Genomic DNA, 42,081 nt, shown 5'->3' with positions numbered 1-42,081 from the left:
CCCTTGAATTGCAAGTACTGGTCGTAGGTATAATATCTTCGATTCGTGGGCGTCCTATTTGCAACCAATATCTTCTCACGATCCCAGCGTTGAAGCGTTTTGACCGTGACATTCAATAATGCGGCAAATTCTTTCGGTTTGTAATTCGTGATATTGGGTATGCGCATAGCCATATCCCTCCTCTGTTTATATAATATCACGAATATACATATTTGTCTACATAATTAATAACCTAAGAAAACTCCTAGTTGTTGGGGGATACTTTGTTGCATGTAGTTAGATTGATTATTACCCATAGTAATGCCTTCTTTCTATTGCAAGGATAGGTAAAAATAATTATTTACTCTCTATTTTCTGAAAATAGCTTGCCTTTTCTATGTATTGCACACGCGAACCTCCTTTGATGGATTTTATGTACTTCAGTAGAGAGAAACACACTATTAGTGATTATAACTCACTATTTCTACATTTTGTTCTAAATTCATGCTAATTATGTAAAAAAAACTCACATCTTTTGTGCCTTTGATTTTCTACCTATACTATATGGTAGGAAAGGAGGGGGCAGGATGAACCTGACGGCTCAACGGCTGCGTGCGCTGCGCAAGCGGGAAGGGCTATCGCAGACGGAGGTCGCGAGGATCCTCGGCATCACGAGGACGGCTTACAACAAGTATGAGAGTGGCGCGAGCGCGCCGTCGCGAAAGTTGCGCGAACTTGCTCAGCTCTATCATGTCTCGACGGATTACATCCTCGGGGAGGAGGATGCACTGGCGGAGAAGCTGCGCGAAGCGGATGCGCGGACGAGCAGCCATCTTCGCAAGTACCTGGATCTGAGCGACGAAGGAAAGGATATCGTAGACATCACGCTTGACGCAGTATATGCGCGTGAGAGCAATGATGTATCGTCAACTGAAAGCAGCCGCCCGCGTGTGAAGAATACGGCGGCTGCTCCAAAGAGTCCGACTGCTGCAGGCGCAGCACCGACAGACAGACATTGACTCCTTTTTTCATTATACAAATGTCCCCGCAGGATTTGTTGTCCTGCGGGGACATTTTGCCTTACTGGAACGGTATCATTTTGCGCGGAAGTCAAGTGCAAAGGTCGGGGTGGAGATGACCTGGGGGCCCATGCCGGTGGTGGTGACGGTGAGATGGGTGCCGCCGTCGCGTGTGGGGAAACTGCCGAGCGGGATGGTGAGCTCGGCTGTGGCGCCGGGGACGATGGCACCGGCGGTGGTAGTCTCCTGATTGCTGCCGTCGGAGACGGTAAGGATGGGGGAGGCAAAGATCTCGTCGCTTTCATTCGTTATCCTGGCTGTGATACTGTAGGCAGACAGTGAGCCGCTCTGCCAGACGGCGGCGGGGACAATCTGAGTGGCACCACCATTTCGGATAGGGGTGTCCCATTGGTCCATCCAGGCGTTGAGGCGGTCGCCGTTGCAGTAGAGGCGGACGCGCACGCGGTTGGGAGCTGTCTCAGGGGCTTCTTCGTCTGTGGTGGCAGATCTTGTGGCAGTTGGCGCAGCTTGGGATGTGGGGGCTGCTTGTGGGGCTGTAGCCGTGCTGTCTTTTGCTGGTGCGGATGAAGCCGGCAGTTGTGCAGGCGGATCGAGCTGTTTTTTTGCCTGTTCGACGCTATTTTTGAGAGACTGCTCTTCGTTCTTGACGGCTTTTTTTACCTCATGGCTGAAATTTTGCAGTTCGTCATGACCGGGCAGAGGCTGTTCGGGATAGCGGAAGCGATGCCAGAGCAGGATGGCGGCAAGAGAGCAGAATGCGATGCCTGTCAGGATGAGTGCGCGCCTGCCATAGTAAAAGAGCTTTGCATGGCGCACGGCGCGGGCGAGCTTGGCAGCGCTCTGGTAGCGGCGAGCGGGGTCCTGTTCCGTGCATTTTGCAAGGATGGGGCGCAGCGGACCGTGGTAGTCGGGGCCCAGAAGTTCGCGGACGGTGACGCCGAGTGCGTATAAATCACTGCGCGCATCGGTCTGGGCGCTGCCATACTGCTCCGGCGGCGCATAGCCTTTTGTGCCGAGCAGCCGCGTGTCTTCTTCGTGCCCTTCTTTGACGGTCCGCGCGGCATCGAAGTCGATGAGCCGGTAGAGGCCGCTCGAGCTCGCGCCGGGCGGCTCCATGATGTTCGATGGCTTGATGTCGCGATGGAGGATGCCGTGCTGGTGCAGGAGTGTCAGGCCGCTGCATAAGGTCAAGATCAGGCGAGTGGCCTCTTGAGGCGTCAGGTAATGCTTTTGCTCGAGCCGGTTGGACAGCGGTTCTCCGGCAATGAATTCTTCGATGACAATGGTCGTGCCGGCAGGCGGCAGTTCTGCCGTGTAGAATACCTTGGGGAAGACCTCGCAACCGATGTCCTGCAGTTCTTTGTAGGGAAGCCCCATGGCTTGGAGGCTCTTCTTGACAAAGATGGGCCTGCCGTGCGATTGGTCTGCCATCGTATCTTCGACGAGAGAAATCGTGCCATGCGGGGATTCCTTGATGATGCGCAGCGTATGGTAACGGCTCGCTAAGTAGTCTGCAACGAGCTGACTGGCCCGCTTTCCTGCTTCCTCTGTCTTTTCCATTGCCATCGATGTCACCCCCTTGCCGATTCTCTGTAAATCCTCTATAGTTTTGAGTATAGAGAGAAATATTCACTTCTGCAAGGGGAGATTGCGATGATGAAAAAAGATACCGAGGAACTGGAACATGAGATTGAGAAGGTGAAGGAGGTCGAGCATTATCTGGAGGAGAACCGGCATGAGCTTCGGGATATGTCGCTGGCAGTGTTCTTGCAGGGATTGCTCGAGGAGAAGCAGCTCAAGAAAGCCGATGTAATCCGCCGGACGGGGATGGAGCCGACGTACGGCTACCACATCTTTGACGGGCACAAGAAGCATCCGGCGCGCAGCAAGGTCCTGCTGTTGGCCCTAGCAATGGGATTGACAGCCAAGGAAGCACAGCATCTGCTGTACTATGCAGGCTGTGAGGCACTTTACGCCCGCAACTCCTTTGATAGTATCATCTGGTATGCCTTAGAGCATCATCTTAATGTCATTGATGCGAATCTGCTGCTCGAACGGCTGGGGGAGAAACCACTTGCATGACTTCTGGCGGGCAGTTCAGTCTTCGTGGAAGAACTCGATGATCTTGTGGATGGCGAGTGCCATGTGGTTGGGGTTCTGGAACGGGTGGTTGGCGCCCTCGACGGGGATGAATTCGATGACGTTGTTCTCGGCGAAGTCTTTTGCGTCCTCGAACGGGATCATCTCGTCTTTCGTGCCGTGCAGGATCAGCATATTGTCGGCGAAGTCGAAGTACTCGTGGTCGAGCGGGCAGAAGGACTTGAGGTCATCGAAGAAGGCTTGGTCGACTTTCATCTTGCGCTCGAAGCCGATCTGGATTTCCTTGCCCTTTGCGAGCTTTGTCTTGTCGGCGTCTGGGATGCGGCTGTACATCGTCTCGTACATGTGAATGGCCGGGCAGCGCAGGGCAATCTTGCGGAAAGGATTGCCGACCTCGATGAGGTAGCGCAGCGTCAGGTAGCCGCCGAGGCTCGTCGAGTAGATGCAGACGTCTTTGGCCTGGAGCTCGCGCTTGGCGTACTCCGTGACGATGGTCAGGTAGGTCAGGCACTCGCTGATGGTCAGCTTCTTGCGCGCGTCCATGCCGTGGCAGGGCCAGTCGAAGGCGATGACGCCCCAGCCCTTGTACTTGGAGGTCAGGTGTTCGCCGAAATTCGCCGTGCCGGCCGTCTCCTTGTTGCTGCCGAAGCCGTGCGTGACGATGGCGATGTGCTCGAAGGTGCGCGCTGTCTTGTCGCTATTGCTGCAGATGAGCTTGCAGCGGATGCTCAGGCCCTGCTCGTTGATGTCAAAATGCTTTTCCATATTTTGGGATCCCTCGTTTCCTAGTGTCATTGCCCCTTATTATACGCGCAAAGCACGCATCTGAAAAGGCGATGCGGGCGGGGCACTTGGTAAAAAGTGCGTGCTTGCCTGACGGCACAAATCTGCTATACTGATAGATATAGATGATAAGAGCATGTATTCGGACAGGGGGCTTGTCTATGGACACGAAAGCATTGGAAGCGAATCTCAAATGGCGCGGCATCGCGCTCAAGGTATTTGATACGAAGGAAGAGGCGGCTGCCTATCTGACAGCGTCCATCAAGGGCAAGACGGTCGGCTTCGGCGGCTCGATGACGCTCGAGGAGATGGGCCTCTATGAGAAGCTCAAAAAGGAGAACACGGTCTACTGGCACTGGCGCGAGGAGATGACGGGCGACGAGGCGAAGGCGAAGGCTTACCTCGCGGATGTCTACATCACGTCGCTCAACGGCGTCGCGGAGACGGGCGAGCTCGTCAATATCGACGGCAGCGGCAACCGCGTGGCAGCGACGCTGACGAAGCACGAGCGCCTCTACTTCGTCGTCGGCGAGAACAAGATTGCGCCGGACCTCCATCGTGCCATCGACCGCGCGCGCAACATCGCGAGCCCGCTCAACGCCCAGCGCCTGCACCGCAAGACGCCGTGCGCCGTCAAGGCGGACCATTGCTACGACTGCAAGAGCCCGGAGCGCATCTGCCGCAGCCTCAACATCCTCTGGGAGAAGCCCATGCAGATCGGCGCGTGCGAGCTCATCCTGATTCGCGAGAAATTGGGATACTGATAGACCGACAGAAGGAGACATGATTATGAAATTCCAGTTTGCCCACAATAATTTCAATGTGCTTGACCTCGAGAAGAGTCTCAAGTTCTACGATGAGGCGCTCGGCTTCAAGCCGGCGCGCAAACTCGAGGGACCGGGCTTCACGCTCGCCTATCTCTCGGACGGCGGCCAGACGCCGCACGAGCTCGAGCTCACCTGGATCCACGGCCGCAAGGAGCCCTACAACCTCGGCGAGAATGAGTTCCACCTCGCCGTGCGCACGGACGACTTCGAAGCTGCGCATGCGAAGCACAAGGCCATGGGCTGCATCTGCTTTGAGAACGAGGAGATGGGCATCTACTTCATCAGCGACCCGGACGGCTACTGGATTGAGATCCTGCCGCCGACGATGTGACAGCGCCGTGAGCCGGCGCTGCTGTCGCTGCTAGTAGACCGTTGATTGTATGTGTTGATGGAGAATCGAAAATCCTGTCAGCCCTCTGGGCGGCAGGATTTTTTTAGGAGAAGTTATGCTGCATTATATCAAGCCATACCGGCACTATGCCGTGCTGACGATCGTCTTCATGGTCAGCGAGGTCCTCATCGACCTCTATCAGCCGCGCCTGATGGAGGCCATCGTCAATGAGGGCGTGCTGGGCCTGCATCACGGCGGCGTGCCGGACCTTTCGCTCGTGATGCAGACGGGCCTCTGGATGGCCCTGATTGTCGCAATCGGCGGTGTCTGCGGTGTCATGGGCGGCGTCTGCGTCAATTTCTGCGCGCAGAATTTCGGCAATGACATCCGCAAGGACTGCTTCCGGCGCATCCTGCATCTCTCGATGGAGCAGATTGACGCGTTCCGCACGGGCTCGCTGATCACGCGCATCACGAGCGACACGACGCAGGTCCAGACGATGGTCAGTGCGGCGCTGCGCGGCGTCGTGCGCAGCCTGACCTTCCTAATTGCCGGCACGGCGGCGCTGCTGACGCTCGACATCCACTTCAGCTTGATCGCCGCACTGGCCGTGCCGGTCATCCTCATCGAGGTCGTGATCGTCGTCCACAAGAGCAACCCGCTCTTCCTGCTCGTGCAGCAGAAGATCGATGCGCTCAACGGCGTCATGCAGGAGGATATCCAGGGCGCGCGCGTCATCAAGGGGTACGGGCAGGAAGCGCGAGAGAACGAGCGCTTCGGCGTGGCCAACGACAATCTCGCGGCGGCGCAGCTGCGCGTCCTCCTGCTCATTGCCTGCCTGCTGCCGCTCGTCAACATCGTGATGAACACGGCACTTGTCGCCGTCATCTATATCGGCTCCTTCGACGTGCAGTCGGCCATGATCGGCCCAGGCACCGTCATGGCCGCGCTGACCTACGTCGTGCTGATCCTCAACGGCATCCTGATGTTCGCGATGATTTTGCAGATCTTCGCGCGCGGCCTGACCTCGAAGCGGCGGCTCGAGGAGGTGCTGGAGACGAAGCCTGCAATCCGCGATGGCGAGGATGGCGAGACGGACGGGGCAGTCTCAAGGGGAAGGCCAGCGGCCATTGCCCTGCACCATGCCTCCTTCCGCTATCCGGGCCAGCAGGAAGATGTGCTGACGGATATATCTCTCACGGTGGCGCGTGGGGAGACGCTGGCCATTGTCGGCGCGACGGGCTCGGGCAAGAGCACATTGCTCGCGCTGCTGCCGCGCTTCTACGATGCGACGGCGGGCGAGGTCTTCGTTGATGGCCGCGATGTCCGCACGTATGTGCTGCACGCCTTGCGCGGGAAGATGGCCATCGTCCTGCAGAAGACGGAGCTCTTCTCGATGACGATTGGCGAGAACATCGCCTGGGGCATGGATGCGGCCTCCGATGAGGAGATACGCCGGGCGGCAAAGATCGCGCAGGCGGCGGACTTCATCGAGCGGCAGCCGGAGGGCTATGGTACAGAAGTGACGGAGGGCGGCACGAGCCTGTCGGGCGGCCAGCGCCAGCGCCTTGCGCTCGCGCGCGCACTCATCCGCAAGCCCGAGATCCTGCTGCTCGATGACAGCACGAGCGCGCTCGACCTGCGGACGGAGTCGGCGTTCTACGCGGCGCTCGACGGTTATACGCGGGAGCTGCGCCGCGAGGGGCATGACCTCACCAAGGTCATCGTCGCGCAGCGCATCGCGACGGCGCGCCATGCCGACCGCATCGCCGTGCTCGACGGTGGCAGGCTCCTCGCCTGCGGCACGCATGAGGAACTGCTCGAGCGCTCTAGTATCTATCGGGAGATCTGTGCCTCGCAGTTCCGTGCGGGTGCGTCGGGGAAGGAGAAGGCAAATGGCTAAGAAACAAGCTGCGCCGCTCATCGGGCCGCATCGCCACATGCGCGCGCCGGTCGAGCATGCTATGGACCGCAAGGCGGCCTGCCTGCGCCTGATGCAGTACTTCCGGGCGGAGCGCTGGCGCGTTGCGCTCCTCACGCTCATCGTCGCTGTCAGCGTCGCGGCCGGCGTCAGCGCGCCGGTCTTCATGAGCTGGGCCATCGACGCCATCACGGCCGCTGACTACGACAAGGTGCCGGGCATCCTTTCCTGGATGTTCGGGGCCTGCGCGCTCTACGCCGTGCTGCTTTTTTTCCAAGGGCGCCTGAGTGCGCGCCTGAGCCAGAGCATCATCCGGCATCTGCGCAAGGACCTCTTCGAGAAGATCAACGGCCTGCCGCTCGCTTATCTCGACCGCCATCCGCACGGCGACCTCATGAGCCGCATGACGAACGATGCCGACAACATCGCGACGGTCATCTCGACGTCGCTCGGCACGATGTTTGCCGGCATCCTGTTCCTCCTCGGCACGACGGCGGTCATGCTGTCGTTCAGCGTGCCGATGACGGCGCTGACGTATCTGACGGCTGTCGCAACGGTCCTGGCGACGAAGTACATCGCCGCGAAGATGGGCCGCTACTTCCGCGAGCGCCAGGACCTGCTCGGCCAGCTCAACAGCATGGTCGAAGAGCAGGTCACGGCCGTGCGCACGGTCAAGGCCTACGCGCGCGAGGCGCAGGTCGCGGCCAAGTTCGTGCAGATGGCGGACAGCCTGACGAAGACCGGCATCCGCGCGGAGAGCATCGGCTCCTCGATGGGGCCGATCATGAACACCATCTCGAACTTTTCCTTTGTCATCGTCTCGGTCTTTGGCGCCTACTTCGCGCTCAAGGGCTGGATCACGGTCGGCGTCATCTCAGCTTTCACGATCTACTCGAAGCAGTTCTCGCGGCCCATCAATGAGCTCGCGCAGCTCTACGGCCAGATTGAGACGGCCCTCGCGGGCGCGGAGCGCATCTTTGCCGTGCTCGACGAGCCGGGCGAGCGGCAGGAGGGACGCGAAGTGCCAGAGACGGTGAAGGGCGAAATCGAGTTCTGCCATGTGAATTTCTCGTACGTGCCGGAGAAGCGCGTCATCGACGATTTCAGCCTCAAGATCGGGGCGGGGCGCAAGATCGCGCTCGTCGGCGCGACGGGCTCGGGGAAGACGACCATCGTCAACCTCCTGATGCGCTTCTACGAAATCGATGCTGGAAAAATCCTGCTCGACGGTCAGGACATCCGCACGTATGCGCCGGGCAGTTTGCGGAAGCTCGTCGGCATCGTCCTGCAGGACACCGTGCTGTTCTCGGATACAGTCCGCTACAACCTCGCCTATGCCAAGCCCGGCGCAACGATGGAGGAAGTAAAGCGGGCGGCTGAGCTCGCCCATGCCGACGACTTCATCGCGCACCTGCCGCAGCAGTACGAGACGGTCCTGCAGAGCGCGGGCGCGGAGCTCTCGGCCGGCCAGCGTCAGCTGCTCGCCATCGCCCGCGCCTGCCTCGCCTCGCCGCGCATCCTGATCCTCGACGAGGCGACCTCGAACGTCGACACGCGCACCGAGACGCGCATCCAGGATGCCATGACGCGCCTCATGCACGACCGCACCTGCCTGATCATCGCCCACCGCCTCTCGACCATCCGCGACGCCGACGAGATCATCGTCATGGACCACGGCCGCATCGTCGAGCAAGGCCGCCACGAAGACCTCATCGAGCACAACGGCCCCTACCGCGCCCTCTACGAAACCCAGTTCGCCGGGCAGGAGTCGTGATGTTTTGAATGCAGTCAAGAATACGAAAAAGCCTGCTCTTTTTGAGCAGGCTCTTTGATAATCAGGATACTAATTTATTATTGTTCGACAATCTCGGCTTCGAACACCATGATGGTGTCAGCGTCGGAGCAGCAGAACTCAGCCTTGCCCTTTTCCTGGCCGGGGATGGTGCCGCCGTAGCGCAGAATGTCGATGTAGGGGAAGGCGCAGTGCATGGCCATCGGACAGATCTTGCCGCGGTCCTCGTCGAAGTCGAATACCTCGCCGACGTGATGGCCGCGATGGCAGCCCATCTTGCCGCGTCGGTCGGTGATGGTGATCTTGATCTTGGGTCGTCTGCTCATAAAAAACCTCCTGATTGCTGTGGTATAATAAGGATATGACGAACGTCTGTTAGACGGATTTAGCATCGTGAAATCGTGATGGAAAGTCGGAAGGGAAGAGGCAGTATGGAACTAAGGCGATATGAAGAACTCGGCGCGTTCTTGAAGATCTTTCAGCCCATCTACGCGCGGCGCCTGGAAAAGACACGGCTCGAGCGCATGCGCTTTGCTTACTACACGAGCGCGGGCACGGGCATCAACATCCTCAAGGGGCATGCGCTCTGGATGCGCGCGGCGGCCTGCATGAATGACTACCGCGAGATCGACTACGGCATCCAGCTGCTCAACAAGACGGTCTACGGCTCCGACTACCGGCGCGAGCGCATCCAGCATCTCGCGGCGCGCCTCGACTGGGGCGAGAACGTGCTCGACTCGATGATGAGTGACCTCAACAAGAATGAGCAGCGCTTCATCACGAACACCTATCTGGCCTGCGTCTCGGAGCACCGCCCGCGCGAGCGCGGCAAGGGGCGGCTCTCGATGTGGCGCGCCTACGGCCGCAAGACGGGCGTGGCCTTTGTCCTCAAGCCGACGGCCATCTTCCAGCGCCTCGAGCCCTTGCCGCTGCGCCTGACGCCGGTCGAATACCTCACGCAGACGCAGTTCACGGAGGGCTTTGACTGGATGCTCGACAACATCGAGACGTATCTCGACGCTCTCAAGCGCTACGAGCCTGCGAAGGTGCTCGAATACTTCGTCAACATGCTCATGATCTCGCTGTTCTCCATCAAGAACCCGGGCTTCAACGAGGAGCGCGAATGGCGCTTTGTCTACCATGAGTCGTCCAGCAGCCACCTACACCACGACATCGTCGTCGTCGACGGCATCCCGCAAGTCATCTACAAGCTGCCGCTCAGCAGCCCGTCTGCTCCGCAGACCGGTGTGCCGCTCGAGGAGGCGCTTGAGGAGATCATCATCGGCCCGAGCCAGTACGCCGAGGTCATCGAGCTGGCTTTCGTGCGCATGCTCGAAGAGCTCGGCATCCCCAATGCCGCGGAACGCGTGAGCAAGAGCAATATTCCGCTGCGCTGATTCAGTCCTCTTGGAACATATCGTCGGGGTCGCTCTGCCAGCACGTCATCTTCTTGACATTGAGGCAGCTGATGTGGCCGCCGGGCAGATAGGAGCCTGTGTCGCAGTCGATGATGTGGTTGCGGAACATCAGGGGATGGTGGCGGTTGACGTCAAAGCACTGTACGGGCGTGTGGCCGATGACGACGGTCTCGTCTCCCGCATATTCTTCGTAGAACTCCGTGCGGATCCAGAGCATGTCGTCGACCTGCTCCTCGTAGGACTGACGGGGCAGGAAGCCCGCATGCGTGAAGATGTAGTCCTCGCCGACTGATGCGAGGTGGTCGAGAGAGAGTACGAACTCGAGCATCGCATGATAGCGGCCGGGATCTTGCTGGTAGACGCGCGCGAGGCTCGCGAACGTCGCCTGCCCGCCGCTGCGCATCCAGCCGTGATTCAGGTCCATCGGCTCGCGGATGCTGTGGTCCTGGAAGTAATGCAGCATCATGGCCTCGTGGTTGCCCGTCAGCGTGATGACATGCGGGCTCTTTTCGGCGAGTTCCATGACCATCTCCAGGACTTCGGCGCTGTAGTCGCCGCGGTCGATGTAGTCGCCGAGGAAGACGAGCAGGTCCTGCTGCGGGTCATAGGGGACGTGCTGCCAGAGCGACAGCAGGCGCAGCCAGTTGCCGTGGATGTCCCCGACAGCGAGGATGTGGCGGAAGGCCGTCGCATCCGGCACGATGACGAGGCCCCCTTCTCTCGATATGGTCTCGCCCGGCGACTGCCGGAGCTGCTGCCGTTTTGCCTTGATTTCTTCTAAGATCGTCATCGTGCCCGTCCCCCTCTGCGCCAAATAAAAAGCCGTCACTGCCGTACCTGCTGATACACGCCGTGACGGCTTGCTTTCATTATAACAAAAAGACGATAAAACATCTAGAACATCTAAAACATCTGAGATGACAGCGGCATAGCTCTGCGCTATAATAGATACAATACACGCAAAACAACTCGAGCAGACTAAATAGAAAGGGATGGATTCGATGACAGTTATCCTGAAACGCCTCCTGCCGACCGTCTTCCTGCTGGCCGTCTTGTTGACGGGCACGGTGCTGGCGGAGGCCTCGCCAGAAATCACGGACGCGCGCGCGACGGCTGTCTACTGGACGCAGCGCAACCCGCAGGGCGACACGGTCCTCTTGACGCCTTCGCAGGTCGAAGCGACGAATGAATCGCTCCGCCGCCGCAACGATACGTTGACGGACCTTAGCACGATGCCGGAGTCGGTCTCCGGCGCCGAGGTGCAAGAGCGCATCGAGAAGGTCCAGGCCATCGGCGACTTTGATACGGCTTCGCAGCCAGACCTCTACAAGAAAGGCAGCGCGCTGACGGCCTACAGCTACTCGTTTGCGCGCAAGAACTGTAATATCGCGGCACTTCCCGAGACGGTGACGGTGCGCTACGGCGTCGTCACGCGACGCGCCAACCTGCGCCTGCTGCCGGAGGCAGCCGGCTGGTTTGAGAGCGCAGGCGACGTGCACTATGACACCTTGCAGGCGACGGCCCTCGACCCGGCCGAGCCGGTGGCCGTGCTCGGTGACAGCTACGACAAGAAGTTCGCCTTCGTCCGCACGCGCTTTTATGACGGTTGGATCGCGAAGTCCGACTTTGCCGAGACCGACCGCACGACCTGGGAAGGCTTCGTCCATCCGACTGACTTCGCTGTCGTCACGGCCAACAAGACGACAATCGCGAATGGGGCAGGGGAGTCGCTGCTCTTCCAGATGGGCGCCAAGATCCCGCTCGCCGCAGGTGCGAATGGGGCAAAGGTGCTGCTGATGCCGGTCAGCGATAACGGCGCGCTGAAGATCGTCAAGCGTCCCGCTGCCTTTGATGATACCCTGCACGAGGGCTTCCTGCCCTGCACCGAGAACAATTTCGTGCGCCAGGGCTTCCGCTTCCTCGGCGATGAGTACGGCTGGGGTGGCCTCGACGACAGCGTCGACTGCTCCTCGTTCGTCGGCGACGTCTACCGCAGCATGGGCATCGAGCTGCCGCGCGATGCGGATCAGCAGGCCAAGTCGATGCCGAAGGTCGTCGACCTCTCGGGCATGGGCGAGGCGGACCGGCTGGCCGCACTGGAGGCGTGCATGCCGGGCACCCTGCTCGCCAACAACACGCATGTCATGATGTACCTCGGCCAGGATGATGATGGTACGCCGATTGTCCTGCAGTCGATGAGCAGTTGGTTCAGCTTTGGCAGCGACTACGGCAAGCATTACCTGCGCAAGGTCATCGCGTCGACGGCGACGTTCCTCAATTTCAGCGGCGTGCCGTACATCAACGGCGTGCATTACCTCGGCTCGCTGCGCTGAACACAAGCATTTTTAGATAGGAGAGAATAGAATCTATGAAGAGCCCTTTGCGCTATCAGTTCTCGGAGTATGACTGCGGTCCGACGACGATGCTCAATGCAGTCAGCTATCTCTTTGAGCGCGAGGAAATCCCGCCGGAGATCATCCGCAACGTCATGCTCTACAGCCTAGACTGCTACAGCCAGAAGGGCGAGCCGGGGCGCGCGGGTACGAGCCGCATGGCGATGATGTTTCTCTCGAACTGGCTCGACGGCTTCGGCCGCGCGACGAACCTGCCGCTCTCGAGCCAGTACCTCGCGGGCAAGTCCGTCTACATTGGGCAGGAGAGCTTCATCAACGATGCCCTGCACCGCGGCGGTGTCGCCGTCGTGCGCCTGTTCTACGACGTCGAGCACTACGCCCTGCTGACGGGCGAGACGGCGGACGGCAGCATCCTGATGTTTGACCCGTGGTACGTGCCCGAGGAGTCCGATGAATTCCAAGGCACCGGCATCGAGCTGACCCTGCAGCACCCCAAGGCGTATAACCGCATCGTGCCCGCCGCGTGCTTCAACCGCGAGGAGAATGCCCCCTACGCCCTCGGCCCCATCGAAGACCGCGAAGCCGTCCTGCTCTTCAACGAGCACACTAAGAAGACCGCTCAGGACACGATCGAGTACTTCATCTGATGCGCCGCGCATTTGCCACTTTACAAGACGGCGATTCTATCGTATAATATAACTTGTCGTCGGGACGTAGCGCAGTTTGGTAGCGCGCTTCCTTGGGGTGGAAGAGGTCGTGGGTTCAAATCCCGTCGTTCCGACCATTTTTCTGAAAATAGACCTTCTGTGAAAGCAGGAGGTTTTTTTATGTAAAGGAGCATGATATGAGCGTATTGGAGGTTTCGCATCTTTCGCACAGCTATGGCGGGCGGGAGATCTTTGAGGATGTGTCGTTCCGCCTGCTGAAGGGGGAGCATGTGGCGCTGGTCGGTGCGAACGGCGAGGGCAAGTCGACGTTCATGTCGATCATCACGGGCAAGCTGACGCCGGATGCGGGGCAGGTGACCTGGGCGAAGCGCACGAAGGTCGGCTATCTCGACCAGCATGCGGTGCTGCAGCCGGGCATGACGATCCGGGAGACGCTGCGCACGGCGTTTGACCACCTCGTGACGCTCGAGCAGGAGATGCTCGCGGCCTACGACAAGATGGGCGAGGCCTCGCCTGAGGAGATGGACAAGCTCATGAAGGATGTCGGCGACATCCAGGACATCCTCGAGGCGGGCAGCTACTACACGATCGATGCGCGCATCGAGGAGGTCGCGGGCGGCCTCGGCCTGCGCGACATCGGGCTCGAGCGCAAGGTCGACGAGCTCTCGGGCGGCCAGCGCACGAAGGTCCTCTTGACGAAGCTCCTGCTCGAGAACCCTGAAATCCTGTTGCTCGACGAGCCGACGAACTACCTCGACGCCGAGCACATCGAGTGGCTCAAGAATTACCTGACGAATTACGAGAATGCCTTCATCGTCATCTCGCACGATGTGCCGTTCCTCAATGCGGTGACGAATGTCATCTGGCATGTCGACAACCTCAAGCTCACGCGCTACACGGGCAGCTACGAGAAGTTCGAGGAGATGGCTGCTTTGAAGCGCCGCCAGGAAGAGGCGGCCTACGAGCGCCAGCAGGCGGAGATCAAGCGCGAGCAGGACTTCATCCAGCGCAACAAGGCGCGCGTCGCGACGCGCGGCATGGCCAATAGCCGCCAGAAGAAGCTCGACAAGATGGAGGTCCTGACGAAGCGCCAGGAGAAGCCGAAACCGCACTTCCACTTCCAGTCCGACCGCACGCCCTCACGCTTCGTCATCGAAGCGCAGCGCCTCGTGCTCGGCTACGACACGCCGCTGACGAAGCCCGTCGACATCAAGGTCGAGCGCAACAAGAAGATCGCGATCCGCGGCACGAACGGCCTCGGCAAGTCGACGCTCTTAAAGACCTTGCTCGGTCTCATCAAGCCGTTCTCGGGTGCAATCGAGCAGGGCGAGTTCGTCTCGGTTGGCTACTTCGAGCAGGAGGAGGCCAAGGGCAATATGAACACGGCGCTCGACGAGCTCTGGCAGGCCTATCCGGGCATGACGAACTTCGAAGTGCGCGCGGCGCTTGCTTCGTGCGGCCTGACGAATGAGCACATCACGACGAAGATGACAGCGCTCTCGGGCGGCGAGGCGGCAAAGGTCCGCCTCGCTAAGATCATGCAGAAGCCGGTCAATCTGCTCGTGCTCGACGAGCCGACGAACCACCTCGATGTCGAAGCCAAGAAGGAGCTCAAGCGCGCCCTGCAGGAGTACAAGGGCACACTGCTGCTCGTCTCGCATGAGCCCGACTTCTATGAAGACCTCGTCGACACGGTCTGGAATATCGAGAGCTGGTCGACGAAGATTGTCTGATTGCAGCAGATGAACGACAGATAGCAAAAAAGACTCCGCTCCTCCGTCATGGAATGACGGAAGGGGCGGAGTCTTTTGTCGTGTGTCAGCCGTATCACTGTGTATCAGGGCATCTGTGCAATTGATGCGCTGGATGCCTCATCGGCTTCACGGAGCTTGCGGCGCTTGGCGACGAGGTCGGCCTGGTCTTCCCAGACGAGGACTGCGGCGGGCTCGAAACCGTTGAAGCGCGTAGCCGATACAGTCGTGTAGGCGCCGATGTCGCTGACGAGCACGTTTGCGCCAATCGGGAGCTTCGGTGCGGGGAAGTCGCGGTAGAGCACGTCGATGCCATCGCAGCTCGGACCGGCGAATACCGATGGAGTTTTCGCTCCGTTGCCGAAGCAGTGCAGCGGATACGTCCAGTGGTCGAACAGGATGCCCGAGAAGACACCGTAGATGCCTTCGTCGAGGATGTACCAGGGGAACGTGCCGCGCTGCTTCGTGCCGATGACGGAGGTCACGAGGTTCATGGCCGTGCCGCAGAGGAAGCGGCCCGGCTCGGTCCAGACGGCCGTCTGCGGGAACAGTCGCTCGAGTTGGCGGTTGATGGCCTCGAGCATGGCGGCGAGGTCGACGTGGAGCCCTTCGGCTGAGGGAATCGGGAAGCCGCCGCCGATGTCGAGATCGGTCAGGTGCATGCCGGAGGCCTCAGCCTCAAGGAAAAGATGATGAACGAGCAGCAGCGCTTCTTCGTACGCCGCGGTGGACAGGGACTGACTGCCGACGTGGAAGCAGATGCCCTTGGCGTGGAGGCCGGCCTGCTCGGCCTTGCGCAGGAGCGGCAGGGCTGAGCCAAGCGGCGCGCCGAACTTCGTGTTGAGGTCGACGAGCGCCTTGCTGTTGTGGACCTGCACGCGCACGAGCACATCGGCGCCGGGCGCAGCGGCCGCGAGCTTCGGTATCTCGCTTTCATCGTCGAACGTGAAGCGCTTGACGCCGAAGCGGGAGGCCGCCGCGAAGCCGCGCGCATCGTGCACCGGATTGGCGTAGATCATGCGCGAGCCGTCGACGCCTGCCGCATGGAGCATCTCCATCTCGCCGGCCGAGGCGACGTCGAAGTGCGAGCCGAGTGCGGCGAGGCGCTCAAGTGCGCGCGGATGCGGATTGGCCTTGATGGCGTAGTAGATGCCGGCGCGCGGCAGGTGCTTGCGCAGGAACGCGTAGTTTTCCGCGACTTTGTCGACGGACAGCACGAGGAATGGCGTCGGCTGTCTCTTGGCCAGTTCATTCATTTCGTTTTCGTTGAGGATAAAGCTTCTCATAACACAACCCTTCCTATACATTACAGTCTTGACAGTTTTGGAACTATTCGCGCTGAAAAAATGGAGCAAGTGGCACGGCATTGTCCGTCCCCTTGCTCCATTGCATTTTCAGGTTACGCATAGTATAAGACTTTTCGCACGGTTTTTCAATAGGCTGCATAAAAAAACAAGAAATTCTTTTACTATATGCAAGACGACCTGTCCTGCGGATGCGCTGCAGGACAGGTCGTCTCTGTGTGGGTTATATGATGTTTAGGAGTTTTGTGGAGCTTTGTCCGAGCTTATTTGCCGAAGTAACGGTCGAAGAGGCCCTTGAAGCCGCGGCCATGGCGAGCCTCGTCCTTAGCCATCTCATGAACCGTGTCATGGACAGCATCGAGACCGAGCTGCTTTGCGAGCGTTGCGAGCTCTTTCTTGCCAGCGCAAGCGCCGTGCTCTGCATCGATACGCATCGTGAGGTTCTTCTTCGTGCTGTCCGTCAGGACCTCGCCGAGGAGCTCAGCGAACTTGGAAGCGTGCTCAGCCTCCTCAAAAGCGTAGCGCTTGTAAGCCTCTGCGATTTCCGGATAACCTTCACGGTCAGCCTGGCGGCTCATAGCGAGGTACATGCCGACTTCCGAGCACTCGCCCGTGAAGTTCTGGCGGAGACCCTCGATGATGCGCGGATCAACGTCCTTGGCAACGCCGACATGATGCTCATCTGCAAACGTCATATCCTCGCTCTGCTCGACGAACTTGGATGCCGGAGCATGGCAGATCGGGCACTCAGCCGGAGCTGCTTCGCCTTCGTAAACATAACCGCAAACCGTGCAAACAAACTTTTTCATAATGTTAGCCTCCTAATATATCTTGATATTCATACACATCGTAGGTGGGTACCGGCGGCTTATCGCTCATCGCTTGCCGCTCACCGGTGTTGCTCACTTGCTATGCTTTGATTATACGGCATATGGCGGTAAATAGGGATTCCGATATGGATGGATTGATGGAGAATATCTCTATTATTCTCTATAATACTCCTAAATTCTACATATATCTCATTTTATCAAATATATTATTTACGGATAATAATTATTGAAATGGAGAACAGCAGCCAATTTACCGAATGATGTCTCTGTGATATAATGGAAAACTGAATCCGCATGTTTTTGAGTATAGACTATATATAGGAGCGATACGAAACTAAAATGTTTACCTGTACAACGAATTCTCCCGAGGAGACTGCCCATTTAGCTGAGCTTGTTGGACAAAAGATCCGGGAGGGAACCGTGCTCTGCCTCGAAGGCGACCTCGGTGCCGGCAAGACGCTGTTTGTCCAGAGTCTTGCGCATACGCTCGGGGTCGAGGGCGAAGTGACGAGTCCGACGTTCAACCTCATGAATGTGTATGAGGGCATCTGCCCCATCTACCATTTCGACCTCTACCGCCTTGAGACGGAGGAGGAGCTGGAGGATATCGGTTTCTACGAATACACGGAGGACCCGGAGGGCATCGTCGTCATCGAGTGGTCGGACAAATTCCCGCAGTGCATGCCGGAAGAGCGCGTCGTCGTCCGCATCGAGAAGTCGGACGATGGCGATGGACGCCACATCACCCTTGCGAGTGTCGGAGAGCGCTATCAGGAATTCATAAAGGAGTTGGAGTCATTTGTCTATCTTAGCCATTGATACGGCAACGCAGGTCTCGAGTGTCGCCGTGGCTTCGGCCGATAAGCTCGCAGCGGAGCTGACGATGCAGGCCAAGCTCACGCACTCGGAAACGCTGATGCCTCATATAAAGGAAGTCCTGCGCATGGCAAATGTCAGGAAAGAGCAGCTCGAGGGCATCGCGGTCAGCATCGGCCCGGGCTCTTTCACGGGTCTGCGCATCGGCCTCGCGGCGGCCAAGGCCATGGCCTACGCGCTGGATCTGCCAATCGTCGGCGTCTCGACGCTCAAGGCGCTCGCCTATCACTATCCGGTGCCGGGCCTCCGCATCGTGAGCCTCCTGGACGCGCAGAAGGGCAATGCTTACCGCGAAAGCTATGAGTGGGAGAAGGGGACCCTGACGGTTGTCAATCCTGTTGAGGTCCTGCCGATTGCAGAGATCCTAGCGGAGTGCGCTGAGTCGGGCCGTGAAACCGTGCTGCTCGGCGACATCGCGGCGCGCCGCATCCGCGGCAAGGTAGACCTGCCAGCGAATGTCACAGTCGCACCGGCGCATCTCGTCATGCCGCGGGCGGCCTGTGTCGCCATGCTCGGCCTGCAGGAACTCGCCGCAGGCCACATAGACAATGTCATGAACATGGAGCCCGTCTACATCCGCCGCAGTGAGGCGGAAGTCCTCTGGGAGAAACGCCATCCGGAGGCCGCGAAATGAATCTGACCTTCCGCGAGATGAAGCCGGAGGATGCCGATGCCGTCGAGGCAGTGGAGCAGGCGTGCTTCGCAATCCCGTGGTCGCGCGAATCCTTCTGGAAGGAGGCGGCCAACGAGAACACGTGCTACCTGCTCGCGCTCGACGGGGAACAGGTCATCGGCTATGCGGGCTGCTGGATTTCCTTCGAGGAGGCGCAGATCACGAACATCGCGATCGCTCCGGACTACCGCGGTCAGAAGGTCGGCACGCGCCTCATGGCGGAGCTCATCAGACTGGTGAAGGAACGCGGCGTGACGGCGATGACGCTCGAGGTGCGCCCGTCGAATGCACCGGCGCGCGCCCTCTACGCGCACTACGGCTTCCGCGAGGCCGGCGTCCGCAAGAAATACTATCATGACAATGGCGAGGATGCCATCATCATGTGGAATACGAAACTGTGATCGCTGTTCTGGCTGAGTGCAGCGATGAGGAGAGATTATGTTGGAAAAAGAAATCCTGACTCTGGGCATTGAGTCGAGCTGCGATGAGACGTCGGCTGCCGTGCTGCGCGGCGGCCGCACAATCCTGTCGAACGTCATCTCGACGCAGATCCCCATTCACCAGAAATTTGGCGGTGTTGTGCCAGAGATCGCTTCGCGCAAGCACATCGTCAACATCATGCCCGTCATCGATGAGGCCGTGCGCCAGGCCGGCGTGACGCTCAAGGACATTGACCAGGTCGCTGTGACGTACGGCCCCGGCCTCGTCGGCGCCCTGCTCGTCGGCGTCTCGGCGGCCAAGGCATTGGCCTTTGCGCTCGACAAGCCGCTCATCGGCGTCAACCATCTCGAGGGCCACATTTTTGCGAACTTCCTCGCAGAGCCGACGCTCGAGCCGCCCTTCATGGCGCTCGTCGTCTCGGGCGGCCACACGGCACTCGTCGACGTGCGCGGCTACGACAGCTTCCACATGATGGGGCAGACGCGCGACGATGCGGCGGGTGAGGCGTTCGACAAGATTGCTCGCGTCATGGGCCTGCCGTATCCGGGCGGCCCGCGCATCGACGCACTGGCCAAGGAGGGAGACCCGCTCGCCATTGACTTCCCGCGCGCGCTCGAGGAGAAGGGCAATTACGAGTTCAGCTTCAGCGGGCTCAAGTCGGCTGTGCTCAACTACATCAACAGCGAGAAGATGAAGGGGCACGAACTGCGCAAGGCCGACATCGCGGCCTCGTTCCAGCACTCCGTCGTCGAGGTGCTCGTCGAGAAGGCCTTTGATGCCGTGCGCCGCGCTGGGCGCGATACGCTCGTGCTGGCCGGCGGCGTCGCGGCCAACAGCGGCCTCGAGGCGCGCCTGCGTGAGCGCGCCAAAGAGACTGGCGTGCGCTTCTTCTATCCAAACCGCATTCTCTGCACGGACAACGCTGCGATGATCGCGTGCCGCGGCTACTATCAGGCTAAGCACGGCGATTTCAGCGACCTCTACCTCAATGCGGTGCCGGGCCTCGGACTGGAAGAGCGAGAGTGAATCGAGAGTCAATAAATAGATGAAAGGGCTACTGCCTTTGGGCGGTGGCTCTTTTTTTCTATTATGTGTACTCTTCATTTTTTAACATTACAAATTATGCGTTTTCTGCTATACTTAGAACATGAATCTGTAAAAGAGAGGTGCGGATAAGATGGATGATATTACACGCCTGTGCCGGGAGCAGACGCGGCTCACGATGCTGCAGATCAGCCTGCTCTCTCGCATGGCAATCGTCTTCCCGTTTTTGGCGGACCTCGCGCACGGGGAGCTCAAGGTCTACGTGAGGACGAAGGACCCGGAGTCCTTCCTGATCGTGGCACAGCAGCGCCCGCATACGGTCTACCTGCCGGGCAAGGACAGCGCAGTTGGCTGCCGCGTGCGCTCCATCGAGGAGCCGCTCATCAAAGAGACATTCCAGACGGGCAAGCCAGCGCGCGGCAAGCGCGAGTGGAATTACGGCTCGATGGTCGACATGTTCACGTTCGGCATTCACGATGGTGACAAGGTCATCGGCGTGCTGAACTTCGAGGTCGACCTCGACAAGCTTTCCATCGAAGGCTACTCGCATCTCCTCGATGCGGCGGTCGCGGTGCTCTATCATGCGCGCCACATCCTCAATCCGGAGCAGTTCCGCCCAATCACGGCGAGCGATGGCATCATCATAACGGATGCGCACAGCCGCATCGTCTTCGCGGATGCCGCGGCCGTGCGCATCTACCGCGTGCTCGGCGTCGGCAGCCTGCGCGGCGGCCATCTCTTTGACCGCCAGATGACGCAGCATGTCACGCGCGAGACGGTGGAGACGGATCGGCCGTGGCAGAAGGAGATCACGGCGGGCGGGCTCATCCTCATACGGCGCGAGATCGTCGTCCGCGAGGGCGGCAATCTCTGCATGCGCATCGTCATCATCTCGGATGTCACGGAGACGCGCGCCAAAGACAAGGAGATCCGCATCAAGTCGGCCGTCATCCAGGAGATCCACCATCGCGTCAAGAACAACCTGCAGGCCATCGCGAGCCTGCTGCGCATCCAGGCAAGGCGGGCCAAGACGGCAGAGGTCAAGGCGGCACTGAAGGAGAGCGTCAACCGCATCCTCTCAATCTCGGTCGTCCACGAGTACCTTTCACAGCAGGGCAGTGAAGATATCGATGTCCAGGAAGTCATGGGGCACATCTTCGACCTGGCCGCGCGCAATATGACCGACCGGGACTTCCTGATCCGGACAGAGTTCAAGGGGCCGCGGCTGATCCTGCCGTCGAAGTGTGCGAGCTCGGTGGCGCTCGTGCTCAACGAGCTCGTGCTCAACGCGATGGAGCACGCCTTCACGGGCAGGAAGTCGGGCCTCATCGGCCTGGCCGTCCAGGAGGATGCGGACCACTGGCACCTCGACTTCTACGACGACGGCGTGGGCCTGCCGGAGGGATTCGAGGACATGCCGCGCAAGTCGCTGGGCCTGACCATCGTCCAGACACTCGTCGAGGGCGATCTTGGCGGCACGTTTGCCATCGAGAATGACGAGAGGGGACCGGGGCACGGCACGCACGCAAGGCTCTGCATCCCCAAGGTGCAGCCCAATCCCACGGATGAGGGCTGAGTATGTGAGCCTGTGGGCGTGATACATGATAGAAGCTCGTTTTGATTTGTGATTGTTGAGATTGTTACTGAAAGGATTGCACGGAAAGGCTGGAATAATTTATGGCACATGAGACGTTACGGATTGTCATTGCAGATAATGAATCCATCATCCGCATGGATTTGCGTGAAATGCTTGAAGAAGCCGGTCATGAGATCGTCGGCGAGGCCATCGATGGGCGCAAGGCGGTGGAACTGACGCGGCAGCATCGCCCGGACCTCGTCATCATGGACATCAAGATGCCGCAGATGGACGGCATCACGGCTGCGCGCAAGATCTCGGAGGAGAAGCTCGCGCCGGTCCTCCTGCTCACGGCGTTCAGTCAGCCGGAGATCGTCGAGAAGGCGAAGGACTCCGGCGTGCTCGGCTATCTCGTCAAGCCGGTGCAGGAGACGAATCTCTTCCCGGCCATCGAGATTGCCATGTCGCGCTGGCGGGAGATGCAGGGCCTTGAGCAGGAGCTCGCGGGCCTGCGCGACTCTCTGGCCATGCGCAAGACACTCGACCGCGCCAAGGGCATCCTCATGGCGGCGCACCACCTGTCGGAGCCTGAGGCCTATCGCCGCATCCAGCAGTACGCGATGATGAAGCGCCTGACCGTCAAGGAAGTCGCTGAGGCCATCGTCAAAGCGGCCGGCGGCAAAGTATGAGCTTCAATAATAAATAATAAAACCAATAAGGACATAGCAAAGCCCTTGCTGTATAAGGATTCAGCGAGGGTTTTTTATTTTTGTCCAAAACGAATCCGGACGGAATCGAATGTCTTTTGATTGTTTTATGGACCGTTACTCGTTATAATAAAGACAACTTAAGTTAAAGGAATCCAGAAGGCTTCCAAGTTGTACATAGGAGGCTGAGTCATGAAAACAAGTGCTCGAGCCATTGCCATCATCCAGTGCCTGCTGGATGGGAGCGATATGGTCACAGCCGGAACGATAGCAGAGAAGCTCGGCGTCAGCAGCAAGACGGTATCAAGAGAGCTCCCGAAAGTGGAGTTACTATTGAGAACGTATGGCCTGGAGCTGCTGCGCAAGACAGGAGCAGGCATCCAGATCACAGGAGATCCTTCGAAGATCGACCTCCTGCGCCAGGATGCCCTGAACACCGAAACGGCGGCTTATACGCCGCAGCAGCGCCAGATCATCCTGGCCGGGCAGCTCTTGCAGGCGACAGAGCCCATCAAGCTCTTCTCACTGGCGAGCATGCTGAAGGTGACGGATGGAACCGTCAGCCACGATCTCGACAAGCTCGAGTCGTGGCTCAAGCAGCGCGGTCTCCTGCTCGTGCGAAGGCCGGGCCTCGGTGCTTATGTCAAGGGCAGCGAACGGGACATACGCCGCGCTCTCGTCGAGATCCTCTACACGAATCTCGATGAAGAACGGCTCCTGCAGCTGTTCCATGACCCGGAGCAGGGGACTCACAAAGGGGCGGGAGCGGCTGAACAGTATCTCTTGAAACTGGTCGATAAGCAGATGATACACGACTTAGAACAGCTGGTACATGAAGTGGAGAGCGGCTTGCCGCATCACCTCTCGGACACGGCGTTCATCGGTCTCGTCGTTCATCTGTCGCTGGCAATCCAGCGCATGCGGAAGAAAGAAGACATCCACATCGATACCGCGACATTGGCTGCCTTGCGCAAGCGCCGTGAGTATCGCATGGCGAAGGAACTGGCGCGGCGCATTACCGCACAGTTCCAGACAGAGGTCCCAGAGGATGAAATCGGTTATATCACCATGCACCTCATGGGCGCCCGGAGCTTTTACCGCAAGGGTGATGATGAGGTCGTGTCCGTGATGGATAACTTCCATCTCGTGCGCATGGCCCGCTCCATCATGAAGTGTGCACAGCAGGAGACTGGAAGAAAACTCTTGGACAACAAAGAACTCTTCCTTGGCCTCGTCAATCATCTCGGCCCATCCATCAGCCGCCTGCGCATGCACATGGATATCCGCAATCCGCTCTTGGAGGAGATGCGGTCGGCTTATCCGGAGCTCATGGAGCTGGCTGGTAAGGCGGTCAAGCCCATGGAACAGGAGCTCGGTGAAGCTCTTCCTGAAGCAGAGGTTGCCTACATCGCCATGCATCTCGGTGCAGCCTTGGCTGAGCCTCATTCAGCCAGCAGGCAGCACGTCCGCGTCATTGTCGCTTGCCAGACTGGCATGGGGACAAGCCGCATGTTGGCCGCAGGATTGAAGCAGGCGTACGATACGATCGAGATTGTCGATCTCGTCTCGGCGCTTCAGGTCAATCGTGAGTACGTCCAGCATACGGAGGCAGACTTCGTCATCTCGACGGTCCCGATTCCGTGGTCGCCTTTGCCGGTTGTCGTTACAACGCCGCTGCTCGATCAACGGGATAAGGCGCGCATCGACCAGGAACTCGTGCGGCAGGCAGACTGCGGGCCGCATCATACACCATCGGTGTCGACTCAAAAAGCGTTGCCTTTCTTGGAGTCACTGCAGCGGATGGATGCCTACAACCGGGCCATACAGGCGCTGCTGCATCACTTCTTCGGCAAGGAACTGCACGCTGAGCCATCCATCCGCGATGTCTGTCAGGCTGCCAGCCGGGCTGTTGCATCGGATACAGAAGCGCAGGAAGGCATTGTCGCAGCGCTCTTGAGGCGAGAGTCAGAGGGTGAAATGGTCTTGCGGGGCAATGCGATGATCCTGCTTCATGCAAGGACTGACCTTGTGCCAGGACCGCGGTTCGGCATCCTGCACCTCGAGCAGCCGATGCTATACCCCGAAAGGGATGGCGAGGCCGTGCGAACTGCTATCGTGATGCTGGCACCCAAGGAGAGCAGCTGTGAGGCGCTTGAGACAATTGGCGCTGTCTCAGCTGCCCTGCTGGAACGGTGGGGGTTGATTGCCATCCTCAATGAGGGCAACCCGCACGACATCTACCAGGAACTCGAGCATATTTTTCGGGATTTTTACCAACAGAAGTATAAAGAACTCTTTGGAACGATGTGAATACAGGATTTATCTAAATCTTTATATCCATATGTCTCATGTATTATGTAATGGAGGGAAATTCTTATGAGCAACCAGAACAAAGAAGGCGCTCAGGAAGCCATGCAGAAATTTGGCCGCTTCCTTTCCGGCATGGTCCTGCCGAACATTGGCGCATTCATCGCATGGGGCCTTTTGACGGCCCTGTTCATCCCGACCGGATGGTGGCCGAATGAGTATCTGGCTCAGGTCGGTGCTCCGATGAGCAAGTGGCTGATCCCACTGCTCCTTGGCTATAGCGGCGGTGCTGCCATCTACGGTCACCGCGGCGGCGTGCTCGGTACGATCGCAACGGCCGGTGTCATTGCTGGTTCGGACATCCCGATGTTCCTCGGCGCCATGATTATGGGCCCTCTGGGCGGCTGGGTCATCAAGAAGTTCGATAAGGCCATCGAGGACCATATCCCGACTGGCTTTGAGATGCTGGTCAACAACTTCTCCGCCGGCATCATCGGTGGTATCCTGGCCATCCTGGCATTTGTTGCCATCGGACCAATCGTCCTTGCGGCGAATGGCGTGCTCCGCGCTGGCGTTGAAGGCATCGTCGCGATGGGCCTCCTGCCGCTCGCCTCGATCATCATCGAGCCGGCCAAGGTCCTGTTCCTCAACAATGCAATCAACCACGGTGTCCTTTCTCCGCTCGGCATTCAGCAGGCAGAACAGTACGGCAAGTCGATGTTCTTCCTGCTTGAGGCAAATCCTGGTCCTGGTTTCGGCGTCCTGCTCGCTTACTGGTTCTTCGGCAAGGGCATGGCAAAGGAATCCACGCCTGGCGCTATGATCATTCACGTCCTCGGTGGTATCCACGAAATCTACTTCCCGTATATCCTCATGAAGCCGATCCTCGTCCTCGCTGTCATCGCCGGTGGTATGTCTGGTGTCTTCACGCTGAATCTCCTGGGCGGCGGCCTTATTGCTCCGGCTTCCCCGGGCTCCATCCTCGCTGTGCTCGCCATGACGCCGAAAGGGGCATTCCTGGCTAATATCGCCGATTTCCTGGTCGCTACTGCTGTTTCCTGTGCCGTTGCGTCTATCTTCATCAAGGGTTCGCATGATGATGGCAGCGAAGAATCGCTCGAGGCTGCCCGTGAATCCATGGTAGAAATGAAGAACCGCGGCAAAGATCTGCCGACTGATGAGAAGAAGGTCTCGGGTGCGGAACTCAAGCGCATCGTCTACGCTTGCGATGCTGGCATGGGCTCGTCTGCTCTCGGTGCCGCTGGCCTGCGCAAGAAGCTCAAGAAAGCGGGCTACACCGACATCTCTGTCACGAACTGCGCAATCGGCAATATCCCGAAGGATGCTCAGCTCGTCGTCTCGCATGAGAAACTCGCTGAACGTGCTCTCGAAGACAGCCCGCAGGCGGAACACATCTGGGTCAAGGACTTCACGCAGAACAATGTCTACGATATCGTTACGGCGCGCCTCAAGGGTGAAGGCGTCGAGACGAAGGCTGCGCCTGTTGAAGAAGAGCAGGTCAAGGAAGGCATCCTGACGAAGGAGAACGTAAAAGTAGGCCTCAAGAGCGTCTCGAAAGAAGAGGCCATCAAGACGGCCGGCGAACTGCTGGTCAAGGGCGGCTACGTTGACGAACCGTACATCCAGGGTATGTTGAACCGCGAGAAGGACATCACAACGTACATCGGCAAGGGCATTGCCATCCCGCATGGCGAGAATGCTGTCAAGAGTTCCGTCAAGGAGTCCGGCATTGTCGTCCTGCAGTATCCAGAAGGCGTCCAGTTCGGCGATGACAAGGCATACCTCATCATCGGCATCGCTGGCCGCGGCAATGACCACCTGGCCATCCTCGCAAACCTCGCGACGACGATGGATGAGTACAGCGACGAACAGCTGCACGAGCTCTACACGACGAAAGATCCGAATGTCCTTTATGAAGTCTTCACGAAAGTAGAGTAAAGTAGAACAGTATAGAGTGATCAAGTGATATGGTATGCCCCCGGCTGTTGCAGATTATCCAGTAGCCGGGGAACCATATGGAAATGGGAGGATCTATAATCATGAAACAGGCAATCCATTTTGGTGCTGGCAACATTGGCCGCGGCTTTATCGGTGAGCTGCTCGTGCAGTCCGGCTATGAGGTGACTTTCGTCGATGTCAATGACGAACTGGTCAAGACCATCAACGAAAAGAAGGCATACAACATCAAGATCGTCGGAGATGAGCCGCAGACGGTCCACGTGGAACACGTCAAGGCCATCAACAGCAACACGAATCTCGAAGATCTGCTCACGGCAATTGTCAAGGCGGATATCATCACGACGGCAATCGGCCCGAACATCCTCAAGTTCATCGCGCCGAATATCGCCAAGGGCCTTGAGCGCCGCGTCAAAGTGAACGAGACGCCGCTCAATGTCATCGCCTGTGAGAACATGGTTGGCGGCTCGACTGTCCTCAAGAACTTTGTCTACGAGCACCTCTCGGACGAGGCAAAGCCACTCGTCGATAAGCTGATCGGCTTCCCGGATGCAGCCGTTGACCGCATCGTGCCGCTGCAGCACAATGAAGAGCCGCTGCTCGTCCAGGTTGAGCCGTACTGCGAGTGGGATGTCAACCGCACGCAGGCAAAGGGTGAAGTGCCGGAGATCAAGGGCTTGACCTGGGTGGACAACCTGCAGGCTTATATCGAGCGCAAGCTCTTCACGGTCAATACGGGCCATGCTTCGATTGCGTATATGGCTTATCAGAAGGGCATCAAGGATATCTACAGTGCTATGCAGGATCCGGAGATCGTCGCCTTCGTCCGCAAGGTCTGGGGCGAGACGGGCAGCATGCTCATTGAGAAGTATGGCTTTGACCCCGCAGTCCATCAGAAATACGTTGAGACGACGGAAAAGCGCTTTGCGAATCCACACCTTTCGGATGAGGTCACGCGTGTCGCACGTGGACCGAAACGCAAGCTCGGTGCAAAAGACCGCCTCGTGAGCCCGGCAACGCAGCTCATCGAGCAGGGGAAGACACCGTCTGCTCTGGCAAAGGTCATCGCCGCAGCTCTGCACTTCGATTACGAGGGCGACAAGGAAGCTGTGGAAGTCCAGGCTTATGTCAAGGAACATGGCTATGAAGAAGCTCTGACGCATTTCACGGGCATCGAGAAGGGCAGCAAGCTCTACAATCTCGTTGAAGCTGAGCTTCAGGTATATAAAAAATAAGGTTATCATATTGACAAACTATGCTTTTTCCTCTAGAATGAAGACATCGTTTGAAAAGAACTGACCAAAAAATGGAGGTTCTAAGGCAGGCGCGCTCTGCGCCAGCCTTAGGACCTCTTTTTGTTTTCTGGTTTTTATCGTGTAGATGACTTGTGAGGTGATGGCAGTGGAACATATCTTTGTACAGGCCAATGGGATGTATCGGAGCATGCGGCGCGGGTACGCGGATATCGTGCGCTTGGGGCTCAGCATGCTGCGCATCGGCACGATTGGCTTTGGCGGCGGCAATGCGCTGATTCCCGTCATCGAGAAGGAAGTCGTAGAAAACGGCAAGCTCGTCACGAAGCGCGCATACGATGAGGACGTCGTCGCGGCCTGCATCACGCCGGGCGCACTGCCCATCGAGATTGCGGCCGGCATCGGCCAGCGCCTCGGCGGTCCTGCGGGCATGCTCGTGGCGGCCTCGATGATGGCACTGCCCGGCGCGCTCTTCACTGTCCTGATCCTCGCCGTGCTGACGGGCGAGCAGGGAGCGGCTCTGCTCGGCATTCGCTACATCTCCATCGGCCTTGGCGCGTTCATCATCAGCTTGCTGCTGGCCTATGCCATCAAGACGCTCGGCGCCATGCAGCAGGCCGGCACGCGGGCGTTCCGCGCAATGTGCCTCGCGATGATTGCGGTCTTCCTGCTTTCGTCGGAGAAGAACCTCTACGCGCTGCTTGGCTTGCACATGGAGCCCGTGTTCCACCTGTCGGTCCTCTCGATTCTCGGGCTCTCGTTCTTCCTGATTATCTTCCTCGGCAGCGGCTTCTCGCGGAAGAAGGGCATCTTGGCGGCGGTGCTCACGGCTGCGTTCCTGTTCAGCGGCAGCCAGCTTCCCGTGCTCTCTGCACCGGTCCTGCACGATGCCACAGCCGTTCTGATGACGGTGCTCGGCTTCTGCGGGCTGGTCCGCAGTTTCCGCTCGGGCAATGAAGCGGTCGACGGGGGGAAGCTCTTCAAGGACACCCTGCGCGAGGTCTTCGTCTGGCTGGCCTTTGCACTGCTCTTTGCTCTGCCGGCACTGATGATACTGCCGGGCAGCTCTTCATTTCTCGGTGAGGGCTTCCTCTCCTCGCTGCTCTCGTTCGGCGGCGGCGATGCCTACCTGACGATTGCCGACGGCCTGTTCGTGCAGGGCGGCACGGTGGCGGCGGCTGACTTCTACGGTCAGCTCGTCCCCGTGGCCAATGCCCTGCCCGGGTCGATTCTCTGCAAGATATTGACGGGCATCGGCTATCTGGCGGGCTTCCAGATGGGCGGCACGTCATCGGGACTCATCCTCGCTCTGGCGGGCTTTGCCGTCAGTGTGGCGGCATCGGGCCTGATCTTCGGCCTCGTCGCGCGCCTCTTGCGCACCTTCCACGATGTGCCGGTCTTCCGCCAGATCAGCCTTTGGGTGCGCCCCATCATCAGCGGCCTGCTGCTCAATGTTGCACTATCGATGCTGCGCACGAATCTCGAGATCGGTGCAGGGCTTTCCGTGCCGGAGGCGGCCGTGCTCGGCCTGACCGTCGGCCTCGCGCTCTTTTGCCTTTATTTGCTCTGCGCGCGCCGCAAGGCGATGACCATGCCGATGCTCGTCTCGGCTGCCGCAGGGCTCGGACTCATCCTCATATGATGGATGGTTGATCTGCTATTTTCTATCGATTTAAGACTTGCTGTTTAGGAGAGATTGTATGAAGAATGGAAAGCTCGAGCGGCGTCATCTGGAAACGGACGTCCTCATCATCGGCGGCGGCACGGCGGGCTGCTATGCGGCCATCCGGCTCGGCGCCGAGAAAGACTTGCGCGTGCTCGTTGTCGAGAAGGCCAATATCGAGCGCAGCGGCTGCCTTGCGGCCGGTGTCAATGCGCTCAACGCCTACATCTCGAACGGCCATACGCCGGCCGATTACGTCGAGTATGCGCGCCGCGATGCGGAGGGCATCATCCGCGATGACCTCATGATGACGATTGCAGAGTCAGTCAATGCGGTCACCGAGGACCTCGAGCGCCGCGGCCTCGTGATCCTCAAGGATGCGGAAGGCCATTACGTCACGCGCGGCTGGCGCAATGTCAAGATCAATGGCGAGAACATCAAGCCGCTGTTGGCCAAGGGCGTGCGCGAACAGGAAAACGTCACGGTGCTCAACCACGTCAACATCACGGACCTCAAGGTCGCGGATGGCGCGGTGCATGGCGCCTGGGGCTTCTCGGTCCGCGAGTGCACGGCTTACGACATCGAGGCAAAGGCTGTGCTGATTGCGACGGGCGGCGCTGCGGGGCTCTACAGGCCCAACAACCCGGGCTTCTCGCGCCACAAGATGTGGTATCCGCCGTTCAACACGGGGGCCGGTTATGCGATGGGCATCCGGGCCGGCGCGGAGATGACGACGCTCGAGCACCGCTTCGTCGCCCTGCGCTGCAAGGACACGATCGCACCGACGGGCACGATTGCGCAGGGCGTCGGCGCCAAGCAGGTCAATGCCAAGGGTGAGGTCTACGAGACGAAGTACGGGCTTACGACGCCGCAGCGCATCTTCGGCACGGTGGAGGAGAACCGCAAGGGGAATGGCCCTTGCTACCTCGATACGCGCCACATCACGTCGGAGCAGCAGTCGGACCTCTACCACGCTTACCTCAACATGGCGCCGGCCCAGACGCTCAAGTGGATTGAGAGTGGCAAGGGGCCGAAGGAGCAGCCGGTCGAGGTCGAGGGCACGGAGCCCTATGTGGTCGGCGGCCATACAGCCAGCGGCTTCTGGGTCGATACGAACCGCGAGACGACCATCCACGGCCTGTTTGCCGCCGGTGATGTCGCGGGCGGTGCCCCACAGAAGTACGTGACGGGCGCTCTCGCAGAAGGGGAGATTGCCGCGGATGCGCTGGCTGCCTACCTTGCAGCAGAGCAGGAGAAGCCTGCGCCTAGAACAGCGGTGAAAGACGAAGGCGATGTGTATGAAGCTTATGAAGCGTATCTCTCGCGCGAGCCGGGCAACCTGACGGTGGAGCAGCTCGAGGAGGCCATGCAGAAGACCATGGATGAGTACGCAGGCGGCATCCATACGGACTATCGCTACAATGCGAGCCGCCTGAAGCTGGCCGATGAGAAGATCCAGCACATCGAAACGCTGCTGCCGCAACTCGCAGCCGAAGGCCCCTACGAGCTCCTCAAGATCTACGAGCTGCGCGAGCGGCTGATGGTCTGCCGGGCACTCATCGCGCATCTGCTCGCGCGCAAGGAGACGCGCTGGCATACGTTTGGCGAGAACGCCGACTATCCGCAACAGTCCGAAGACGGGCTCTGCTACATCAATTCACGCTTAGAACATGGAGCCTTCCATATATATAGAAGGCCGCTGGTCAAAGGAGGTCATTATGAGCATACGCGTCCATGAAGACCGTTGCATCGGCTGTGGCCGCTGCACGGAAGCCTGTCCGGGCAACCTTCTGCTCATGCAGGGGACAGATGCAGGCCGCAAGGCGAAGATCCGCGAGGTCCGCGACTGCTGGGGCTGCACGGCCTGTATGAAGGTATGCCCCGTCAGCGCCATCGGTTACTTCCTCGGCGCAGATCTCGGCGGCAGCGGCAGCACGATGACGATTGAGCGGCAGGGCCATTACTATCACTGGCACATCCGCAAGCCCGACCAGCACGACGTCACCATCACGATTGACCGTGAGAACGCCAACCAATACTGAGTAAGGAGTCAATACATATGGGAAAATTATCGCACCTCGATGCACTTGAGGCCGAGGCCATCTACATCATCCGAGAGGTCGCGGCCGAATCCGAGAAACCGGTCATGCTCTATTCCATCGGCAAGGACAGCACGGTCATGATGCACCTGGCCCTCAAGGCATTCTACCCGGAGAAGCCGCCCTTCCCGTTCCTGCACATCAACACGACGTGGAAGTTCCACGAGATGATCGCTTTCCGCGATGCGCAGGCCAAGAAGTACGGTCTCGACATGATTGAGTACAAGAATGAGGAGGGGCTCGCAGCGGGCGTCAACCCGTTCGATTACGGCGCCTCCTACACCGACATCATGAAGACGCAGGCCCTCAAGCAGGCGCTGACGAAGTACGGCTTCACGGCGGCCTTCGGCGGTGGGCGCCGCGATGAGGAGAAGTCGCGCGCGAAGGAGCGCGTCTTCTCGTTCCGCAATGCGGCACAGGCCTGGGACCCGAAGAACCAGCGCCCGGAGATGTGGAAGCTCTACAACTCGCAGATTAACAAGGGCGAGAGCATCCGCGTCTTTCCGCTGTCCAACTGGACGGAGAAGGACATCTGGCAGTACATCCGCCGCGAGAACCTCGAGATCGTCTCGCTCTACTTCGCGAAGGAGCGCCCGGTCATCGAGCGCGACGGCAATCTCATCATGATCGACGATGACCGCATCGTCAAGAAGCTCAACCTCAAGCCAGAGGACATCGAGCACAAGAAGGTCCGCTTCCGCACGCTCGGCTGCTACCCGCTGACGGGCGCTGTTGAGTCGGATGCCGACACATTGGATGCGATCGTGGAGGAGACGCTCGGCGCTGTCGAGTCGGAGCGCACGAGCCGCGTCATCGATCACGAGGGAGCCGGCAGCATGGAGCGCCGGAAACGGGAGGGTTATTTCTGATATGAACGATTTACTCAAATTCATCACCTGCGGCAGCGTTGACGACGGCAAGTCCACCCTGATTGGCCATCTCTTGTACGATGCCAAGCTCATCTATGCGGACCAGGAGGAGGCCCTGCTGCTCGACTCCAAGGTCGGCAGCCGCGGCGGTGCCATCGACTACTCACTGCTGTTGGACGGGCTGCTCGCGGAGCGCGAGCAGGGCATCACGATCGATGTCGCCTACCGCTACTTCACGACGGATAACCGCAGCTTCATCTGTGCCGACACGCCGGGCCATGAGGAGTACACGCGCAACATGGCCTGCGGTGCCTCGTTTGCCGACCTCGCTGTCATCCTCGTCGATGCGACGCAGGGCGTCCTGACGCAGACGCGCCGCCATGCCCGCATCTGCGCGCTCATGGGCATCCGCTACTTCGTCTTCGCCATCAACAAGATGGATCTCGTCGACTATTCAGAGGCGCGTTTCCGGGAGATTGAGGCACAGATCGAGAATCTGAAGCAGGAGCTCCATCTGCACGATGTCAAGCTCATCCCCGTCTCGGCGACGGAGGGTGACAATGTCACGAAGAAGTCGTCCAATATGCCTTGGTACGACGGGCCAACATTGCTCGACTACCTCGAGCAAGTCGACGTCAGTGCCGTGCAGGAGGAAGGCTTCTACATGCCAGTCCAGCGCGTCTGCCGTCCGAACCACGAGTTCCGAGGGTTCCAGGGCCAGATCGAGAGCGGCAGCATCGCCGTCGGCGATACGGTCACGTCTCAGCCGAGTGGTGAGGAGGCGCAGGTCAAGAAAATCCTCGTGGCCGACCGCGAAGCAGAGTCGGCTTTCAAGGGCCAGCCGGTCACAATCCAGCTAAACCGCGAGGTCGACGTCTCGCGCGGCTGCGTGCTCGAGAAGGGTAGCCACGTCCGCCAGGCCGCCAACTTCAAGGCGGAGATCCTCTGGATGGACGATGTGCCACTGACCATCGGCAAGAACTTCATGGTCTTCCTCGGCACGAAGAAAATCCCGGGCATCCTGACGAAGATCGACTACCGCATCGACATCAATACGGGCGAGCACGTCGAGGCGACGGGGCTCAAGAAGAACGAGATCGCCGTCTGCGAGATTGCCGTGACGGAGCCAATCGTGCTCGACACGTTTGACCACCACCGCACGCATGGCGAGCTCATTCTCATCGACCGCATCAGCAACATGACGGCGGCCTGCGGCGTCGTGCGCGAGATCCCCGATGCATCGGCCAAGCGCCACTTCGCAGCCAATCAGCAGATGCGCAGCGCACTCAACTGGCAGGCCCCGCTGGCCATTGCCTTTGAGCCCGTGAAGGACGGCATCACGCTTGCGACCATCGAGGAGGCTGAGTACTACCTCGTGCGCAACGGCCGTCACACCTACCTCTATCATCCGTCTGAGGGGGAGGATCCCGCAGCGGTGCTCCGTCATCTGCTGCAGGCAGGCCTCGTCGTCCTGCTCGTGCTCGATAGCGACCAGCCGCTGCCAGAAGGCGTCAAGAGCTTCCAAGAGCTTTCAGGCGCAGCAAACGGAGCCGATTCCCAGCAGATTGCTGCGGCCATCCTGCACCACTCCATGCTCGACTCCATGATGACGCCAAACAACTGGATTATCTGAGATACGCCCATATGCATGCCAACAAAGGCCAGATTGAACTGGCCTTTGTTTTTTTGACTTTTTTATGGATTCGATATTGACATTTTGACTTAGACGGGGTAATATAAAGACTGTAGTTAGCACTCGGGTTTAGTGAGTGCTAACACCATCAACATGTAAATTCATTTTTATAGGAGGAAGATACCTATGATTAAGCCATTGGGCGAAAGAGTTGTCATCGAAGTTGCAGAGAGCGATGTAAAGACGGCCAGCGGCATCGTGCTGCCGGACACGGCCAAAGAGAAGCCGCAGAAGGGCACGGTCGTTGCGGTTGGCGCTGGCAAGCTGCTCGATAATGGCGAGCGCGCTGCTATGGAAGTCAAGGTTGGCGATGGCGTCATCTTCTCCAAATACTCGGGTTCTGAGGTCAAGGTAGAGGGCAAGGATTACCTGATTGTCCGCGAGAGCGATATCCTCGCAGTCATCTGACCGTCCCGCGATTGAAATACCAGATACGAATTTTCTCGGAGGTAATATAAATGGCAAAGCAGATTCTGTTTGACGAAGAAGCACGCCGCGCACTCGGCCGCGGTGTTGATGCACTAGCAAATGCAGTAAAGGTAACGCTTGGACCGAAGGGCCGCAACGTCGTCCTCGACAAGAAGTTCGGCGCTCCGACGATCACGAACGATGGTGTCACGATCGCACGCGACATCGAGCTCGAAGATCCGTTTGAGAACATGGGCGCACAGCTCGTCAAGGAAGTCGCCACGAAGACGAACGACATCGCTGGCGATGGCACGACGACGGCAACGCTGCTCGCACAGGCCATGATCCACGAGGGCATGAAGAATGTCGCTGCTGGCGCGAACCCGATGATCATCAAGAAGGGCATTGACGAAGCCGTCAAGACGCTCGTCGATGAGATCAAGGCAAAGTCCAAGAAGGTCGAAGGCCAGGCTGACATCGCTCAGGTCGCTACGATCTCCTCCGCTAATGAAGAGACGGGCAAGCTGATCGCTGAGGCCATGGAGAAGGTCGGCAAGGACGGCGTCATCACGGTTGAAGAGTCCAAGACGATGCGCACGAACCTCTCCGTCAAGGAAGGCATGCAGTTCGACCGCGGCTACATCTCCCCGTACCTCGTCACGGATACGGACAAGATGGAAGCAACGCTCGACGATCCGTACATCCTCATCACGGACCGCAAGATCTCGGCCATCAACGACATCCTGCCAATCCTCGAGCAGGTCGTCAAGGCTGGCAAGCAGCTCGCCATCATCGCTGAGGATGTCGACGGCGAAGCACTGACGACAATTGTCGTCAACAAGCTGCGCGGCACGTTCAAGGCTCTGGCTGTCAAGGCTCCGGGCTTCGGTGACCGCCGCAAGGCCATGCTGCAGGATATTGCTACGCTGACGGGCGGCACGGTCATCAGCGAAGAGCTCGGCCGCAAGCTCGACAGCGTCACGCTCGCTGACCTCGGCCAGGCACACAAGATGGTCTCCACGAAGGATGAGACGACGATCATTGGCGGCAAAGGCGACAAGGAAGCCATCGCTGAGCGCGTTGCTCAGATCAAGCAGCAGATTTTCCAGACGACGAGCGATTTCGATCGCGAGAAACTGCAGGAGCGCCTCGCAAAGCTCTCCGGCGGTGTTGCCGTCATCGAGATCGGTGCAGCTACGGAAGTCGAGATGAAGGACAAGAAGTACCGCATTGAAGACGCTCTGAACGCTACGCGCGCTGCTGTTGAAGAAGGCATTGTCGCAGGTGGCGGCACGACGTTCCTCGACATCCTGCCGGCACTCGACAAGCTCGAAGTCGAAGGTGACGAGAAGGTCGGTGTCAACATCGTCAAGCGCGCCATCGAAGAGCCGGTCCGCCAGATCGCTCAGAACGCAGGCCTCGAAGGTTCTGTCGTCGTCGAGAACGTCAAGAAGGCTGGCACGGGCATCGGCTTCAACGCACTCAAGAACGAGTACGTTGACATGCTCAAGGCTGGTATCGTCGACCCGGCTAAGGTCACGCGCTCCGCTCTGCAGAACGCTGCCTCGATTGCTTCCATGGTCCTGACCACGGAGACGCTCGTTGCCGACAAGCCGGAAAAAGGAGCACCGGCACCGGCTGCACCGGGCATGGGCGGCATGCCGGGCATGATGTAATCCCCTGAAATTACATCCTCCAAACTGAATCAGAGACCCCGTTCGGATTTTTCCGGACGGGGTTTTCTTGTTATGGCGAAGGTTTGAAAAAGCCAGCTGGAGTGGGCAATTGTTGACAATAAGGCGGTTTTAAGCTAGAATAACATCGTATCAGAATCGCCTTGGGCGTTTCTGGAGAAAATCATAAAGATGCAGCAGGATTGTTATAGAAAAGAAGCAATTCTTAGCGCTAGTTCCCCGGAGGTTTTGCCAATCGGGGAGAACGAGGAGAAGGTTGTCGAGACGTCAGCGGATGCCTTCCGGCCGTCCCAGTCGAGAGGGCCTGACGAAAGCGGGGGAGTGATTCCCTGGGACAAAGTCAGGTTCGGGGACCTGTTGCAGGAATACCAGGAGGTATGTATCATGTGTGGTATTGTTGGTTATGTCGGTGACAAGCAGGCAGCAGAGTTCCTGCTCGAAGGCCTCTCGAAGCTCGAGTATCGCGGCTACGATTCAGCCGGCATCGCCGTCTACGATGGCAACCGCATCCGTGTCGAGAAGAGCGTTGGCCGTCTGGCTGCTCTGCGCGACAAGATCAAGGACGATATGCCGCAGGGCACGATGGGCATCGGCCATACGCGTTGGGCAACGCACGGCCGTCCGTCGGATCGCAATGCGCATCCGCATACGGACTGCTCGGGCGACTTCGTCGTCGTGCACAACGGCATTATTGAGAATTATTTGGCACTCAAGGAAGAGCTCATCGAGAAGGGGCATGTCTTTAAGTCGGAGACGGATACGGAAGTCGTCGCGCATCTCATCGAAGAGGTATACAACGGCGATTTCGTCTCGTCGGTCCGCGAAGTGCTGCACCGCATTGAGGGTTCGTACTCGCTCGTCTTCATGTGCCGCAAGCACCCGGGTGAACTGATCTGCACGAAGCAGGACAACCCGCTAGTCATCGGCATCGGCGAGGGCGAGAACTTCATCGCTTCGGATATCCCGGCCATCATCGCGCGCACGCGCCGCACCTATATCCTCAACGATGGCGAGCTCGCTGTCGTCACGAAGGATTCCATCAAAATCACGAACCGCCGCGGCGAGCCTGTGACGAAGAAGGTCTTTGAGGTCAACTGGAATGCTGAGGCTGCCGAGAAGGGCGGCTATGAGCACTTCATGCTCAAGGAAATCAACGAGCAGCCGAAGGCAGTCCGCGATACGATGAGCCAGCGCATTGCGAAGGACGGCAAGTCCATCGTCATGAACGAGCTCAAGTGGGATGCGGATTACCTCAACTCTTTCAACAAGATCTACATCGTTGCCTGCGGTACGGCATACCATGCTGGCCTCGTCGGCAAGTTCTACATCGAGAAATTGGCCCGCACGGTCGTAGAAGTCGATGTCGCTTCGGAATTCCGCTATCGCGACCCGATCGTCGATGAGAACACGCTGTTCATCGCAGTCTCGCAGTCGGGCGAGACGAGCGATACGCTCGCAGCCATGAAAGAGTCGAAGCGCCTCGGCGCCAAGACGCTGGCCCTGACGAACGTCGTCGGTTCCTCGATTGCCCGTGAGGCTGATCAGGTGCTCTACACCTGGGCTGGCCCGGAGATTGCCGTCGCTTCGACGAAGGCATACACGACGCAGCTCATCCTGTTCTTCATGCTCGCCCTCTACATGGCGCAGATCAAGAAGACGCAGACGCCGGAGCGCATCGAAGAGCTCATCGCAAAACTCAAGAATGTCCCGGCTCAGGTCAGCGAGACGCTCTCGGATGTCGAGCCAATCAAGACGTTTGCCAAGCAGTACGGCTTCAATGAGGATGTCTTCTACATTGGCCGTTCGCTCGACTACGATGTCGCTCTCGAGGGCGCACTGAAGCTCAAGGAAGTTTCCTACATCCATGCAGAGGCATATGCTGCCGGTGAGCTCAAGCACGGCACGCTGGCCCTGATTGTCGAGGGTGTGCCGGTCATTGCTCTCGCGACGCAGAAGAGCGTCTACGAGAAGACGCTGTCGAACATCAAGGAAGTCAAGGCGCGCGACGCTGTCGTCATCGGCATTGCTGCAGAGGGCGATACGGAGCTTGAGAAGTACGTCGACCATGTCATGAAGGTCCCGGAGACGGATGAACTCCTGATCCCAATCCTGACGGTCGTTCCGCTCCAGTTGCTCGCTTACTATGCCGCCATCACGCGCGGCTGCGATGTCGACAAACCGCGTAACCTCGCGAAGTCGGTTACGGTTGAATAAGAAAACCGCATAGGATAGCTGAATCTGATGGTACACGAGAAGCCTTTCTGCCTGTTGGCAGAGGGCTTCTTGTTCTATTGCCTGACTGCCACGCCTGTGTGGCAGAGGCACGACACGAATGGAGGCATTTTCATGAAGGCATTTATCTACGATATGGACGGCGTCATTGCCGATACCGAGCCGGTTCACCTTCAGGCAGAACAGAGAGTGCTTGAGAAGATGGGCGTGGAAGGCGTTACGCTGGAATTCCTCATGCGTTACCAGGGCATGACAGACCTCATGATGTTTGAGGATATGAAGAAGCGGTTTGGCTTTCGCCATTCTGCAGAACAAGCAGCTAAGGCCAAGGTGTATCTGTTCAACAAAATCATCCATGAACAGCATGTCACGCCGATTGCGGGCAGCCTGGAACTGATTCGCGCGACGAACGAGCTGCGTCAGTCGCAGGGGCTCAAGACGGCCATCGCGAGTTCGTCGAGCGATGCCTTCATCGCCTTTGTCGTCGATGATCTCGGCATTCGCGACCACTTCGACCTGCTCATGGGCGGCACGAATCTGCCCGAGTCGAAGCCAAATCCCGCCATCTACCTGCAGACGGCGGCTTATCTGCGCGTGGACCCGAGGGACTGCGTCGTCGTTGAGGACGCCACGAACGGCGCACTGGCGGCTAAGGCGGCCGGCATGACCTGCATCGGCTTCAAGAGCCCGCACAGCCCTCATCAGGACCTCTCCATCTGCGATAGGATTGTCGACAGCCTCGAGTCCATCGATCTCTCGAGTTTTTGAGATGTAAAGGAAAATTAAAATCAATATGTTTTAGAGTCTCTGTTCTGTTTTGAGAATCCGGCAGGAATATCCATCATCTACGTCGAATCCTAGAACTGTCGAAAAAGATAATCAAATAAATGGATAGCAGTAGACGATAGAGGAGGAATCGTGATGGCAGAAATGGCAACGAAAGCAAGAGCATTCCAGGATTTCCTGGATGCGAAAGAAATCAAGGCATTTGTATCGGAGACGATTGAGAACGACCCAGAGCAGACGACGGTATTCCGCTCGCATGTAGAGGTGGATGGGCAGCAACTGCCGCTGCTCGTCCTGCTGGACCGCAGCATCTTCTCCATGATCCGCGTGCAGGTCTCGCCGAAGTGCAAGACAGAGGAGAATGAACTGGCCGTACTCAAGCTGGCCAATGACCTCAACCTCAAGTACAAGCCGTTCAAGCTCTATTTCGACGGCGAGGGCTCGCTGATCCTCGATATCTGCATGATCACGCCGGACGAGAAGGCCGAGGAGATCGGCGACATGGTCTACGGCATGTTCAACGTTATGATCACGTTCCTCAACGAGAATTATCGCACGATGATGAAGACCATCTGGTAAGCAGAGGATAGCATCTGGACGATGCTAAAAGAAGACTGTCTCATGGGCAGCCTTCTTTTTTATCTTTTTTCAAAATAGGTGTTGACAACCTGTCCTGTATACTGTATCATAATACAAGTCGCTGAGAGATACGGCAACGGCAAAAGCCCATAAGCCTTGATTGGCAAGGGATTTGCAGGAAGCTCAAAAGAACTTGAAAAAAGAAAGAAAAAACTTCTTGACAAGCTCCGCTCGATGCGATAAGATATAAAGGTCGCTTGAAGCAAACAGCTTTCAAACGAAAGCAAGAAGGCAAGCTTCGAAAGACCAAGTTGTTCTTTGAAAACTAAACAATGCAACATGAATCATTTGTGATTCAAGCCAGATGTTTTTAAAAACATCGATTGATTATGAACATAAGCAATCGGCAATTTCTTTACTAGGCTTCTTTTGAAGCTTAGGCCAAAAAGATATTTAGAGCCAATCAAGGTTCTTCATAAGTTTTATGGAGAGTTTGATCCTGGCTCAGGACGAACGCTGGCGGCGTGCTTAACACATGCAAGTCGAACGAGACGATTGAAAGCTTGCTTTTGAAAGTCGAGTGGCAAACGGGTGAGTAACGCGTAGACAACCTGCCGTAAAGATGGGGACAACAGTCCGAAAGGACTGCTAATACCGAATGTTGTGGAACTTCCGCATGGGAGCTCTACTAAAGATGGCCTCTACTTGTAAGCTATCGCTTTACGATGGGTCTGCGTCTGATTAGCTAGTTGGTGGGGTAATGGCTTACCAAGGCGACGATCAGTAGCCGGTCTGAGAGGATGAACGGCCACATTGGAACTGAGACACGGTCCAGACTCCTACGGGAGGCAGCAGTGGGGAATCTTCCGCAATGGGCGCAAGCCTGACGGAGCAACGCCGCGTGAGTGAAGAAGGGTTTCGACTCGTAAAGCTCTGTTGTCGGGGACGAATGTGGAGATGGTGAATAACCATTTCCAATGACGGTACCTGACGAGGAAGCCACGGCTAACTACGTGCCAGCAGCCGCGGTAATACGTAGGTGGCGAGCGTTGTCCGGAATTATTGGGCGTAAAGGGAGCGCAGGCGGGAGATCAAGTCTATCTTAAAAGTGCGGGGCTCAACCCCGTGAGGGGATGGAAACTGGTCTTCTTGAGTGCAGGAGAGGAAAGCGGAATTCCTAGTGTAGCGGTGAAATGCGTAGATATTAGGAGGAACACCAGTGGCGAAGGCGGCTTTCTGGACTGTAACTGACGCTGAGGCTCGAAAGCGTGGGGAGCGAACAGGATTAGATACCCTGGTAGTCCACGCCGTAAACGATGAATGCTAGGTGTAGGAGGTATCGACCCCTCCTGTGCCGGAGTTAACGCAATAAGCATTCCGCCTGGGGAGTACGGCCGCAAGGCTGAAACTCAAAGGAATTGACGGGGGCCCGCACAAGCGGTGGAGTATGTGGTTTAATTCGACGCAACGCGAAGAACCTTACCAGGGCTTGACATTGAGTGAAAGAGCTAGAGATAGCTCCCTCTCTTCGGAGACACGAAAACAGGTGGTGCATGGCTGTCGTCAGCTCGTGTCGTGAGATGTTGGGTTAAGTCCCGCAACGAGCGCAACCCCTATCCTTTGTTGCCAGCACGTAATGGTGGGAACTCAAAGGAGACTGCCGCGGACAACGCGGAGGAAGGCGGGGATGACGTCAAGTCATCATGCCCCTTATGTCCTGGGCTACACACGTACTACAATGGGATGGACAGAGAGCAGCGAAGCCGCGAGGCCAAGCGAACCCCATAAACCATCTCCCAGTTCGGATTGCAGGCTGCAACCCGCCTGCATGAAGTTGGAATCGCTAGTAATCGCAGGTCAGCATACTGCGGTGAATACGTTCCCGGGCCTTGTACACACCGCCCGTCACACCACGGAAGTCATTCACACCCGAAGCCGGCAGGCTAACCGCAAGGAGGCAGCCGTCTAAGGTGGGGGCGATGACTGGGGTGAAGTCGTAACAAGGTAGCCGTATCGGAAGGTGCGGCTGGATCACCTCCTTTCTAAGGAGTAAATGGACGGAAGTCCATGACTCTGGTCGGTCATCTGACTGTTGCATTGTCTAGT

The 42,081-nt window shown here is 58.2% G+C and carries 35 protein-coding genes, 1 tRNA gene, 1 rRNA gene and 1 pseudogene; 31 read left to right on the top strand and 7 right to left on the bottom strand.

The annotated features are described in order from the left end of the window. Positions 1-167: pseudogene (locus MITSMUL_RS13020) on the bottom strand (MerR family DNA-binding transcriptional regulator); the annotation flags it as partial. A 399-nt stretch (positions 168-566) separates the two neighbouring features. Here MITSMUL_RS13020 and MITSMUL_RS12030 point away from each other — a divergent pair. Then, on the top strand, positions 567-998 hold the full coding sequence (locus MITSMUL_RS12030; RefSeq protein WP_005839530.1) for a helix-turn-helix domain-containing protein: 432 nt from the start codon (positions 567-569) through the stop codon (positions 996-998). Between the two features lie 75 nt (positions 999-1,073). Here MITSMUL_RS12030 and MITSMUL_RS12025 read toward each other — a convergent pair whose 3' ends face one another. After that, a complete protein-coding gene (locus MITSMUL_RS12025; RefSeq protein ID WP_005839528.1) occupies positions 1,074-2,585 on the bottom strand; it encodes a protein kinase domain-containing protein in 1,512 nt (503 codons plus the stop codon). 87 nt (positions 2,586-2,672) lie between these two features. Between MITSMUL_RS12025 and MITSMUL_RS02100 the strand changes: the two genes are divergently transcribed. Then, on the top strand, positions 2,673-3,101 hold the full coding sequence (locus tag MITSMUL_RS02100; RefSeq protein WP_005839526.1) for a hypothetical protein: 429 nt from the start codon (positions 2,673-2,675) through the stop codon (positions 3,099-3,101). Positions 3,102-3,116: 15 nt separating this feature from the next. On the opposite strand, the gene MITSMUL_RS02095 is transcribed toward MITSMUL_RS02100, so the two are convergent. Continuing rightward, on the bottom strand, positions 3,117-3,884 hold the full coding sequence (locus tag MITSMUL_RS02095) for an alpha/beta hydrolase family protein (RefSeq protein ID WP_040635319.1): 768 nt from the start codon (positions 3,882-3,884) through the stop codon (positions 3,117-3,119). A gap of 179 nt (positions 3,885-4,063) precedes the next feature. On the opposite strand from MITSMUL_RS02095, the gene MITSMUL_RS02090 reads away from it, so the two are divergent. From MITSMUL_RS02090 to MITSMUL_RS02075, 4 genes are all read left to right on the top strand, one after another. Continuing rightward, a complete protein-coding gene (locus MITSMUL_RS02090; protein WP_005839522.1) occupies positions 4,064-4,666 on the top strand; it encodes a lactate utilization protein in 603 nt (200 codons plus the stop codon). Positions 4,667-4,691: 25 nt separating this feature from the next. After that, complete coding sequence (locus MITSMUL_RS02085; RefSeq protein WP_040635318.1) at positions 4,692-5,060, top strand: VOC family protein; 369 nt, start codon at positions 4,692-4,694, stop codon at positions 5,058-5,060. Positions 5,061-5,175: 115 nt separating this feature from the next. Continuing rightward, positions 5,176-6,963: an ABC transporter ATP-binding protein gene (locus MITSMUL_RS02080; RefSeq protein ID WP_005839518.1), complete on the top strand. Its 1,788-nt coding sequence runs from the start codon at positions 5,176-5,178 to the stop codon at positions 6,961-6,963. Beyond that, positions 6,956-8,755 carry an ABC transporter ATP-binding protein gene (locus tag MITSMUL_RS02075; RefSeq protein WP_005839517.1) on the top strand — a complete coding sequence of 600 codons (1,800 nt, stop codon included), beginning with the start codon at positions 6,956-6,958 and terminating at the stop codon, positions 8,753-8,755. The genes MITSMUL_RS02080 and MITSMUL_RS02075 overlap by 8 nt, the downstream gene beginning before the upstream one ends. Positions 8,756-8,832: 77 nt before the next feature. Here the strand turns inward: MITSMUL_RS02075 and MITSMUL_RS02070 are convergent, their stop codons facing one another. Then, positions 8,833-9,099, bottom strand: a complete 267-nt coding sequence (locus tag MITSMUL_RS02070) for a TIGR04076 family protein (protein ID WP_005839516.1) — start codon at positions 9,097-9,099, stop codon at positions 8,833-8,835. A 105-nt stretch (positions 9,100-9,204) separates the two neighbouring features. Between MITSMUL_RS02070 and MITSMUL_RS02065 the strand changes: the two genes are divergently transcribed. Continuing rightward, entirely contained in the window at positions 9,205-10,170 is a 966-nt protein-coding gene (locus MITSMUL_RS02065) for a DUF2971 domain-containing protein (RefSeq protein ID WP_005839515.1), read from the top strand. Between the two features lies 1 nt (position 10,171). Here MITSMUL_RS02065 and MITSMUL_RS02060 read toward each other — a convergent pair whose 3' ends face one another. Next, the gene (locus MITSMUL_RS02060; protein ID WP_050751622.1) at positions 10,172-10,981 is read right to left on the bottom strand and encodes a metallophosphoesterase family protein; all 810 of its coding nucleotides are present in this window, start codon (positions 10,979-10,981) and stop codon (positions 10,172-10,174) included. A gap of 211 nt (positions 10,982-11,192) precedes the next feature. Here MITSMUL_RS02060 and MITSMUL_RS02055 point away from each other — a divergent pair, with 211 nt between their 5' ends. From MITSMUL_RS02055 to MITSMUL_RS02040, 4 genes are all read left to right on the top strand, one after another. Beyond that, positions 11,193-12,524 (top strand): SH3 domain-containing protein, encoded by a 1,332-nt coding sequence (locus MITSMUL_RS02055; protein ID WP_244944612.1) that lies wholly within the window; start codon positions 11,193-11,195, stop codon positions 12,522-12,524. Positions 12,525-12,559: 35 nt separating this feature from the next. After that, positions 12,560-13,192 carry a peptidase C39 gene (locus MITSMUL_RS02050; RefSeq protein ID WP_005839512.1) on the top strand — a complete coding sequence of 211 codons (633 nt, stop codon included), beginning with the start codon at positions 12,560-12,562 and terminating at the stop codon, positions 13,190-13,192. Positions 13,193-13,252: 60 nt separating this feature from the next. After that, positions 13,253-13,329, top strand: a tRNA-Pro gene (locus tag MITSMUL_RS02045). 60 nt (positions 13,330-13,389) lie between these two features. Further along, complete coding sequence (locus MITSMUL_RS02040) at positions 13,390-14,946, top strand: ABC-F family ATP-binding cassette domain-containing protein (protein ID WP_005839511.1); 1,557 nt, start codon at positions 13,390-13,392, stop codon at positions 14,944-14,946. 104 nt (positions 14,947-15,050) lie between these two features. Here the strand turns inward: MITSMUL_RS02040 and MITSMUL_RS02035 are convergent, their stop codons facing one another. Next, positions 15,051-16,250, bottom strand: coding sequence for a type III PLP-dependent enzyme (locus MITSMUL_RS02035; RefSeq protein ID WP_005839510.1), 1,200 nt, complete (start codon positions 16,248-16,250; stop codon positions 15,051-15,053). Between the two features lie 281 nt (positions 16,251-16,531). After that, positions 16,532-17,077, bottom strand: a complete 546-nt coding sequence (locus MITSMUL_RS02030) for an NADH peroxidase (RefSeq protein WP_005839508.1) — start codon at positions 17,075-17,077, stop codon at positions 16,532-16,534. Positions 17,078-17,437: 360 nt separating this feature from the next. Between MITSMUL_RS02030 and tsaE the strand changes: the two genes are divergently transcribed. From tsaE to MITSMUL_RS01930, 20 genes are all read left to right on the top strand, one after another. Then, a complete protein-coding gene (gene tsaE / locus MITSMUL_RS02025; protein ID WP_005839506.1) occupies positions 17,438-17,917 on the top strand; it encodes a tRNA (adenosine(37)-N6)-threonylcarbamoyltransferase complex ATPase subunit type 1 TsaE in 480 nt (159 codons plus the stop codon). After that, on the top strand, positions 17,898-18,608 hold the full coding sequence (gene tsaB / locus MITSMUL_RS02020) for a tRNA (adenosine(37)-N6)-threonylcarbamoyltransferase complex dimerization subunit type 1 TsaB (RefSeq protein ID WP_040635316.1): 711 nt from the start codon (positions 17,898-17,900) through the stop codon (positions 18,606-18,608). The genes tsaE and tsaB overlap by 20 nt, the downstream gene beginning before the upstream one ends. Beyond that, positions 18,605-19,048, top strand: coding sequence for a ribosomal protein S18-alanine N-acetyltransferase (gene rimI, locus MITSMUL_RS02015; RefSeq protein WP_005839503.1), 444 nt, complete (start codon positions 18,605-18,607; stop codon positions 19,046-19,048). Before tsaB ends, rimI begins: the two co-directional genes overlap by 4 nt. A gap of 37 nt (positions 19,049-19,085) precedes the next feature. After that, the gene (gene tsaD, locus MITSMUL_RS02010; RefSeq protein ID WP_005839502.1) at positions 19,086-20,114 is read left to right on the top strand and encodes a tRNA (adenosine(37)-N6)-threonylcarbamoyltransferase complex transferase subunit TsaD; all 1,029 of its coding nucleotides are present in this window, start codon (positions 19,086-19,088) and stop codon (positions 20,112-20,114) included. A 151-nt stretch (positions 20,115-20,265) separates the two neighbouring features. Further along, entirely contained in the window at positions 20,266-21,708 is a 1,443-nt protein-coding gene (locus tag MITSMUL_RS02005; protein ID WP_005839501.1) for a sensor histidine kinase, read from the top strand. A 101-nt stretch (positions 21,709-21,809) separates the two neighbouring features. Next, positions 21,810-22,397, top strand: a complete 588-nt coding sequence (locus MITSMUL_RS02000) for an ANTAR domain-containing response regulator (RefSeq protein ID WP_005839500.1) — start codon at positions 21,810-21,812, stop codon at positions 22,395-22,397. A gap of 210 nt (positions 22,398-22,607) precedes the next feature. Then, entirely contained in the window at positions 22,608-24,725 is a 2,118-nt protein-coding gene (locus MITSMUL_RS01995; protein WP_005839499.1) for a BglG family transcription antiterminator, read from the top strand. Positions 24,726-24,791: 66 nt separating this feature from the next. Continuing rightward, positions 24,792-26,681, top strand: coding sequence for a PTS mannitol transporter subunit IICBA (locus tag MITSMUL_RS01990; protein ID WP_005839498.1), 1,890 nt, complete (start codon positions 24,792-24,794; stop codon positions 26,679-26,681). Positions 26,682-26,782: 101 nt separating this feature from the next. Then, complete coding sequence (locus MITSMUL_RS01985; protein WP_040635314.1) at positions 26,783-27,934, top strand: mannitol-1-phosphate 5-dehydrogenase; 1,152 nt, start codon at positions 26,783-26,785, stop codon at positions 27,932-27,934. A gap of 166 nt (positions 27,935-28,100) precedes the next feature. Then, positions 28,101-29,594: a chromate transporter gene (locus MITSMUL_RS01980; RefSeq protein ID WP_169627115.1), complete on the top strand. Its 1,494-nt coding sequence runs from the start codon at positions 28,101-28,103 to the stop codon at positions 29,592-29,594. 58 nt (positions 29,595-29,652) lie between these two features. Further along, on the top strand, positions 29,653-31,353 hold the full coding sequence (locus MITSMUL_RS01975) for an adenylyl-sulfate reductase subunit alpha (protein ID WP_005839493.1): 1,701 nt from the start codon (positions 29,653-29,655) through the stop codon (positions 31,351-31,353). After that, positions 31,334-31,657: a 4Fe-4S dicluster domain-containing protein gene (locus tag MITSMUL_RS01970; RefSeq protein ID WP_040635312.1), complete on the top strand. Its 324-nt coding sequence runs from the start codon at positions 31,334-31,336 to the stop codon at positions 31,655-31,657. The genes MITSMUL_RS01975 and MITSMUL_RS01970 overlap by 20 nt, the downstream gene beginning before the upstream one ends. A gap of 17 nt (positions 31,658-31,674) precedes the next feature. After that, a complete protein-coding gene (gene cysD, locus MITSMUL_RS01965) occupies positions 31,675-32,583 on the top strand; it encodes a sulfate adenylyltransferase subunit CysD (protein WP_005839490.1) in 909 nt (302 codons plus the stop codon). A 1-nt stretch (position 32,584) separates the two neighbouring features. Beyond that, positions 32,585-34,216, top strand: a complete 1,632-nt coding sequence (locus tag MITSMUL_RS01960; protein WP_005839488.1) for a sulfate adenylyltransferase subunit 1 — start codon at positions 32,585-32,587, stop codon at positions 34,214-34,216. Positions 34,217-34,402: 186 nt separating this feature from the next. After that, complete coding sequence (gene groES / locus MITSMUL_RS01955) at positions 34,403-34,684, top strand: co-chaperone GroES (RefSeq protein WP_005839486.1); 282 nt, start codon at positions 34,403-34,405, stop codon at positions 34,682-34,684. A 50-nt stretch (positions 34,685-34,734) separates the two neighbouring features. Beyond that, the gene (gene groL / locus MITSMUL_RS01950; protein WP_005839484.1) at positions 34,735-36,360 is read left to right on the top strand and encodes a chaperonin GroEL; all 1,626 of its coding nucleotides are present in this window, start codon (positions 34,735-34,737) and stop codon (positions 36,358-36,360) included. 402 nt (positions 36,361-36,762) lie between these two features. Then, positions 36,763-38,592, top strand: coding sequence for a glutamine--fructose-6-phosphate transaminase (isomerizing) (gene glmS, locus MITSMUL_RS01945; RefSeq protein WP_040635311.1), 1,830 nt, complete (start codon positions 36,763-36,765; stop codon positions 38,590-38,592). Between the two features lie 132 nt (positions 38,593-38,724). Beyond that, the gene (locus MITSMUL_RS01940; protein ID WP_040635310.1) at positions 38,725-39,378 is read left to right on the top strand and encodes an HAD family hydrolase; all 654 of its coding nucleotides are present in this window, start codon (positions 38,725-38,727) and stop codon (positions 39,376-39,378) included. 153 nt (positions 39,379-39,531) lie between these two features. Next, entirely contained in the window at positions 39,532-39,975 is a 444-nt protein-coding gene (locus tag MITSMUL_RS01935) for a hypothetical protein (protein ID WP_005839477.1), read from the top strand. Between the two features lie 481 nt (positions 39,976-40,456). Next, positions 40,457-42,017, top strand: a 16S ribosomal RNA gene (locus MITSMUL_RS01930). The last annotated feature ends 64 nt before the right edge of the window (positions 42,018-42,081 follow it).

It is taken from the genome of Mitsuokella multacida DSM 20544, assembly GCF_000155955.1.
In the GTDB taxonomy this organism is placed as follows: Bacteria; Bacillota; Negativicutes; order Selenomonadales; family Selenomonadaceae; genus Mitsuokella; species Mitsuokella multacida.
This window is presented reverse-complemented; position numbering and strand designations above follow the sequence as displayed.

Bases quoted from the DNA above. Each gene is read 5' to 3' on its own strand.
- tsaE (WP_005839506.1), top strand. From the start codon at position 17,438: ATGTTTACCTGTACAACGAATTCTCCCGAGGAGACTGCCCATTTAGCT.
- MITSMUL_RS02100 (WP_005839526.1), top strand. From the start codon at position 2,673: ATGATGAAAAAAGATACCGAGGAACTGGAACATGAGATTGAGAAGGTG.
- MITSMUL_RS02070 (WP_005839516.1), bottom strand. From the start codon at position 9,099: ATGAGCAGACGACCCAAGATCAAGATCACCATCACCGACCGACGCGGC.
- MITSMUL_RS02005 (WP_005839501.1), top strand. From the start codon at position 20,266: ATGGATGATATTACACGCCTGTGCCGGGAGCAGACGCGGCTCACGATG.
- MITSMUL_RS01990 (WP_005839498.1), top strand. From the start codon at position 24,792: ATGAGCAACCAGAACAAAGAAGGCGCTCAGGAAGCCATGCAGAAATTT.
- MITSMUL_RS02000 (WP_005839500.1), top strand. From the start codon at position 21,810: ATGGCACATGAGACGTTACGGATTGTCATTGCAGATAATGAATCCATC.
- MITSMUL_RS02035 (WP_005839510.1), bottom strand. From the start codon at position 16,250: ATGAGAAGCTTTATCCTCAACGAAAACGAAATGAATGAACTGGCCAAG.
- MITSMUL_RS02060 (WP_050751622.1), bottom strand. From the start codon at position 10,981: ATGACGATCTTAGAAGAAATCAAGGCAAAACGGCAGCAGCTCCGGCAG.
- MITSMUL_RS01995 (WP_005839499.1), top strand. From the start codon at position 22,608: ATGAAAACAAGTGCTCGAGCCATTGCCATCATCCAGTGCCTGCTGGAT.
- MITSMUL_RS02090 (WP_005839522.1), top strand. From the start codon at position 4,064: ATGGACACGAAAGCATTGGAAGCGAATCTCAAATGGCGCGGCATCGCG.
- MITSMUL_RS02055 (WP_244944612.1), top strand. From the start codon at position 11,193: ATGACAGTTATCCTGAAACGCCTCCTGCCGACCGTCTTCCTGCTGGCC.
- MITSMUL_RS01970 (WP_040635312.1), top strand. From the start codon at position 31,334: ATGAGCATACGCGTCCATGAAGACCGTTGCATCGGCTGTGGCCGCTGC.
- MITSMUL_RS12025 (WP_005839528.1), bottom strand. From the start codon at position 2,585: ATGGCAATGGAAAAGACAGAGGAAGCAGGAAAGCGGGCCAGTCAGCTC.
- groL (WP_005839484.1), top strand. From the start codon at position 34,735: ATGGCAAAGCAGATTCTGTTTGACGAAGAAGCACGCCGCGCACTCGGC.
- MITSMUL_RS01935 (WP_005839477.1), top strand. From the start codon at position 39,532: ATGGCAGAAATGGCAACGAAAGCAAGAGCATTCCAGGATTTCCTGGAT.
- MITSMUL_RS01985 (WP_040635314.1), top strand. From the start codon at position 26,783: ATGAAACAGGCAATCCATTTTGGTGCTGGCAACATTGGCCGCGGCTTT.
- MITSMUL_RS02050 (WP_005839512.1), top strand. From the start codon at position 12,560: ATGAAGAGCCCTTTGCGCTATCAGTTCTCGGAGTATGACTGCGGTCCG.
- MITSMUL_RS02040 (WP_005839511.1), top strand. From the start codon at position 13,390: ATGAGCGTATTGGAGGTTTCGCATCTTTCGCACAGCTATGGCGGGCGG.
- MITSMUL_RS01940 (WP_040635310.1), top strand. From the start codon at position 38,725: ATGAAGGCATTTATCTACGATATGGACGGCGTCATTGCCGATACCGAG.
- rimI (WP_005839503.1), top strand. From the start codon at position 18,605: ATGAATCTGACCTTCCGCGAGATGAAGCCGGAGGATGCCGATGCCGTC.
- glmS (WP_040635311.1), top strand. From the start codon at position 36,763: ATGTGTGGTATTGTTGGTTATGTCGGTGACAAGCAGGCAGCAGAGTTC.
- MITSMUL_RS02075 (WP_005839517.1), top strand. From the start codon at position 6,956: ATGGCTAAGAAACAAGCTGCGCCGCTCATCGGGCCGCATCGCCACATG.
- MITSMUL_RS02030 (WP_005839508.1), bottom strand. From the start codon at position 17,077: ATGAAAAAGTTTGTTTGCACGGTTTGCGGTTATGTTTACGAAGGCGAA.
- MITSMUL_RS02085 (WP_040635318.1), top strand. From the start codon at position 4,692: ATGAAATTCCAGTTTGCCCACAATAATTTCAATGTGCTTGACCTCGAG.
- MITSMUL_RS02065 (WP_005839515.1), top strand. From the start codon at position 9,205: ATGGAACTAAGGCGATATGAAGAACTCGGCGCGTTCTTGAAGATCTTT.
- MITSMUL_RS12030 (WP_005839530.1), top strand. From the start codon at position 567: ATGAACCTGACGGCTCAACGGCTGCGTGCGCTGCGCAAGCGGGAAGGG.
- MITSMUL_RS02095 (WP_040635319.1), bottom strand. From the start codon at position 3,884: ATGGAAAAGCATTTTGACATCAACGAGCAGGGCCTGAGCATCCGCTGC.
- MITSMUL_RS01960 (WP_005839488.1), top strand. From the start codon at position 32,585: ATGAACGATTTACTCAAATTCATCACCTGCGGCAGCGTTGACGACGGC.
- MITSMUL_RS02080 (WP_005839518.1), top strand. From the start codon at position 5,176: ATGCTGCATTATATCAAGCCATACCGGCACTATGCCGTGCTGACGATC.
- groES (WP_005839486.1), top strand. From the start codon at position 34,403: ATGATTAAGCCATTGGGCGAAAGAGTTGTCATCGAAGTTGCAGAGAGC.
- MITSMUL_RS01975 (WP_005839493.1), top strand. From the start codon at position 29,653: ATGAAGAATGGAAAGCTCGAGCGGCGTCATCTGGAAACGGACGTCCTC.
- tsaD (WP_005839502.1), top strand. From the start codon at position 19,086: ATGTTGGAAAAAGAAATCCTGACTCTGGGCATTGAGTCGAGCTGCGAT.
- cysD (WP_005839490.1), top strand. From the start codon at position 31,675: ATGGGAAAATTATCGCACCTCGATGCACTTGAGGCCGAGGCCATCTAC.